The organism is Paenibacillus sp. Dod16 (assembly GCF_049893405.1).
In the GTDB taxonomy this organism is placed as follows: Bacteria; Bacillota; Bacilli; order Paenibacillales; family Paenibacillaceae; genus Paenibacillus_AQ.
Genome location: NZ_JBNDYG010000015.1, coordinates 57,672 through 115,342, shown reverse-complemented (window position 1 = coordinate 115,342; position 57,671 = coordinate 57,672). Strand labels below are relative to the sequence as shown.

Sequence of the window (57,671 nt, the reverse complement as noted above, 5' to 3'; positions counted from 1 at the left end):
CCGGCTGCCGTGCCGACCGTCATGAAGGACGAGTCGGATACATGGAGTCATGAGGTGCTGCACTTCCAGGACAAGATCGGCGAATTTCGGGCCGTCTCGGTGAAGCGAGTCGAGCATGGTCCGGTGAAGTCGGTCATCCGGGTGACAAGCGAGTACGGATCTTCACGTCTGGTGCAGGATTTTACGATGTACAAGGAGCTTGATTACATCGATGTTAAGGTGCATGCGGACTGGCGCGAGCAGTTTAAAATGCTCAAGCTGGTCTTCCCGATGAATCTGATCTTTACCCGCCACAGCTATGAAATTCCGTTCGGTTACATCGAACGCGAAGGAAACGGGGAAGAGGAGCCCGGCCAAAGCTGGGTCGATTTCAGCGGGATTGTACGTGAGGACGAAAGCGTCTACGGGATGTCGCTGATGAATGACGCGAAGTATAGCTACAGCATCCATAACAAGGAGCTGGCCCTTACCGTACTCCGGAGTCCAATATATGCCCACCATGATCCGCATGTGCCGAAGCGCGACGGACACTATTCCTTCATCGACCAAGGCATTCAGCAGTTCCAATACCGGCTGCTTCCCCATGCCGGAACATGGGAGCATGCCGGCACCGTCAAGCGGGCGCTCGAGCTTAATCAACGGCCGACGATTGTCATTGAGACCTATCACGATGGCGAACTGCCGCAGAAGGACTCACTCCTGGAGGTGGATCAGGACAATATCATCGTGAGCGCCGTGAAACAAGCGGAGGACAATGACGATTTGGTGATCCGTTGTTACGAAAGCAACCGGGTCGGAACTGAGGCCGTCATTCGACTGCCGAAATGGAACCGCAGCATCGAGGCGGCATTCGGGCCAAGCGAGATCAAAACCTTTCGCATCCCGAAAAACCCGGAAGAGCCGGTGAAGGAGACCAACCTGATGGAATGGGATCTGGAGGAAGGCTCCGGATTGAAATAAATCGGTTGTCGGTGGCTGAATTCAACGGATAAGGAGAGGGTTTGGCATGCTCATGATCGGCATTGATATCGGAACGACCAACAGCAAGGTCGGTGTCTTTGATGATACGGGCAGGATGCTGTCCCAAGCGAGCCGTCAAACCAAGCTTTATGTTCACAGGGATGCCAGTACCTACTTTGACCCGCTCCGCATATGGACCGACGTTGCGGACATGATCAAGGAAGCCGCCGGCAAGGTCGAAGCGGGACGGATCGTTTCCATCGGAATCACCAGCATGGCGGAGAGCGGACTGCTGCTTGACAGGAAAACGGGAGAGCCCATAACGAAGATCGTGCCTTGGTCGGACAGAAGCTCCGCACCTCAGGCTCAACTGCTGGAAGCGGAGGATGATCCGTTAGCGAGGTTTCTCGCCAGCGGACTGCATCCTTCCTTCAAGCTGAGCCTGGCCAAAATCCTGTGGCTGAAGCAGCGCGATCCGACCGTAATGAGTCATGCGGTATGGCTATCGGTAGCCGGTTACATCGCCTACCGGCTGACGGGCGTGATGGCCTTCGAGATCCGACCGTAATGAGTCATGAGACGTGTACAGTTCCATGGGCACCGCAGAAACGCTGGTTGGCGTTATGGAGGAACGAGGGCTCAAGTCGCGCGATTATGATTCAAAGCTTGCCTTCGGACTCCATCCGGTGGAGGGGCGCATGTTCTGGATGGGCAGCAATTCGGCCTCCGGAGGTTCTGTGGAATGGGCACGCTCGATTATGGGCCATCCTCGTCTCACTTACGAAGCGCTGGAGCAGGAGGTGATCGGCTGCGGGCCGGGACCGACCGGAATTCTGTACTTTCCGTTTCTGACAGGAAGCGGTCCGCCGGAGCCCGATGCGGATGCCAAAGCTGCGTTCATCGGATTAACCCAAGGCCATACCCGCGGCCATCTGTGCAAAGCGGTGCTGGAAGGGACCTCGTACCAGATGGAACGCGTACGCGAAACGGCAGCGGGCTTGCTGGAAGGGCCGATGGGGCGGATCCGCGTGACGGGCGGTGGTGCAAGGCTTGCTTCTTGGCTGCGAATAAAAGCGGCCGTGTCCGGATGCATGCTGGAGGTACCGGATATCCGGGAGGCGTCCATGATGGGAGCTGCGCTGCTCGGCGGCACGGGATCAGGTATCTATTCCTCGCTCCGGGAAGCAGCGGCCAGCGCAAATAACGCAAGGAGCTCTGAGTATATCCCGTTTCGGGAGGAGGAGCATTCGGCTTTCCGTGATATTTACGAATCTCAATATATTCCGATCAGCCATCAACTTAGATTACGGAAATGAGCTGGATGAGGAGTGAAGGCTAACATGAATGCAATCATGGAAAATATGCAGAGCAAATACCCGGAGCTTGCGGGCTGCGCGCATGATGTTCTGCGTGCTTTTGAAATTATAAAATCTGCTTTTTATAAAGGGAACAAACTGTTGATCTGCGGCAACGGGGGAAGCGCTTCGGATTCGGAGCACATCGTCGGCGAATTGATGAAGGGGTTCCGGATGACGCGTCCGGTGCCCCTGGCGTTTCGAAGTAAACTAATCGAGGTCGACCCGGAGCAGGGGGATTATATGGCCGATCACCTGCAGGGAGCACTCCCGGCCATATCGCTCGTCAGCCAACAGGGTCTGATCAGCGCGTTCAGCAATGACGTGGAGCCGTCCATGGTGTATGCCCAGCAGGTATACGGGTACGGCAAACCTGGCGATGTTCTGCTGGGACTCAGCACTTCTGGCAATTCCGTCAACGTAATCCGGGCGGTACAGGTGGCCAAGGCAGCGGGGATGAGCAGCGTCGTCATGACCGGCAAAAGCGGGGGAGTCCTTAAAACGATCAGCGATGTCACGATTGCCGTTCCTTGGGAAGAGACCTCGGACGTTCAGGAACGGCATCTTCCGGTTTATCATGCCTTATGTCTGATGCTGGAGGAGGCGTTCTTCGCATGACCTATTTGTCCGGTTTCGATATTGGAGGGACGAAATGCTCCGTGTCCGTCGGCAGGCAAGAAGCTGACGGAACGCTGACCATCCTGGCCAAAGAACGCTTTCCGACGCCTCATGAACCGGAGGAAGCACTAACCATCATGATGAATGTGCTTGAGCAATTGCTGCAGCATTTGCACCTGCCCGGCGTTGAGGCAATCGGCATCAGCTGCGGCAGTCCGCTGAACAGCGAGCTCGGGCTTGTCCACAGTCCGCCGAATTTGCCGCATTGGAACGGGATTGATGTTGTGAGTCCGGTCAAACAACGTTTCCGGGTACCGGTCGGCCTCCAAAACGATGCTAATGCATGCGCCTTGTCGGAATGGAGATGGGGCGCCGGCCGCGGCACGAGAAACATGCTGTTCCTGACATTCGGAACCGGCATGGGAGCCGGCTTGATCCTGAATGGTCGGCTGTATACGGGAACGAACGATATGGCCGGCGAGATCGGCCATATCCGGCTGGAGCATGACGGTCCGGTCGGGTATGGCAAAGCCGGATCCTTTGAAGGCTTTTGCAGCGGCGGCGGGATCGCCAGACTGGCCGCTGCTCACGCGGAAGCGGTGCTGAAGGCCGGAGGTACGACATCCTTTTGCTGCGATAGAGAGCAGCTGGCTTCCATCACGGCCCAGTCGGTCGGCGAAGCGGCCCAGAACGGCGACCCAACGGCCCTGAAGGTTTTTCACCTCGTGGGAGAAGAACTGGGGCGGGGACTGTCCGTGCTGGTGGATATTTTGAATCCCGAGATGATTGTCATCGGCAGCATCTACGGCCGCCAGCAAAAGCTGCTGGAGCCTGTGGCGCTTGAAGTTTTGAAACGGGAAGCGTTACCTGAGGCCTTGTCGGTATGCAAAGTGGTTCCGGCAGCGCTGGGCGAACGGGTCGGAGATTATGCGGGCCTATCGGTCGCCATGCATGCACTGTCCATGCTGGCAGATGCGGAGACAGTTAATCCACGATGATGAACCAAAGAGAAGAGGGGGAATATCGGAAATGTCCGCAACCTACACGAATGTAACCAGGCAAGAGCTGCCTCAGCGCAGGCATGTGCTCGATCTGATCCATCAAATGGCGGTTTCCGTCCATGACTATGAACGAGGAATGATTCCCTTGGAGCTCATCGGCGTTCAAGAAATCGGATTCGATCATGACGCTGGGGCGCACAGAGAAGGGAATATACCGGTAACGGTTACGAAAGACACAAGCGTCTCGGAAAAGAGCGTACAGGACGAGACGGGATCGAATTATACTGCCACGAACCATTCGGGAGCCGCTGACGCAATATGTTGCAACACGGATGGCGGCAGGCTGGACGGTTATCTTCTCTATGCTTATCGCAGTGCCGATGGAACCGCCTCGGCGGATATTCGAATCGTGATAAAGGAAAAGAGCGTGCTGGCCTATGTGGATGCCAAGCTGGCGAATGAGAGCCTGTTTGGCAAACAAAGCTATTTCAAACCGGAAGCGGCCGTCACTATAAACTTTGGCCATCCCGTTCATGAGGGGTATATGGCGAATTACCGGCATAAGGACTGGTGGACACGTCCGCATTTCGGACCGGGATGGGATACGCTGCCTCGGCGTACCCAGTCGCTGGTGTGGAGAACGGCCCCGGACCAGTACCTGTATCTGCTTCCGGTCTGCGATGACCGATGCCGAACGGATCTGCAAGGGGATGACAGCGGGCTTCAAGCCGTAGTATCGCCTTTGATCCTCGGTCATGATTCCATCAAAGCGCTGGCGTTTTCGCTATCGTGGGGAAGGGAGCCTTACGAGGTTGCAGAGAAGGCTTCGTCAGAAAGCCTTCATGCGTTGAACCGGGAGCATCGTAAAGGGAAGGCATACCCGCCGTTGATGGAGTATATCGGTTTTTGCTCCTGGGATGCCTTCTACCATGAGGTTCATGCGGGCGGAATACTGGAGAAGGCCGAGGAGCTGAAGCTCCTGAAGCTGCCGGTCAGGTGGTTCATGATTGATGATGGCTGGCTCGATGTGTCGGAGATGCGGCTCCAGTCGCTGAAGCCGGACGGGAATAAGTTCCCGGAAGGTTTTCTGCCGGTTACGCGTCAGCTCAAAGAAGATTATGGCGTGGACTGGGTCGGAGTATGGCATACCATTGCCGGATACTGGGGCGGCATTTCCCAAGGAAGCGACTTGGCGGCGCGGTACGGGGAGTTCCTGCACGAAACTCGGAATGGGAGGCTAATTCCATCTCCGGAACAAAGCAAGGGCTTCGGGTTCTGGGATGTTTGGCACCGGGAGCTTAAGGAACAGGGCATCGATTTCGTCAAGGTTGATGGCCAAAATTCCATTACGAACATGACCATGTACAACATGACGGCCGGCGAAGCAGCGGCAGGAGCCCATGAGGCTTTGGAGGCTTCGGTGTATCAACATTTTGACGGGAACATCATGAATTGCATGGGCATGGGTTCGGAGAACGTATGGCACCGACCCGTCTCTTCCATGTCCCGGAACAGTGACGACTTTGTGCCGCAGGAGGCAGGCAGCTTTAAGGAGCATGCGCTTCAGAACGTATACAATTCCTATTATCATGGACAGTTCTACTGGGGAGATTGGGACATGTTCTGGACATCGCATGTGGATGCGCTGCAGAGCGCCGTGCTCAGGGCAATCAGCGGCGGACCGGTCTATTTCAGCGATCCCGTCGGTACCACCGACCCGGCTCGGGTATGGCCCATGATCTATCGGGATGGCCGGATCGCGAGAGGAGACCTGCCGGCCCAGCCGACAGTGGATTGCCTGTTCCGCAACCCGAACACGGAGCCGATTCCGTTAAAGGTATGGAACCGGGTCGGACCATCGGGCGTCATCGCCGCTTTTAACATCACGCTGGATGACGCGATCGTGAAGGGCACCGTCCGTCCAAGCGATGTACCGGGCCTTAAGGGCGAAGCTTTTGTACTGTTTGAACCGCTTACGCGGAAGGTGCGCACGCTCCAAAGAGGAGAGGAACTGAGCCTGCATTTACAGCCGGGTGAGGTTGCGGTTTACAACGTGATCCCGGTTCGGAAATTCTGCACGCCTATCGGATTGACGGATAAATTTCTATCCGCTCACGCTGTGCTGCAGATTGAAGAGCATCCTCAGAAAACGGCGGTTCGCTTGGTTGAAGGGGGCATTTTTGGGTTTGCTGCGGACCCTGCCCGCTCCGTTAAGGCTATAGTCAATGGCTTGGAAGCCAGGGTGGTTCGGAGCGGGGAGCTGTGTGAGATTGATTGCTGCGAAATAGAGGGAGAGCCTGTCATCGAGATTTTCCATGAGTTCAAGGTTTAAGGCCGAATGCGCTTTGGAGAGGTCGCGGTTGCTATCTGGCAGCCAGGACGGATCAGTTAGAAAACGGCCTTTCCTCGGCGATTCCCGTTTTGGGAACGTTCCCAAAAATTTGCTGTTGCATGAGTCTGTTCAGCCATCACTTAGAAGAAGGAGCGTTTATCGCTATGGTTCCTACCATTCATGACGTGGCCAAACTGGCGAATACCTCCAAGAGTACGGTATCCCGCTACTTAAACGGCCAAAAGGTTAAGAAAACGACGCAGGCTGCACTCGACAGGGCGATACGGGAACTGAATTTTCACCGCAACGCCCACGCCCGCCGTTTGGTAACCAGCAAGACGTTCACGATCGGCATCGCCATCGACGACATCTCCAACGTGTTTTACTCCGGGATGATCAAGGGGATCGAGGACGCCGTCAAAAAAGAAGGCTATAACTGCATCTATTACAGCTGGACATCGAATTTCAACCGGGAAATATCGTTTCTGGATCTGCTGTATGAAGGTCAGATTGACGGGTTGATTCTCGTCAGCTTCAGGCGCAGGCAAGAGGAAGAACTGCAGAAGATCCGGGAGTCTGTGCTGCCGGTGGTGCTTATCGGCGACCGCGGCGAGAAGGACGGCATCTTCTCCGTCGACGTCGATAATGCGTTCGGCGTGTCCGAGCTGGTTGCTTACCTGCATTCGATCGGACATCGGAACATGGCTTATATTACCGGACCCGATCATGCAGCTGCCAGCAAATACAGACTGAAGGGATACATCGACACGCATGGGGCGTTGGGAATTCCGTACCGCCCGGAATGGGTGGTGACATCTGATTGGAGCAATCAGGGAGGGTACGAGGCGATGCTGGAGATCAACGGTCTTGAGGGGATTACCGCCGTTCTCGCCTCCAATGACGAGACGGCCGTCGGCGCCATGCGAGCCATCCAGGAAAGCGGCCGCAGCGTGCCGGAGCATATGTCGATTGTCGGATTTGACGACATCTCCATCGCGCAGTGGGTTTATCCGGCCTTGACGACGGTTCGCCAGCCATTTTTTGAAATCGGTAACAAGGCGGCGGCCGGCCTGTTCGATAAAATTCACGGCAGGCCGCATGCGGAGAGCGCAAGTCATTTATTAAGACCGAAGCTTATTATTCGGAATTCCTGTGCGAACACGTAAAGGGAGGCACGCCCGGTGAAGACGAAAATCAATAAATCGAATTACGGCTACCTGTTTATTTCACCTTTTTTTATTGGATTCACTATTTTTGGTCTGGTGCCGATTTTATACACCTTGTATCTCAGCTTCACGAAATGGGATGGCTTTGACGACCCCGTGTTTCTGGGCATTGCCAATTATGAGCGGATCCTCCAGGACAGTTTCTTTTATCAGGCGATCGGAAACACGCTTATCATCTGGCTGATGTCGATCATACCGCAGCTGACAATTGCGCTTATATTGGCCATGATCCTGAACGAGAAGTTCATTCGCGGCAAGCATTTTTTCCGCGCGGTCTATTTCTTTCCCCACATCATTACGCCGGTTACGCTCGGCGTCATGTTCAGTCTGATGTTCGACTGGCAGACGGGAAGCATCAACAAAATCATCATGGCGATGGGCTTGGTGGATGATCCGGTCAACTGGTTCAACCATCCTTGGCTCGCCAGGATGATTGTCGCCGGCGTCATCTGCTGGCAATATTTCGGTTACAACATGATCGTATTCATCGCAGGTCTTCAATCCATTCCGTCCGAGGTGTACGAGGCTGCGGAAGTGGATGGGGCGACGAAGTTCCAAACGGCGCTTCGTATCACGTTCCCGATGCTGCGTCCGGTCTTTCTGTTCACGCTCATTACGTCGGTGATCGGCGGCCTGCAGCTGTTCGATGCGCCGCTGATGCTCGGATCGGGCCCAGGCAACGCGACCCGGACCATGGCGATGTATCTGTACGAAACAGCTTTCCTGAACTTCGATTACAGCTACGGGGCAACGATTGCCTACGCGATCTTCATCGTGATTATGCTGTTCTCGCTGATTACGGCTCGGGCTGCGAGACTGAAGGACTAGGGGGTGCCAGAACTTATGAGAGCTGCAGCGGTTAAACAAAACAACGTCAAGATGATTTTGGGGCGAACGGTGCTCTACCTTTTTCTGCTTGTGATCGCCCTGACCTGTCTCATTCCTTTTTACAGCATGATCATGACCTCGACGCATGCCAATTCGGATATAGCCAGAAGGTTGCTGGTCGTACCGGGAGACCAGTTTCTAGTCAATTATGAGCGGCTGATCGATACGGTCCACATTTGGCGCGGGTTTGCCAATTCGATCATCATTTCCGTAGTATCCACGGCCATTGGCTTATATTTTGCCGCTCTGGGCGGCTACGGATTTGCCAAGTACAACTTCAAGCATAAGAACATTCTCTTCGTGGCCGTACTGGGAACGATGATGATTCCGGGACAGCTTGGCATCATCGGCTTCTACAAGCTGATGGATACGTTCAATATGCTGAATACGTACTGGCCGTTGATCTTGCCTTCCATTTCAAGCGCATTCGGCATCTTTTTCCTGCGTCAGATCGCGGACTCTTCGGTGCCGACGGAGATTATGGAATCGGGCCGGATCGACGGCTACGGGGAACTGAGAATTTTCCACCGCCTCGTCATTCCGTTGATGATCCCGGGCATTGCCACGCTCGGCATTCTGAATTTCATCGGCAGCTGGAACGAATTCCTGACCCCGATGATCATTTTGTTCGATAATCAGCTGCAAACGCTTCCGGTGATGATTGCCAGCGTCAAATCCCAGTTCACTTCCGACTTTGGCGCGCAGTACGTCGGCGTTGTCATCTCAACCATACCGATTCTGATCGTATTTTCGATCATGTCGAAGAAAGTAATCAGCGAAATCGCGGCGGGAGCAGTCAAGGGGTGACGGCCGCAAGGAGTCTGAAAGGAGGGATGCCCTGGCCTGCTTGTCGCTTCTTTATAGAAATCATTTCGGATGGGTTTAATCGACGTTTGTCTAGAAACGAATGAAATGTATAGGGGGAGATTGTTTTGAAAAGGAACAAGTTAATCGGCATGCTGCTGTCCGCCATCCTGTTAACCGGACTGCTCGCCGGATGCTCCGGCGGCAGCGAAGCAAGTCAGGGAGGATCATCTCCGGCCAAGAACGAGAACGGGGAGCTTCAAGGCAAACTGGTGATATGGACATTCTTTGATCAAGTGCAGGACATGGCGGACCAGTTCGAGGCGAAACATCCGGGAGTGACCGTCGAGGTGAAGATGTTCCCGGGTGATCAGTATCAGACGAAGCTGCTGACGGCGCTGCAGACCGGCAAGGATACGCCGGATATCTTCGATTTGGAGCGGGGATACATCGGCAAATTCATCGATTCCAAATTCACGACGGACTTATCGGCGATGGGCATTGATGAGCTTGTCAAAGATAATATTCCATACGTAACGGAGCTCGGAAGAGGGGTGGACGGCAAAATCCGCGCGGTATCGGATCATTCGTCACCGGGCGGATTCTGGTATCTGCGCGAGACGGCACAGGAATACCTTGGTACTGACGATCCTGACGAAATCAGCGGGATGGTCGACAGCTGGGACAAAATCATCCAGCTTGGAAAGCAGGTCTATGAGGCTAGCGGTGGCAAGGTTCACCTGATCGCAAACGCCGGAGACGTATTTGATATCGCTGCCTATAATCTGGAACCATGGGTGAAGGACAACAAGCTGAACGTGGATCCACAGTGGCAGGAATACTATGAGATTCAGAAGGAGATTCGTCAGAACAACGTGGACGCTAAGCTGCCGTTCATGTCGGCGGGATGGGGGAATGCCTTGAATGACGGCAGTGTCGTGCTGACTTCCATGCCGGCATGGGCGGGCTTTATGGTGGATAACAAGGATGGCAAGGCCGAAGGGAAATATGGGGTAGCCAAGACGCCGTTAGGCTTCTACAGCGGAGGCACTTACCGCAGCATATATTCCAAATCCGAGAATCAGGAGCTGTCCTTTGAATTTATCAAATACATCGCTGGACCGGAGTGGCAGCAGCACAATCTGGAGAAGACGGGAAATATGCCGGCTTCCGGCAAAGTATACGAAGACAACCTGGAACAATTCAAATCCCCGCTGTTCGGTGATCAGAACATACTGGCTCCGTACTATGAAACGGTTAAGCAAATGCCGGGACATACCGCAGACAAGTATGGCGAGGAAATTCTGAGCAAGTGGAGAAAGGTTGCCGGTGAAGGGGTCACCAACAATCGGAGCTATGACGAAGTATTGGCCGATTTTATAAAGGAAGTAAAGAATTCTTTCCCTGAACTGCAAATCGATTAAGCACGTCACATATCACATCTGCGGTTGATGGGAGAGGGAAGGCTGTTTCCTTCGCGAGGCAGCCTTTTCCTGTCTTTTTACGTGAAGGATAGACTTTGGAAATGTAGGAAGAAGACATTGTATAGAGTGGAAGGAGACACCTTGGATGAACAGCTTGCAGGAATATGTGCAACAAATCCGTATTATTGACGGGCATGAGCATTTGGCTACGCCGGCCATTAGAAAAAAGGAGAATACCGGTATCTTCGGCTTGCTTCATTACCTGGACTCGGATCTGATTACGGCCGGCATGCCACGGGATATTTTAAGCCCAAGAAGCAAAACCAGCGACGAGGAGAAAGCTGCCGCCTTCCTGACATATTGGGACCGTACGAGTAATACGACGTATGCCCGGATGTTGAAGACCGCCTTAGAGGATCTGTACGGATTCAGGGATTGGAGCGTACAGGGCATCCTGGAATTGGACGGGAAGGTGAAAGCCGCCTCTGCCAACGATGATTGGTACCGCAAAGCGCTGAACGAGCAATCAGGGATCGACGTGGCGTTTACGCTGATTCAGACAACCGAGATGAACACCGAGCTGCTGAGGCCGATCATGTTCCTGGACTTTGCCTTTAAACTGCGAACATTAAAGGATATTCAGGCGGTGGAGCGTTCCGCTGCCGTTACCGTGCATACCTTGGAGGATTACTTGAATGCGGTGGATTCCTTGCTATATAGATACGTTCAGGAAGGGATGGTTGCCACGAAGCTGGGACATGCGTACTGGCGCAGCCTGGCTTGCGGCAAACCGACTCGATATGAGGCGGAACAAGCTTTTAACCGAATGATGGTCGGGTCGCTGGATGAGCCGCTGAGTCAAACGGATTGTTTGCCTCTTCAGGATTACCTGATCCATTTCATCGTCCGTCGGTCCATTGCCTATGAATTGCCGATTCAGATCCATACCGGCCATCACGAGACCAGCGTCTCCGGCAACGGGAATATCATTACGAATTCCAGGGTGACCGGCCTGCTGCCGCTGCTGCTTGAATACCCGGAAGCCAAGTTTGTGCTTTTGCATTGCGGTCTTCCATACCAGAATGAATATTTGAGTTTAGCGAAAAATTTCCCGAACGTTTATGCGGATTTCACCTGGGTTTACATTATATCGCCGACGGCGGCCAAGCAAATCTTAAGCCAGATGATCGAAATGGTGCCGGGCACCAAAATTCAGGGCTTCGGCGGTGACTACAATTTCGTTGAAGGCACTTATGCCCATCAGAAGCTGGCACGGCAGATTGCCGCGGATGTTCTCCAAGAGAAGGTCCGTGAAGGCTCGCTAAACGAACGGGAAGCGATGACGTTTGCGGATCGAATATTCCGCGATAATCTGATAGAGCTTTATCGACTCTAGCGGCTCTTCCCCGGCTGGATGATGGAATTATAACGATGATGGAGGCGATACGCATAAATGGAATGGACGACGCAGAATAGAAACGGTGGGACGGAGCTTCATATTCTTGGGATCGGACAGGCGGGKTCAGCCTGTTCCATGCGTTTTGCCGCGCTGTTAAGTTTGCTGGACGATTCCGGTCATGCCGTGGATATTCCCGTTGACCGTGTGATTCCGACGAAGGACGGGTTTCAGGTTGAAGGTAAGCATGAAGATTTCGAGATTGTAAGCCGCTGGGTATTGATTCACGATATCACTTCCTATTACGACGTCCATCTGGAGATGTATTATACAGGCAGTGTTGAGAAGGAGGCCGGACTTCGAATTGGCTGCGATCTCCTCGGCGGAGGCAAACCTGACTGGATGATTCCCGGCGCCTTTTATAAGGAGAACCGATTTGAGCATAACTTCCGAAAATACCCCAGGTATGATTATCACGGCGGAAAGGCTGCGGAGATGGTATCGGATCATTGGTCATTTCGGAGCGACAGGGCGGCGCTGCCTGCCGTGTTCGCTTGGAATGACGGCATGTGCGGGGCGCTCTGCACGGACGAAGTCTCGTCGATCGGACTCAGTGGACTCGGCTTCAGAGGGAACTCTGAAGGGACCCAGATTTGGCTCGATTTCCCTTACCGTGAAGAGCCGGTCACCTTCGTCGGAGAGCCGGTTCCGGATCCGGCGGATGTAAACATGCATTCCTTCAAACCAGGCGAGCAGATCCGATTGAAGTTCAAGCTGTATGCTGGAGCGTCGGACCCGCACGCCTACGATCCGTTTGTACGTCAGATGTACAAACTGCATCAGGAGGCCCATACGTTGAATCCATGGATCAGTTTGAAGGAAGCGGGCGAATTGACCGCACATGGCCTGTATACGTGGCATTATCGCGAAGAATACGGAATCTTGAACGAAACGGCGGCATTTGACCGGGAATTTAACAACAACGTCAAGCAGCAGGGAGACAGACCCCATATGCATGTCGGATGGGTCAGTGGCGCGCCTTATGCTTATGCATTGCTTGCCTATGGGCGAAAACATGGCATATCTAGATATATTCAGGCCGCGCATTCGGTGCTTTCCAAGGTTGCCTCGGGGATTGCGCCAAACGGTACGTTCTGGGCATCCTGGATAGTCGGCAAAGGCTGGACTACCGGATGGAATCCGAAATCGGACTGGCTGCAGGCGCGTACGATCGCCGAAGCGACGTTGTTCATGATCCGGGCACTGGTCTTGGAGCAATCCTATGGAGATCAGCACAAGGATTGGGAACAAGCGGTTCTGTCCAATCTGGATTTTGCTGAAGCGCACCAACGGGAAGACGGCAATTTCGGCTCGTATTACCACTGCGAGAGTGGTCGGGTTGAGGAATGGGACGGCGCAGGAGGGATGCTGTGGATCGCCGCACTGCTCGAAGGAGCCCAGCTGTTCGGAAACAGCGATTATAAGGAAGCCGCCGTCGCAGGCGGAGCTTATTATGAGAGCTTCATCATCAATGAATATATTTACGGCGCGCCGGAAGACGTGCATCTGACCCCTACGTCGGAGGATGCTTACAATGCAGTGGTCTCCTACGTTCTTTTGTATGAGCACGACAAGCAGGACAAATGGCTGGACTTGGCAAAAAGCGCCGCGGATTGGATGATGACCTTTCGTTGGACGTACAATCTCGATTTTCCCAAGTTTTCGTTTCTGGGTCAGTATGATTTCAAGTCCCGGGGCGCGGACCAGGCGTCAACCTCGAATCAGCACCTGCATAATTACGGATTGTTCTGCGTTCCGGAGATGCTCAGGCTATGGAGGTACAGCGGCGATGATTATTACAAGGACCGGACGAGAGATCATATTGCCTGCTTCCTTCAGTTCGTGGCCAGGGAAGACGGTGATTTTAACGCCTATAAAGGGATGGTTACCGAGCGGTTTTACAACACGAATTGTTTCCAGCCCAAAGGCATGATGCTGACGCTATCCCATGCCTGGTGCGTGGGACTTGTATTGTATGCTTCACAAGAAGCGATGGCATACGCGGCCGATCTGGATCTGCCGTTGTGAAGCATCTGTCTGACCAAGACATGATAACTAGGGGGAAGAGCGTGATGAACGTGTTCATGAATGCGGAAACCTTGCCTGTTCTAGGCAGGAGTGATGTGGTTGTCATCGGCGGGAGTTTTGCGGGCATCGCTGCGGCAATCCGTCTGGCAAAGGGGGGCAAGCAGGTCGTATTAATCGAGTCCCGAACGTACCTGGGAACGGAAATGACAGCCAAGCTGATGCCTTGGATCGAGCTTAACGGGGCTACGGATTCTGCATTACCCGAACTCATTGAAGCTGTGATGGCTCAGCAGAATATGGGAGCGCTGCTCCATGAAAGCTATACGGGCAGCATCAGGGAGGGGCAGGGGCTGGATGATCAGGCAGCAAGCATTTCTTGTATTCCTATGCACCCAGACCGATTAAAACGGGGCCTGGAGGATATTCTTCTTGAGCGTGGAATTGAGTTTGTATATTCCTCCATCCCGATTGCGCTGCATCATGAACATGGCCGCCTGAACGGCATCGTGGTCGCCAACAAGTCAGGCCGGCAGGTGATACGCGCCGAATGCATCGTGGATGCCACCGAGACGGCCATCACGGCTGCGCTGATGGGAGAACCGCTTGCCCGGTTTCCTCATGGATCGTCGGCATGTTATTATAGAACCTTGGAATTTACAGGAGCCGTGGATGTGCAGTCAGGTGAGATGAGAATACCGGAAGAGCTAGGCCTCCTGGGTAACACGATCCGTGTTCGCTTCGGCTGCCGGGGAGAGGGCCATGTTTACGTTACGTTCGGTCTGTCGCTCCAGAGCGGCAACACGATGAAAGCGGACCGCGACAGGGAAGTGTCCGCACGATTCATCGGCATGAAAGTGGCTTCGTATTTGACGAAGCAGGTACCGGGTTTTGGCAAAGCCGTATTAAGCTTTGCTTCCCATGAATTATCTGGTCCTTATGCTTTCGGTCCGGAGGGAGATTTGCACGGATGGGAAGCCACTTCCGACAATGAATCCATGCAAGGCCCTTGGCCCGGCCTCCTGTGCTTGTACAGGGATGTCTATGTGAACGGAAATGCCCACTTGTTGAATCCCGTAAGCGCAGCTGCATTAGGAGAGGCGGCGGCTCTCTTGCTGCTGGAAGGAGAAACGCTCGCCCTTGGAAGGACGCTGCAAGAAGCCGAAACGGTTATCACCGAAAGCGGGGCTGATCCGGAAAGAGCTTGGATCAACCGGTCGGCCAATTCCGAAGAGGGTGAAAAGAACGATTATGAAATATCGTCCATTTCCTCTTTTCGGGAGGAATGGGCAGGAGAAGAAGCGGAGGTTGCAGGCATGGGGCTGCCTGTGCTCAAAAAGGCAAACGTGCTGGTCGTCGGAGGAGGCTCCAGCGGGGCAAGTGCTTCCATAACGGCTGGCTTTGAAGGTATGGATACCGTTTTGGTGGAGCTTAATCCCGGTCTCGGAGGAACGGGAACCTACGGCGGGGTGGACAGCTACTGGTTTGGTCGCCGGGGCGGCTATGCGGCACGAATTCATGAAGCCGTTCAACAGGTACAGTCTTCCATCGGGTATAGGGGCCATAAATGGAATATCGAAGCCAAGGCATTTGCGCTGCTGCAGCTGACGGAGGAAGCGGGAACGGATGCCCTGTTCAATTGCACGACCTGGGGTACGGTGAAGCAAGGGAACCGGATATGCGGAATTGCAGCCGCCACGCGCTGGGGACCTGTTGTACTGTTGGCTGACGTCGTGATCGATGCCTCGGGCGACGGGGATGCAGCCGCTTTTGCCGGCGCGGAATATGTGTACGGCTCCAGCAAGGATCACACCGTGATGTGGTATTCCTTGTCCCAATACAAGGCGCCTTCCAAACTGCAGAACAATTTCACCAGCATGGTCGATGTATCCAGCATTCTCGACTATACCCGAGCTATCCTGGCCGGGCGGCGAAGGGGCGAAGAATGTCATGATCATGGCATCTACGTAGCGACAAGGGAGAGCCGGCATATCGTGGGCGATGCCGTGATGCAGCTTCCAGATCAGCTGCTGCACCGGCGTTGGCCAGACGTTATTAATGTTCATTTCAGCAACCATGACATAAAAGGGGTAAGCGGCGCGGATTGGGTCAACATCGGATTGATCCCTCCGAACCTGGAGATCGAGATCCCGTACCGTATGCTGCTGCCGAAAGGGCTGGACGGCATTCTGGTTGCAGGCAAGGCGGTTTCGGCGACGCATGATGCTCTGCCTGCCATACGCATGCAGTCCGATCTGGAGAATCTGGGCGCCGTTTGCGCGCTGGCAGCTGTACAAGCGGTTGGCTGTTGCCGGTCGCCAAGAGAGATCGACATCAAGCTGCTGCAACAACGTCTTGGCAAAGAGGGGCTCATACCGGAAGACGCCGTTACCCGAAAGCTCTCCCCCTACAGGTACACGGATGAAGAATTGACCCAGCTCGTGGACTCCATCGAAGGTGATGTGCCGCTCTATGAATATTCGAATATGCGAATGAACGAAATCTATCGGGGCCGCCTGCCGTTTGTCGAGATATGCTCGCTCGGACAGCGGATCATTCCCTATCTGGAATCGGCCTTGACGAAGGCGTCCGAGCGCAAGAAAATCGTGCTCGCTCAGGCTCTGTCCATGCTGGGTGCAAGGTCGGGAGTCCAGGTGCTGATTGATGCGATTACGAAAGAACTCCAAGGCGGCCGGCTGCCGCTGCGTACGGCAGAGATCATGTATGTGCAGCTGCCTCCGGACCACGGAGCAATGCCCGAAGCCGCCAATTGGTTATACTCCCTAGCCGCAGCAAGGGATCCTCGCAGCTTGACGGTATGGCAGCGGGTTGCCGGGTTGCTGCATCCCGGTGAGGAGGATTTCAAGGATACCCTGCAGGGAATCTACTATTATATTGATGCGATATGCCAAGGAGCCGAACGGTTGGGGTCAAGGGATGCCGTCCCGGTGTTGTTAAAGCTCCATAACATCCCCGAGCTGCGGGGACAATCCTGTAAAAGGGGAGCGCAGCCCGATTACTTTTTGGAGAGGCGCTCGATGCTGGAGCTGGCGATTGGAAGGGCTCTGGCCCGATCGGGAAGCATGGCAGGATATGAAATTCTGATCGATTACCTGGATGACAGCCGGTCGCTGTTAGGGAGAAGCGCTCTTCTTGAGCTGCACAGACTCAGCGGCAAACGATATGGGAAGATGGCGAAGGTATGGCTGGAATGGCTGCACCGGCAGGAGAGTCGTCTGACGCCGCAGCCGCTCGCGATATTGCTGGATATCGAGTGTAACAGCGAAGACATGCTGCGATGCATCGACTAGCGCGCGTGGTCATTGGATTAAGCAGGAATACTTTGAAGTAGGAGTTATGCCGATGAAATATATTGGTTTGGATATCGGAACAACGAGCATTTGCGGTGTGGTATTCGATGCCGGTCTTGGCGAAATATTGTCCACCGCAGCTGAAACCAACCGGGCCGCACGAGACGGGGCTTACCCGTGGGAACGGCTTCAAGATCCCGAGGCGATTTGGCTGCAGGCAGAAGCGGTAATGAGACAGCTGCAGCTGGAGCATCCGGATATTAGCGGCATTGGCGTAACGGGCCAAATGCATGGCATCCTATACCTGGATGAGCTTGGCAGTGCGGTCAGTCCCCTGTACACATGGCAGGATCAACGCGGAGCGGAGCGCCTTACACAACAGACTTACGCCGAGCGGCTGTCCGAACTCACAGGATATACGCTGTCAACGGGGTACGGGGTTGTAACGCATTTTTTCAACTGGATGAATCATCTAATCCCGTCGTCTGCATGCCGTGTCTGCACGATTCCTGATTATATCGTAATAAAGCTGACCGGTCGTCAAAATCCGTTGATGGATCCGACGCATGCAGCGGGGATCGGCTGCTATTCGTTGCAAAAACAAGACTTTGATGCTGAAGCGATGGAGCAAGCAGGGATAAATCGTAGCTGGTTTCCTTCCGTTCGGGCTTCGGGTACGATGGCTGGATCAACGTCCGGCGGAATTCCGGTGTTTGTATCGCTGGGTGATAACCAGGCCAGCTTCCTGGGCAGCGTAAAAGACATTCACCGCACGGTGCTGCTGAATATCGGAACCGGGGGGCAGCTTTCGATCCATGAACCGATGAATGGCCCCGATGTCCCGGAAGGGTTGGAAGCCAGACCGTTTCCCGGAGGCGGCAGGCTGCTTGTAGGCTCCTCCCTTTGCGGCGGAAAAGCTTATGCGATCTTGGAGCAGTTTTTTCGGAAAGTTATCGTCTCCTATACCGGCGAGCCTGTGTCCGCGGGGCAGGTCTACGCCTGGATGGAGCGACTGGCAGCCGAAGATAGCGCATGTGGTGGCGACAGCCTGTCCGTGAATACGCAATTTCTCGGTACAAGGCAAGAACCCGATCGGCGGGGTCAGATTGGCGGCATTTCTGTGGATAACTTTCTCCCCGAATTGTTGGTTGTTGGCTTCCTCCGGGGTATGGTGGAGGAGCTGCATGCGTATTTTGAGCGACTGCCGAGAACTATTCGTCATAACGTCACTTCTCTGGTTGGAGCCGGCAATGCCATCCGCAGCAACGATAGGTTAAGGGACGAAGCAGCCAGGCAGTTTGGTCTTCCCATGCATGTACCGACTCATTCCGAGGAGGGCGCGGTAGGCGCTGCGCTAACTGCGGCCGTCGGATCAGGGGAGGTTGACTCGTTTGAAACTGCGGGTCAACGGCTGGGTTGATTCATTAATTAATAACGCATCGGGCGGCCGGCAGCATATATTGAAGGCTGGTTGAACATGAAGAGCGACATGATACAAAGGCGGCCCGCGGGGCCGCCTTTGCATTTTATTATGGGATTCGAATCACGAAGGAGTCCTTGAAAGCAGATGTGGGCCATGATAATGTCATGTGAGGTACAAATCCGTTGTACGCTGAGCTTGAGATGTTGTGTTTACAGGTAAAATAGCACTACAATACATACAAACACCAGAATATGTGAACAGGAGTTGAAGTGTTTGCAGGAGCTGCTGGAATTGAACGGAGTACATAAGCGTTTCGGCAAGTATGCCGTCCTGCATGATATCACCTGGAGCATCTCCCGCGCTGAGTGCGTTGCGATAACAGGAAGCAATGGCGCGGGAAAGAGCACCATGCTGCATGTGATAGCAGGGCTTGCTAATCCGTCGGTAGGGTCACGGATCGAACATGGAACATCGCTGCGTGTCGGCTATGTACCGGAACGTTTTCCTGCGCTGCGGTTTCGCCCTTCCGAATATTTGCGCCACATGGCTGGCATTCAGGGCATGGACAAACAAGAAGCAGCGAAGCGGATCGATGCCATGCTGAATGTGTTTCGATTGCAGGACATGAAGATGACGCTATGCTCCAAGGGGATGCTGCAAAAGGTCAATATCATGCAGGCCCTGCTTCGTCAGCCCGATTTATTGGTTCTGGATGAACCTCTGTCGGGATTGGATGAGCCCTCTCAAATGGAGATGATCGGCATTCTAAGTGAAATCAAAAGACAAGGAACAGCGATCGTGATGTCTGTTCACGAGCCGCTGCTTATTGCTTCGCTGGCCGACCGGGAGACGCAACTCCGCGAGGGGCGGATCGAGCGGGACGGCATGCTGGAAACCGATACGGAGATGGGACGGATGAAGCTGGAATTCACGCATGTTACTCAAGACAAAATGCTGGAACTGGAACGCCGTTCAGGGTTCCATTATTGGATATCGAGAGGTAATCCTGCATCGATGGTAGTCTCGCGGCAGCTCGCGGATGAAATGCTGCTGGATATTCTACAGTCAGGCGGATCGCTGACACGGCTGGAGCCTTGGAGCATGGAGAAGGCAGAGCAAGTGCAGCCTAACCTTGGTCAATCCATGGAAGGGGAGGGAGCATAATGGGATCATTGATTCATTACATGCTTGCCAGTTATACGAGATCCTATCGGTATTTCGCGCCGATTGCCTTTATACTGATATCGGTAGTGTTTATCTACTCTTACCGGCCTAACCCCATCATGGACAGCTATGCCGTAACGGCTGCATTTCTGTTTGTCGGCTCCGCTTGGCTTGGTTTGAACTTTCTCAATCATGATCAAGGGCGTCAAACGATGCTCCTGATTGTTCATAGCGGGAAGGCCATACGATATTATGCCGCCCAGTATTTAACCGTAACGCTTCTATCTATCCTGTTCAGCTTATTTGCTGTCCTTTACCCGATCGTGTTTGGAATGTTTGATAAGCCGATTACATTATCCCAGTTTGTTTTGGGTTATCTGGGACATGCTGCATTGTCCTTGCTCGGCATTTCAATTTCGGTATTTTTTCAGTTTGGCTTTATGGAGCATCAGGGAAGAGCGGCTGGTTTGCTGTTAATCGTTATCGTTATTTCCTTAGCCGGACAATCCATCGTTCAGGATGATCTTGCTTATTTGAGAATGATTCCTTATGTGCTGCCTCCCGTCTCTGTAATGATCGATATGCTCATTCATGCTGACGAGCGTTCCCGGGCCATGTTATACATGACCCTTACATATACGTTCATATACAGCTTCATTTTGCTGGCTGTTTATCTATGGACGGCATGCCGCAAGGATGCGGCAACCATGATCCGAAAAGTAGGTTGAAGTAGGAGGTATCTTCCTTTACCATAGGGATATACACAAATAGAAACGGTAAAGACAGCCAATACTAGAGGAGGATACCATGAAACAATCTCGACTGATGGACAGCGACCACTCCAAAGAGCTGTTTGCCTATTTCGGATTAGCGGTGTATTATTCACAGGCGCTTGAGCAGCAGCTGGCGAATCTGTTGATGCTGATCAAGCTTTCCCAGGGGAATGTGCCTTCAGAAGAAGATTTCACCCAATTATATCAGCGGAAATTAAGCAGCTCTCTGGGCCAATTGGTACACGAGATCCAGCATTACTTTCCATTCTCCGAAGAAGAAACACTTCAATTAAAAGAGGTCTGGAAGCAGCGCAACTATATCGTTCATGATTATTTCAAAGAGCGGATTCATGAGACATTCAGCCCGGCCGGCCGATCCCGAATGATTCGGGAGCTGACCGCTTTTAAGGACCAGGCCCAAGCGCTGGAGCAGAAGCTGCAGGGCTATTCCCGCGAAATGTATGTGAAGCTTGGCCTGGACAGCGAAAAAAGCGTGTAAAAGAAATTAGGGCTGAGATGAAACATATTCCAGCACCTCTGCGTCAGAAAGAATAGGAGGTGTAATTATGAAAAAAACTACGAAATTGTTAACTGCAATGCTTGTCACTTCGTCATTGCTCGGTGCCGGCGCCGCCTCTGCGTTCCATGATGTTCAAGAGGGGAAGCCTTTGCAAATGGTGAAGGAGCTGCAAGCGAAAGGTATAATCCAAGGGGTTAGCGCCGACAAATTCGCTCCGGCCAAAACAATAACGACCGCCCAAGCGGTACAGATGATTGTGAATGTCGCGGACCTGAAGGTACAACCGAACTTTACGGGCCGTTCGTTTGACAGTGTGCCGAAGGATGCCTGGTTTGCTGATGCTGTGAATATAGCGGCTCAGAACGGATTGTCCGTATCCGCAGACATGAAATGGAATGAGCCGATAACGCGTGAAGGGTTCGCGACATTGCTTTCGGAAGCGATTCAGAAGACCGGGAATTATCCCGTGGTTATGATGTATTTGCATGTAGCCGACGAGGATCTGATGAAAGAGGAGAGCCGGGGAGCGGTGCAGTTCCTGCTGTTAACCAAGATCGCTGAGCTCGACGCTAACGCCAAGTTCCATCCAACGAAGAATTTAACGCGAATAGAAGCGGCAGAGCTTGCGTACAATTCGATCCGATTCATTGAGGAGCATCAGAAGAACATGATACCCCAGGAGCCGGGACAATCTGAACCGGATGTAAGTACAAAAGTTGTTAAGGTGGATGAATCGCAGAACAAAGTTACGGTAACCAAGGAAGACCTGCCGAATCCGGGGTACGGCATTAAAATTACGTCGGTCGACTATGTTAGCGATACCGAAGCCGTGATCCACTACAAAGTTCTTCAACCCGATCCGGACAAAATGTACCCGCAAGTCATCTCGAAATCTTCCGATGACGTGCTCGTGCCTTCCAAGTACACCAAAATCACGGTCAAAGCAGAAGGTACAGAAGGTGCTCTTGATTCGACAAAGTAATACTTGCAATATACTGCCAGCATACCATGTTAAAAAGAAGGCTGTTCCCAAGCGAATGTTACATTCGACAGGGGACAGCCTTCTTGTTTAATCCTACATTGATATAACGCAGCTGGAACTACTACACATGGCCACCGGCCAGCTTGCTGGTGGAGGTGGCAAGCACCGTTTCCTTAGTCTCTGGAATCGAAGCCGTGCTGCCCTGCTGGAGCTGGTACATTTTAAAGTACCTTCCACCCAGGGCCATCAACTCGTCATGGGAACCCTGCTCCACAATTTCTCCACGGTGAAGGACCAAAATCTGATCGGCGCTGCGAATCGTGGATAAGCGGTGAGCGATGATAAAGGTCGTGCGCCCACGCTTCAGTACCTCCAGAGCTTCCTGGATTAAGGCTTCCGTCTCTGTATCGATGTTAGCGGTGGCTTCGTCGAGAATCAGTATGGCCGGGTTGAACGCCAAAGCACGGGCAAAGGAGATTAACTGGCGCTGTCCGGCGGACAGCGTGCTGCCTTTCTCGAGTACTGGCTCATCAAAGCCTTGCGGAAGATGAGCGAGCAGCCGGTCGGCCCCTACGTCGCGAAGCGCCTGCTCCACCTGTTCCCGCGTGATCCCAGGATCACCGAGGCTGACATTCGAAGCAATCGTGCCGGTGAACAGGTACGGGTCTTGCAGCACGATGCCCATATGCTTGCGGAGCCATTGCTTCGGAATATCGGTAACGGGCTGCCCATCAATGGTAATCGTGCCTTTCTGCGGGTCATAGAAACGGAACAACAGATTGATGATGGAGCTTTTGCCGGAGCCGGTATGACCGACAAGCGCCACGGTTTGGCCCTGCTTCGCTTCAAATGTAATGTCTTTTAGCACATAGTCCTTCTTGTATGCGAAGGAGACATTCTGAAACTCCACATTTCCTAAATATCGCGGCATGCTGCCGTCCGTTACTTTTTCGCCCGTTTCATCCATCAGCTCGAATACCCGTTTGGCCGAGACGATGGAGGTATCGAGCGCGGCCAGCTGGTTGACCATGCCCGTAATCGGCTGGAACATGCGGCCAAGCAGATCAACGAAGGCGTAGAGGACGCCGATCGATACGATGCCGGCACCGTTCAATGATGCCGAACCGAAATACCAAAGAACGACTACAAAGGATACGTTACGCAGCACATTTACCAGATTGTGCGTGGTGAAGGAGTTCAGATTGAGCATTTTGTTCTGATGGGCCATATAGTCCGCATTCAGGGACTCGAATTCTTCTTGGGTCGCTTTTTGGCGGCGGAATACACGAATGATGGCCATGCCCTGAATGGATTCATTAATGATGGCGTTGATCTCGCTTAGCCGGGAGCGGATGACCGTATTGTATTTGGTTGCGAATTTACGGTACAGGATGGTCCATACAATCAGCATTGGAATAACAAACAAACTGATTAAACCCAATCTAACATCCAGAAGGAACAAGGCAACATAGACACCCGTGATATATACGGCACCAGAGCTGAAGTTGGATAAAACCGCAACAAACAGGTCCTTTACCGCTTCGGTATCATTGGTTACCCGGGAAACGACTTTGCCCGCCGGTAAATTATCAAAGAAGTTGACGGGCAGCCGCTGAATATGGGCATATACATCGGTACGCAGCTTCTGAATGACCCGGTTGGCTGCCGATTGCAGCCAGTAGGTTCTGCCGAATACCGTAATCATGGAGATCAGTAGACAGATCAGGAACAGGCCGACGAGCTTGTAAATGCTGGGCAGCTCGGGTTTATAAAATTCAAACAGCTGTTCTTTGGTTAATTTGACGGCCGGATATTGCAATTCTTCCGAGGCATAGGAGATCGTCAATACACCATCCTGGAAGGAACGGTTTCCTTCCGTTCGGGTTACCGGCTCATCAATGAAATAGAAGCTGCGGCCAGCCTGAACGAGGCGTACTTCCTGTCCTCGTGTTTCTCCTTCTTGAAAGCGATCCTCACGTTTATAATAGGTTCCATTATAGGATGCAGCACCTTGGGCTTGTGTCGTCTCATAATAGGGACGCTCGATGCCCAGAATATGCTCGTCGATCATCGTTTTTGCGATGAAGGGCCCAGCAAGCTCTGCGGCAACACCGATGGCCAGCAGAATCAAGGCGGTAATGAAGGTGCCCTTGGCCGTTAAGGCATAGCGGAACAGCCGTTTGGCAATTCCGGATTCATTCGAGATGGTTGTATCGTTTGGAGTCAATTAAGACACCTCCTCGGAGGTCAGATTGTTTTCTACCTGCTGGCGTTCGAATTGCTCACGGTACCAGCCGCCGAGCTCCAGCAGTTCATCGTGGGTTCCCTGCTCCGTAATTCGACCGTCCTCCAGCACCACGATGATATCGGCATGCTGAACGGCCGAGAGTCGGTGCGTGGAGATCAGCGTCGTTTTGCCGGCGCGTTTGCTCCGGATATTATCGATGATTCTGGCTTCCGTCCGGGCATCCACAGCGGACAAGGAATCGTCCAAAATTAAGATGTCAGGGTCGCTGATAAAAGCTCGGGCCAGTGAGACCCTTTGTTTTTGTCCGCCGGATAACGCCACCCCTTTTTCGCCGACAATGGTATCTAGGCCATCGGACAGGGTAACCAGATCGCGGTCAAAAGCGGCAGTTGTAATGGCATCCATAATGAGCTCGTCGCTGGCATCCTTTTTGCCGAATTGGATGTTCTGGCGCACCGTCTTGGAGAACAAAATCTGCTCCTGGGGAACGTATCCGATCCAGCTGTGGAGCTGGTCGGTCGCCAGCATCTCCATGGGGATGTCGGAAATGAGGATTTCGCCGGTTCCGGTAGGGTACTCATGAAGAAGCTGTTTCAGCAGCGTCGATTTGCCGCTGCCCGTGCGTCCTACGACGCCGAGCGTCTGGCCTTTTTCCAGTGTAAAGTTAATATTTTTCAAATTATCTATCGTAGAGGTCGGGTAACGGAAAGTGACATCCTTGAATTGAATTGTATCCGGAACCTTCACGTCTACAGGGCTCGCGGCGTCGGTAACATCCGGCGGGGTCTTTAAGGTTTCGTTGACCCGATCCAGTGAAGCGTTTCCGCGCTGCATAATGTTGATCAATTCCCCGATGGCGAACATCGGCCAAATCATCATCCCGAGGTACATGTTGAACGATACGAGATCTCCGAGTGTGATTTGATTCTGGAACACGAGGTACACGCCGTAGGCTAAACCGATGACGTAACTGAGACCAATGGAGAAATTGATGGTCGGTTCGAATAAGGCGTCTACTTTTGCTACCGCCAGATTTTTACGATATACATCATCCGTAATGTCCTGGAATCGCTGCTGATCGGCGCGTTCTTGTACATATGCGCGGACGACGCGCACACCGGCTACCGACTCCAGAACCTGATCGTTCATGTCACCGAAGGCATCCTGCGCCAGTGTGTAGCGCTTATGAATGGCTCTTCCGTAGATGACCATGCCAATGGCAATGATCGGCATGGGCAGTATAGCGGCCAGCGTCAGCTGCCAGCTGACAATGAAGCCCATGGCGAAGAGGACGACAATCAAGTATATGGTGGAGTCGGTCATGACGAGCATCCCGAAGCCGGCAGTTGCTGCCACGGAGCGAAGATCATTCGTGGCTTTTGCCATGAGGTCTCCGGTACGGTTTCGTTCGAAAAACGGCGGAAGCATCCGCAGCAAATGGTTCATGTACCGGGTACGGAGCAGGCGTTCCACGAGGTTCGCTCCTCCGAATAAACGGTGCATCCATATGTAAGTGGCGCAGTATACGACAGCAACGATGCCGAGAATCATGAGCAGATATTGAACGAGGGAAGCCCACGTTATGGAACTGCTGACGATATCGTCAATGGCGTTTCCGAGCAGAAGCGGCGGCAGTAGCTCAACCAGTCCGCAAAAGATGAGAAGCGCAAGGCCGATCAAGTAACGCTTTTTTTCTTGCTTGAAAAACCAGCCTAAATTTTTAAGTACGGCAAACACATTATCCCTTCCTCTCGTAGGTCGTTCTGGCATCATATCATCCGCAAAAACCAAAAAAAGCACATCATCCGACGACGGACGATATGCTTCATTAATTTTGAACTTATCATACGCACGGTGATCCTGACTTCCGTGCAACGGTTAGCAGCTTCGTTCAGATCATTCTGGCAACGAATGAACGAGGCTTGATGATGATGAGACAGCACCATTGGGGAGTCGATCCATATTTAATTGTAGGAAATGATGATCAAGATGATCTTGATCCATTGCAAACAGTTTCAACATGTCACTCACCCTTTCTTCGTAATTTACATTTTATTCAAATCGATCTCGTATGGACTGAATTTTATCACCATGAACTGGAATGTGTCAAACTTATTTTTCAGGATCATTCGCAAGATATTCGATAGCGAAGGTAGGTTAGAACCTTATGTCACTATTTTATTATCAAAATGATTTGTATCCTAACGCACGTATGCGTTATGATAATATTGCAACTAAATATGGATACCGTCCCTAAGATCTCCGGTCTGCTAATAGATAGGGGTCAACATATTATGACGTCTAAGGAGGGTGTACGACACATGCAAATTCAAGTCAGCGATCAGGCGGCACGTTGGTACAAGAAGGAACTTGACCTTCAGGCAGGCACGTTCGTTCGCTTCTTTCCACGATATAGCTCAGGCGGAGGCCTCCATCCCGGCTTTTCGCTCGGTATTTCGGTAGAAGAACCAAGAGAAGCGGGACTGACGGAGCGTTCCGAAGAGGTAACATTCTTTATGGAAGAACAGGATCTGTGGTATTTGAAGGGATATACGCTACGCGTGAAATATGAGGAATCCTTGGATGACATTTCGTATATTTATGAAGAAGAGGGCGCGGTAAATTAACCTGATGAGAGACTGCAGCGCCATCTAGGGAAAGGAGGTTCCCAAGATGAGCGTATATCACCGTGATATTCGCCAATACATCGGCAAACGTTCGGTGGTTCGTGTGAAAGCGGCGGTGCTTGTGCTGAACGATAATGGAGAGATTCTGCTCCTGAAGCGGCAGAACAAGGACGAGTGGGGACTTCCCATCGGAACCCTGAAGCCCGGCGAAGCTCTTGAAGACACAGCGTCCAGAGAGCTGTGGGAGGAGAGCGGCCTGACAGCGGATGATATGCGACTCTTGGATCTTGTATCTGGTCCGGAGTATATGAAGAAGCAAATTGGTGGAGATGAAGTGTATTATGTGATAGGTGTGTATGAGGCAACCGGTCTGCACAGTGCCATTCATTTGTCCCCTAATACGGAAGTATCTCTTAAATATTTTGATTTTCAAGCATTGCCCGCAATGGATGCGATCACGGTCCGCTTGCTGGACAAGATTAAAAAGAACAGCTGAGGCTTAGTTAGTGGTGGCAGTTTTATACGCTTTAAATTCCCCGCATGGGGAATTTTTTTCGGTCAACATGAGGAGTCCCTGCCCCATTCAAACCGGGGGGAAGGGACTCCTTTTGCCATGCGAAGGTGTGCACATATGTTCATTATGGCTGCCCGGACAGCGGGACCTCCAATGCAAAGTCAAAATCGTCGATATCATATACCTGAACGGGAAGAGCGCTTTCGACGATACGCTGAATCAATTCGTATTGATCAGTCAGTATGGGAGCCTCGGCTCTTTGGGATGCCAGCAGCAGTTCAGTTTCAACGGGATCAAAGGATTCCCCATAAGGTGCGGTGTCCATGGTGTTCATGACCGAGACCCGAGTAGTTTCACTAACGGGAATGGTAGGGCTCTTGGACCAGGGAACCTGCAGGGCACGCTCAATTTTCTTTTTGTTCAGCGGCTCTTCAAAATAGGAAATCAATTCGCCGATCTTTATCTTGACGTGCTGGTCATCAGCACTGCTATTCATGAGATGTTCTTCGGTGGTATGAAGCTCATATAATTCCAAAATGGTTGTGTACGGAATGATATACTCGACGGGTTTCGGTGGTACTAACAGCTGACCGTAAATAGCCAGCATGACGGCCTCCGTCACGAAAATTCTGGTCATGACTAAATCCTCCTGCAAGACATGATACAATTCATAAGTTTAGAACTAATAAAGCATTGAAGTTCATAAATGTCAACTGCTCTTCGCCTAACAACCGCGTGGATTCTACTTAACAATAACGTCCATCGACTTGCTTTCACAGAAGACAGACCGCGGGTTAAAGGTGTTATTCTTGCGATTATTGAATGGATTCAGCTTCGCAGAAAACTCGTAAATTCTATAATCTAAAGAAAGGGGCTCTGATCACCTTTGAAATCATGGAAAATCTATTATCCGTTTGTTAAGCCATACATGAAGTGGATCATTCTGACCCTTATTATCGGCATGATCAAATTTGCAATTCCGTTATTACTGCCCATGATCATGAAATATGTCGTGGATGATCTGCTGATCAACCAGCAGATGACGATCGAACAGAAGATTCAGGATCTGATGTGGATTCTTGCAGGGACGCTGGTGCTGTTTGTCGTGGTGCGTGGTCCGGTGGAATACTTGCGGCAGTATTTTGCCCAATTCATTACCAGCCGTATTTTATTCGATATGCGTAACCGGTTATATGCCCATCTGCAGCGGTTATCCCTCCGTTACTATCAGAATACCAAGGTAGGCGAGGCGATATCGCGTTTTATCAATGATGTGGAACAATCCAAGAACCTGGTGGAAGTCGGTATGATGAACATCTGGCTGGATATGTTTACACTGCTGTTCGTGTTAATTGTCATGTTCTTCATGAATCCCGTATTGACGCTGGTTGCCATCTCGATTCTTCCTCTATATGGACTAGCGGTGAATTTGTTGTATAAGCGGCTTAAACGTCTGACTAAGGACCGGTCGCAGGCTCTCGCCGGCATCCAAGCGTATCTGCATGAACGGATTCAGGGGATCTCGGTTATCCGCAGTTTTACTCTGGAGCGTTACGACCAGAAGAAATTCGAAGGGATCAACGGCAATTTCCTGAAAAAAGCGATGGCACAGACCCGCTGGAATGCGCTCACCTTCTCTATTATCAACACGCTTACCGATATTGCGCCTATTCTGGTTATCGGTTATGGGGGATACCGGGTGATCCAGGGAGATCTGACATTAGGTACGTTTGTTGCCTTCTTTGGTTATCTCGACAGGCTGTATGCGCCCCTTCGCCGTCTGATCAACTCGTCAACGGTGCTAACGCAGGCTTCAGCGTCGCTGGAGCGGGTCAAGGAGCTCATGGACGAGCCGTATGACATTGTGGAYCGTCCGGATGCCAAAACGCTTAAAACAGCGGGACAGATCGAATTCGACCGTGTCTCCTTTAAGTACAACGACGCTGCCGGTTGGGTACTTCAAGATATAAACTTAACCATTCGGCAGGGGCAGACGGTTGCGTTTGTCGGCATGAGCGGCGGCGGTAAATCGTCCCTGATCGGACTGATTCCGAGATTCTACGATGTACAGCAGGGCGCGGTGAAGATTAACGGTCATGACGTCAGGGATTTAAGGCTGGACAGCCTGCGCGGATCGGTGGGCATGGTCCTGCAGGACAACTTCCTATTCAGCGGCACTGTCCGTGAGAATATTCTGTTCGGCAATCCGGAGGCGGATGAAGAGAGAATCGTCGCCGCTGCCAAAGCTGCCAATGCCCATGATTTCATTACCCAGCTGCCGCAAGGCTATGAGACGGAAGTGGGTGAACGCGGCGTCAAGCTCTCTGGCGGACAGAAGCAGAGATTAGCGATCGCTCGTGTCTTCCTCAAGGATCCGGACATTCTGGTGCTGGATGAAGCGACGTCGGCGCTGGACTTGGAGTCCGAGCATCTGATACAGCAGGCGCTGCAATCCCTGTCCAACAACCGCACCACATTGATCGTGGCCCATCGCCTGTCAACGATTACGCACGCCGATCAAATCGTTGTGCTGGAGAATGGCAGAATTACAGAGCAGGGAACGCACGGCGAGCTGATGAACCTTGATGGAAGTTATGCCAGACTATATAACGTGCAGCATCTAGAGAGTTAATACGAAAGACCCGTCCTTCTGAGGCATGGTGTTGGGCCATGCTTCAGGGAACGGGTCTTTATTTTAGGATAAAGGCTTATTTCTCCATATTCTTGAACACCGTATCATAGGTCATCTGAATATACTCTAACGTCTGCCCGTGTAATACAATATTGTTCACTAAGGTGATCAGCAGGAACAGGATCATGATGCCGGTCAGAGCTTGTTGAATCCGGAGATTCTTCGTTTTGGCAATAAACAGCGCTGCAAGCACAAACACGGCAAACAGATAATGTCCTGCGTACAAGTACAGATCGTAAGTGTACGTAGCCAAACCGAACCCAACGATGATGTGCAGCAGAATCGCGAACAGGATATAGGTGGCAAATGCCCAGGTATCGCGGGAGCGGATGCCCTTAATGAAGGACAGAATCGCAAGAATAAGCATCCCGATCCCGACGATATGGACATGAATCGGATACGGCTTGGCCAAATTCGTCACGAATGCCGCGATCCCCGGATCAATCATGGCAAGCTCCGGCGACAGGATTGGGCTTACAAACAGCATGAAGAAGACCCGGGAATGGTGCTCGAATGAAAAAGGAGAAACATAGCTGAGGGCACCGTTTTGAACGCTTGAAAACACGTTGGCGATCCAGGACTTACCTGAGAACAGCAAGTGTTGAAGCAGGGTTACGATAATCACCATTCCCAGAAAAGCCAGCATAATGAGGATGAAGCGTTTAAAGGCATCCTTCCAGCGTCGATCGAACAGACTGATCAGGAGCGCACCTGCGAACGTTGCCACATTCGTAGACGTGATGCCGAAATTAATCAGGGCCAGGGAGGCATTCGGCATGACGGCATATCGATTCGTAAGCCGGCAATAGTGTAAGTAAGCGGCTGATAAGACGATCATGAACTGCGCATAAGCATAGGAATCCGGTATGAACGCCGTGAACAGCGTATATGAGCTGATACCGAAGAAAGCCGCCGTTACGAAGGACAACAACCAGCCGGCTCCGCTTCTTCGGACGATATAGTAGACCAGTGCAGCGCTTAAGGCATTCAAGACCGATTGAATCAGAAGATAAGGGAGGTTCGCACTCCCGATCATCGTCGTTAACGGACTGGTCAGGAAATTAATGAATGGATGGATGATCGAGATATTCTCCGGTCCATATTCCATGGAAGGATCGAAGTTGAACAGATTCAATGTGAAAGGCGCACCATAGAACGGGCTGTGCGGCATCAACTCGGCTGCATGATCCTTGATGTAGGTCACGAACGGAAGGTTCATGAAAACATACCATAGGACAAGACAGATACTTAGGCCGATCGCCGTGTAATTATCTTTTTTATGTCGGAATAAATAACTGAAAAAAGTCATGTTTTACGCTCCACCAATCTTTCCATTATATATGTACTGTGAAGGGGCTTAAGCTGCGTTCGCTTACCAGATCAGCAGAAGCAATCCGGAAATAATAAAAGCGACGCCGGCGATCTTGCGGATCCCGATGGTTTCCTTGAATACCCATTTGGCAAACAATAAGGCCCACAGGAACGTCAGTGCGTTGGCAGGCATAACCAGCGTATAGGGAAGCTCACCCAGAAGGTATATGTTTAACAAGGCTCCCAATCCGTAACTAAGAAAACCGATCAGCAGCAGCTTGATTTGTTTGTTTGCGGTATATCCCTTGAAGAATACGCTGCCCAGCGAGCCAAGCAAAGTCATCAGAAGCAGGAGCAAGTATAGGAATCCGTCATTTTTCATAAGACGTTAATGTCACCCCGATTCCAAGCAGGGCGACGGCTGCCAGTTTTTGCAGGGTTAACGGTTCATCCAGAAAAAAGTCACCATAAAACAGAGCCACAATATAGCTGATGCACATTAGGGGATAGGCAACGGACAGCTTCTCCAATGAAAAGGATTTGATCATGAGTATGGCTCCGAGGCCATAACAGATAAAGCCGATTCCCATGTACAGCAAGTTGGCGTGTCCCCATTTCCAGAACAGCTGGCCGGTAGCCGTCAAAAATGCCGATAAGACCATGAACAGCTTGCCCAAGTGGCGCGGGGCGCTCTGCGCTTTTATCTGTTCCATGTTAATCCCTCGCATCCCTGAGCGGATTTGTGATTGATCAAATACTTATGTTTGACGAGCCCTAGCATCGGGAGGTCGGACAAGGAGTCGGAATAAGCGCAGGAAGCTGCATAGTCAATGGTCAGCTGCCGCTCGTTCAAGTACTGCTGAATCCGGTTCACTTTTTCCTCTCCCTTACAATTGTTCCCTTCGATCATCGATGTAAAGCGTCCGTCCCGTACGGAAAGCTTGGTAGCGATCACCGTGTCGACACAAGGAAGCTCTGCAAAGTATCTCATGTAAGCATCGGGGGACGCCGTTACAAGAAGCACATGATAGCCCTCGCTTTTTTTTCGCTGCATTTCCTTCAGCGCAGCCGGGATGATAGCAGGTTTCAATTCCGTTTCGTAAAAATGCTTCAGGTCGGCATCATCCATATGGCGCATCGCATGAAAATAAGCGCTTTTTGCTTTTTCAGCTTCTAGAAGACGGAGCTTGTACAGCACGGAATGAAGCACGACTTTCAGTATGACGGGGGCCGTGGACGGTTTTTTTTGTATGCCATACTTTAAAAATTGAAACATGGAGTCCGTATGGATGACCGTTTTGTCGATGTCAAAGATTGCGAATTTCTGATTCATATCATTTCCCTCAATTTACCGATTCTGTATTATTCAAAGTATACCAAAATTCCGATGACGCTGATGACATAAAGGATCACGGTGACCAGGATGTGAGCGTCCTCCAGGAGCACCCGGTCCGGAGCCCCGCCTTTTTTCTCGATGTGAATCAGATAAAGATAGCGGAACATCCCGTAAATAACAAGTGGTATGGTCCACATGAGATGAACGGTTCTGCCGGACGTAAAGGTAAACAGCGAATAACTGATGATGGTTGCTGTAGTGACAATGCTGCTCATCTGATCCAGCAGATCGAACGAATATTGATCGAGCACCTTGCGGTGAGAGCCCTTGTCATGCTGCAGCAGATGAAGCTCATGTCGTCTCTTGCCGATCGCCAGGAAGAGCGATAACAGCATCGTACAGAGAAGAAACCATGGCGTGAACGGGACGTGGATGACCAATCCGCCTGCGATGGCACGCAGCACAAACCCGGCCGCGATAATCATGATGTCAATGATGACAACATGCTTAAGCCGGAAGGAATAAGCTACGTTCATGGCAAAATAGAGCACCAATAATACGGTAAACAGCGGATTGAGCAAATAAGATATGACCAGCGAAGCAATCAGCAGCAGGGCGCCGAATCCAATAGCCAGCTTAGGCGGCAATGCACCCGAGGCCATGGGACGGTATTTTTTCACCGGATGGTTGCGATCCGCTTCGCGATCGGCATAATCGTTCACAATGTAGACGCAGCCGGAAACGAAGGACAACAGAAAAAAACCGATCAGGGTGTCGAAGAGCACGCCGGGATTTACCCCTTCAAAGGAGAAGAGGGGGGCTGCAAATATGAGCAGGTTTTTGGTCCATTGCTTTGGCCTCAGCTGACTGAAGAGGAGCATGGGAAGCTGTTTAAGCGGAGCAGCGACCGATTCGGTATTCGTTGAAGACAATGGTGTTACCTCCTGATACATCATATTTCATAAGGGATTACGAGAAATAGCGCTAAAACACGATAGCTATCATACCATAAAATAGACTATATATGGTAATGATCCGTTTGTTGCGAAGCTTACATATAGAACAAATAAACCTCCCCAAGCGTTCACGTGTTGGCAGGGAGGTTATTGTTCTGCTTATTAATTGTAAAAAGAGAAGGCTGCATTCGGTTCCTCATGATTTGCCGATCAGCAGGGACAGCAGACCGGCCGCAATGAGCGGCCCGACGGGTACGCCTCGGAACAGGGCTACCCCAAGCACCGTGCCAACGAGAAGACCCGCAACCACGGTGGGATTGGTTCCCATCAGTGTGGCACCCCGGCCGCCCAGATATGCGACAAGCATGCCGACGGCGATGGCCAACAGCGATTTCCAGTTCAGGAATGATTCGCCGATCGTTTGCAGACTCATCTTTCCGCTGGCCAGCGGTGACATGACACCTATGGTGAGAATGATAATGCCGAGTGTCAGTCCGTATTTCTCCAGCCATGGGAATGCTTGCTGAAAGCCGGTTACGCGGATGAGAAGCAATGCCAGCATCGCAATGGTCACGGCAGAATTGCTGCTAATAATACCAAGTCCCGCCATAGCCAGCAGGATGAGTGAAGTTACGTCCATGGGGAATCACTCCTTATGTTTAAGATATCAGAAAGTTAGACTACGAAGCGTATTCCTTCCTGATATCGTAAGAAAAACATCATCAAAAAAACCGATCCATCCTCTGGGAAAGCACGTCGGTAATCGTTTAAGCGTTCGAGACCAGATGCTCGGCAATCAGACGACCGTGTAGTCTGCCTGTCTCAATGAACACCTCATTGGCGTTGCGGCCGGATGCAATGACGCCTGCGACATAGAGTCCCGGAACGTTGGTCTCCATCGTATCCGGATTATAAAGCGGCTTCTCCATGTCTTCATTCAGTTCAACGCCGGAGGAGGCAAGCAGCTTGCGGTCAGGACGGAATCCGGTCAATGCCAGTACAAAATCATTCTCAATGATAGTTTCCTGGCCTTGATTCGATAGAACGGTAATGAAAGATTCCGCGATTTGTACGACACGCGAGTTCAGGTGAAGCTGGATATGACCTTTTTGCACCATGCTGTCAAACAGAGGACGTACCCAAGGTTTGATGTTTTGTGAAACTTCCTCACCCCGGTATACCATCGTCACCTCGGCTCCGACCCGGATAAGCTCCATGGCAGCATCTACGGCGGAATTACTGCCGCCGATGATTGCGGTTTTCATTCCTGCATATGGATGGGCTTCCCGGAAATAATGGGTTACTTTCTCCAAGTCTTCTCCGGGAATGCCAATATAATTCGGATGATCAAAATAACCCGTAGCAATGACTACGTGTTTAGCTTCTCGTATGGACTCTACACCACCGCGGCGCTGGGTCTTCACCTGAAAGCTCCCGTCGGGCTGCTTGGTTATGGTGAGTGCTTCTTCGTATGGGGAGATTTTCAGATTAAAGTGTCTGGCAACTCTGCGATAATAGGCCAGCGCCTCGTGCCGAAACGGTTTATCATTCGATATGGCGAACGGAACATCTCCGATTTCAAGCATTTCAGCCGTACTGAAAAACTGCATATGTGTTGGATAGAGATAAATGGAATGAACTACATTGTGTTTATCGATGATCTCGCAGCTGAGGCCCTGGTTGCGGCATTCAATGGCAGCTGAGAGACCGCATGGGCCTGCGCCGATAATTAAGACGTCGAGCATGGTGAACCTCCTTATGTAGTAACCTTGCGTTTAGATCAGCATTATAATCCTACAGCAAATAAGGGGATAAATCCAGATTGGGCGGTATGGAGTCCGGCTGAATTGACTTCAAGCATAAAGGATTTGACAAATATCACTAATTTGATTAACATCTAATTAGATAAATATTAAATTAGTAGGTTGTAAAAAATTTGTGGTTAGGAGGGAGGAAGAAAAAAGATGGAAACGACTGCTATCGAAGCCTATAAAACAACCGTTCTCCGGAATTTTATAGCGAAAGACGGAACGCTGCGTTCCATTCCGGCCCAGTACAAGAAGAAACTCGTCATATTGGAATACCTGGTAGAGCAGCTTGAAGCAGGGAAGGAATATCCGGAAAAGGATATCAATGCGTTTATCAAGCGTTATCATGCCGATTATGCGACCATTCGGCGGGAATTTATCATTCATCAATATATGAGCCGTGATCATGAAATCTATATACGTAACCCGCGCGAGTTATGGACCCAATGGGAAAAGGTTTAAATGAGATCATCACAAAAAGCCACCTTTCACTGCCTAAGACAGTTGAAGGTGGCTATTGTATATAACGATCCGTGTTATTATTACGTATAAGTTCGATTAGAAACCGGCAGCAGCCTTTTTAACGAGCTCAAGACCGTTCTGAACGATCATTTCTGCTTCATTAGGGAATTGGTTGTGGCCTTCGATGATCAGGGTTTCGATATCCTGTACGCCCCATTGACGAAGATTGCCCATTACGAAGTTAACAGCCATCTCAGCCGCAGCCATAGGTCCTTCGGAATAGTTACCGCCGCGCGCATTCAGGATGACGACTTTTTTGCCAGTCACGAGACCTACAACGCCTTGAGGGGTATATTTGAACGTTTTGCCTGCTTGGTTCAGGTAGTCGATATAGGTATGAAGAACGGCAGGTACGGTCATGTTCCACAATGGGAAAGCAAGCACGATTTTGTCTGCAGCAAGAAACTGGTCAAGATATTTGCTCACATTCGAAGCAGCCGCCTGCTCTTCCGGTGTAGCTTCCAATCCTTGGGCAGCTTTAAACATACCGTTGATGGCAGTGCTATCATAATAAGGAAGATTCTCTGCAAAAAGGTCAAGCTCCGTGATGTGGTCTTCCGGATGGCTTGCTTTGAAGGACTCCAAAAACGCATGGTACATTTTTACGCTTACCGATTGTTCGATGGCTCTGTTGTTTGCTTTGATGAATAGTACATTAGACATGTATGAAAACTCTCCTTGTTGTTAGGTTTACTTTATAAAGTATAGTATATTTCATTTTTATTGTTTGTCAACAACGTCTCAATGTACGATATCGATATTACCGGAGTACGTTTCCACTTGGATCGTATCGGTTGTTTCTTTCAGTGACTCCGGCGCCGAGACGGATCCTGACAGTGTCTTAAGGTCATAGAAACCGCGGAATGACGGGTCAGGCTGTACTTTCACGTTGCCGGATCTGCACAGGATATTTACCGATGAAACGCCAAGCAATCCTGCGTTTACGTTTCCGGAGGTGACCTCGATGTCCAAGGGACCTTCCATATTTTTCAGCACGACATTTCCCGAATGATTGACGAGCCGGGTGGATGCCCGAATGTCAGAACCGCGAATGCTTCCCGAAATGTTCTCAACGCTTAACTGCTCGGCTTGTATTCCGCTCATGTTAATGCTGCCTGACTTCACGGAGATGTCAACCACCTTGGAGGAAGCTCCGCTTACCTGGATGTTATCGGAGATGGTCGACAAATCGAGTTCGTCCAGTTGCGTGGTTGATGGAAGCACGATGGTCAGTGTTCCTTTCGGTGAACGAAAGTCCACACTCATCAACTGAAAAGTGGAAGGTGTAGTCAGATCCAATTTCACCTCAGGGCCTGATGGATTAAAGTTTTTAAGAATATCGATATGCTCCGGTTTTAATTTGCCGTCAAACGCGATATATCCGTTCGAATCGCCGCTGTCCTCAAATGCGAAGCTGATATTAATATTGCTGGCAATCGTTAATTTCTTCAAATTTTCGGCATCCTGCAGATCCCAGCGATTCTGATAGCTGACAAGATCTTCTCCGAATTTAAACTTGTTCGCAGCCATGCCGACGATTCCTACCAATATAAGTGCGATTGCTAAACTGAACAACCATTTTCTGTTCACTGTGCGTCACGTCCCTTCAATAAACGCGTATTCCATCTGGAGTACCTCAAGGTTAACGATAACAACCCAACCATGGCTGAGCGTGTGGCATATCCGAGGAAGATGCCGATTCCGATCAAAGAGATAGATAAGAATAATTTGGCCGAATAGAACGTACCGTTTACGATATAGTCAAGCAGAACGAGCACCGGGCTCAGCAAGGTTGCCAGGGCTCCCAGAGCAATAGCGACGCCTCCGGACCATAATGCCGCAAGGAAGGGGACTGCCACCAATGCACAGAAGAACAAACCGACTCCTACTGCATATTTTCCAAAAGAAGACGGTCTTCGGATCGCTGCCGGAGCAGGCATATCCATATCCACATACCGGTCGCCTAACGCTTCCTTAGCCATCTCAAAAGGATCTCCCAGTTCACGGGCGATTTCCTCTTCAGTTCGTCCATTCTGCATGCCAATGACAAAATGGGACGCCACATCATGAATGAATTCCCGCCGTTCGTCGGGAGGAAGCGCGGCAAGACGCGATTCCAAAATTGCAATAAACTGTTTTTTAGTCATACAAATTCCCTTCCTCTATCAGATTGGTCACATTGCCCACAAAAGCTTGCCATTCCTTTACCAAGGCTCTCATATAAATCACTCCGCTGTGCGTCAGCTTATAATATTTACGAGGCGGACCCTCGGTCGATTCCTGGAGGTACGTCGTACAATAGCCTTCATTAACAAGTCGGCGAAGGAGAGGGTATAACGCCCCTTCGGCTACCTCAATATGCCTCGAAACCGCTTGAGCCAACTCGTAGCCATACTGGTCCTTGCGATGGATTAACACAAGCACGCAGAGTTCAAGAACGCCTTTTTTGAATTGAATACTGACATTCATACGGCAAATACCTCCTTTCATAAGTCCATGTTCATGCTGTAAACATGAGGTAGTGATTAATATTCAGTAGTGGTCTACAATAAGATATCACTAAGTACTGATTAATGCAAGGTACTGATTATAAAATGGGTTATTTCCAGAACATCGTCGAATCATAAGAAGCTTTGTTGAACGTAAGAAAGTCTCGTTTAATCTTGAAAAGGCACGGTTAATAGAAGTTATCAGAACATAGGGTCGTTTTTCCAAGATAAGAATGGAGGGATGAACAGTATGTCCATCGATCGGTTTATACTAAAAAAATTGGACAGTTGCCAGGAGATCACAACGCGGAGAAATCTCGTGAAATTGTTTCAAATCCGAATTCAGAGAGCGCAGATAGCCGAGGATCGTCATTACGGGTTATAATGGAGTTAAACAAAAAAAGGGCTATCCCTCTTTTTAAAAGAGAGATAGCGCAAGAGAGTCGTTTTCGCTTTTGCTGTGAAGAATTGCCTCGGAACCCTCGATTTCAATGCTGATCAGGGAGTTGAGGCATTTTTGCAGCGCCTTTTTGCCGGTTTGAATTTTATGGTCAAGCGCGCTGGTTAGCAGTTTTAATACTTTCTGTACCGGCTGCTTGCTATCCGTTGTAAAGTATACGGGAACCGGCTTATTTTGGAACATGATAAGTGTTTTCATATCAATCACCTCACGAAAGATTTTTCATGATATTTGCATTATAAATTGCCAATCTTAAAATAACCTTAAATTCATAGAATTAATCAGCATCATTTTTCAGAGCGTGACATTTTTGTGAACGACGCTGTTTTACCGACGAAAAACCCGGATTTACCCTATAATCAATATATAAATAGTCCCTCAGTACTAACAAACCCGCATGAAAAATAGGAAATAGGAAATATGACACAAATTGACAGAACTGACCCTGGGATGATATTATTACAATAATGTAACTATTTTTTGTAACTATTGAAATAGGTGATTGGACTTTGCATATGGAATAAACATAAGGATTACCATGTTTGGGAAGGCAGGTTGACTAGATGATACTCACCGTGATCAGCGGTCGAAATGAAGATGATTGGTTTGATATCGACGTACCCGATGAGTGCTCCATTGAACGGTTGAATGAGCTGCTGGGGCTACGTCTTTTTCGTGAACCCTCGGGTGAAGGGATTCAATATATATTAGAAGCAAAGTTCCCGGAAGGCTTGTGGTTTACGGTAGGCGGCCATTCTAACCTCGTTGAAGCGGGACTTAGGGAAGGCTCATATATTCGTTTGCAACGGGCATTCTCAACAACCACCGAGGAAGCTCCTGTCTATGGCAGAAGATCGTTGTTTCAAGAAAGCTGAGATTGGGTAAGTAACCCATTGGTTTTGAATGAAACAGCCAAATACATAATTGTACATTTCAGATGCTCTGGATTAGGAGGAAGTGACTTATGAACGTGTTGTACCAACGTTCGCCGCGTATTAGACCGGCTTTACCGAATGAAGACATGGAGATTCTGAGACCGCCGTCCGAGCCGAGCAAACCGTCGTTTTCGATGATTGCCATCATTATCCCGATTATTATGACGGCTGCGACGGTTGGTTTCTATGTTTATATGAACATGAGCGGCAAAATGGGAAATACCAACTACATGATGTTCCAGATGCTCTCCATCTTTATGATGCTGACATCCTACACGCTGCCGTTCTTCATGTATATAAGCAACAAGAAGACCTATCAGAAGAAGCTGGCCGAGCGTAATCAGAAGTACCGGGCACAGCTTGATCTGCACCGCGAAGAGCTCAAGGAGCGGCAGGAGGATCAGGTACACATTCTGTTTGATATCCATGGCGATCCAGACGTGTGTTACAACGTCGTGAAGAACCGGAGCAGCAGCTTATGGGAACGCTCCCCGGAAGATAAAGACTTTCTGGAGATTTGCGTGGGCAAGGGAGAGGTTCCGTTTTACATTAACGTAAAGCCTCCCCGCGCGGATGGGTATGACAAGGACCCTTTGATCGAAGCAGCTGAATTGCTGTCTTCCGAATTTCAGTCCGTCGACGATGCATCGATTGCGCTGCCGTTATTCGAATCCAAGGTCATAGGGATCGTAGGCGGAAGAGAGCGCGTATTAAATATGCTGCGCGTGATGATGGCCCAAACGGCTGTGCGGCACTCACCCGATGAAGTGAAGATCGCCGCGTTCTACGAAGAGAAAGAAGCGAGCGAGTGGCAATGGCTGCGCTGGCTCCCACATACATGGGATGATGATCGATCCAGCCGCTATCTTGCGGATCGACGGAGCAATGCCCATCAGCTTGCGGATGAAATATTTACTCACTTATACCGGCGTAAAAATAATCGTGCCGAGCATGGGAAGAAATCGATTGAGACGCCGGCATACGTGGTGATTTTATCCGCTACCCAATTAATCGAGGAAGAACCGCTGCTGCCTCTGTTGATGGAAGATGCCGAAGCGACCGATGCGGTTACCATCGTCTTGTCCGACCGCAAGGAAAGCTTGCCGATGCACTGCCAGCTTATTGTTGAGGTTGACCGGGAGCAGGCGGCGTATACGATTAAGAAAGCAGATGGCACGGTCTCCAAGCAAACTTTCCAATCCCATCATATTAGCAGGGAGCAAATTGAAGCCTTGACCCGATACATGGCGCCGATCCGGCTGAAACGATCCTCTGCGTCGGATATTCCAAGCGTTTTGGCACTCTTCGAGATGATGGATATTCAAAAAATCAACGATTTGGATGTACACAGACGCTGGCAGCAGAACCGATATCCGGATTCATTACCCGTTCCGATGGGGGTCCGGGCGGGCGGAAAGAAGATTAATTTGAATCTTCATGATAAAATAGAGCGTCAAGGTCATGGACCGCACGGTCTGATTGCGGGAACGACCGGTTCCGGGAAAAGTGAGGTTATACAGTCCATTGTTGCCTCCCTGGCATCCGAATTCCACCCTCATGACCTGGCATTTATGCTTATTGATTACAAGGGCGGCGGCATGTCCAACACGTTTGTCAACTTGCCGCATGTTGTAGGAACCATAACGAACCTGGATAACAATCTGATCGAGCGGGCGAAGGTGTCGCTGAAAGCCGAGCTGGTCCGCCGCCAGAAAATATTGAACGATGCGGGAAATCTGCAGCATATCGACGAGTACTACAAGCTGCTGCGCAATCGGCATGGCGAACCGCTTCCGCATCTCGTTATTATCATTGATGAATTTGCACAGCTGAAGAAAGACCAACCGGAATTCATGGATGAATTGATCAGCATTGCCGCTATTGGACGAACACTCGGAGTCCATCTGATTCTTGCGACTCAGAAGCCGGCAGGCGTCGTGGACGATAAAATTTGGAGTAATTCGCGCTTTCGGATCTGCCTTCGGGTACAAAGCGAGGGCGATAGCCGTGATATGCTGAAGATTCCGAATGCAGCCTGGATTAACAAGCCCGGACGAGGCTATTTTCAGGTGGGCAGTGACGAAGTGTTTGAAGAAATGCAGTTTGCCTGGAGCGGCGCTCCTTACATTGAAGAGAAGGATACGCCTGGCGCAGTGGTAATTCGCGAGGTGCGAATCAACGGGAAGACGGAGCCTCTGCTTGCATCTAATCCTTCCCTGGGAGCGCACCTGGAGGTGCCCAAACAGCTCCAGGTGTTTATCGACCATGTAGCGGAAGTTGCCGAAGAGCAAGGAATCGAACGGCTCCAGGGGCCTTGGCTTCCACCGCTTCCGGAGAGTCTGGATCTGGAGAGCATTCAGTCTGGGACCGAGCTGCAGAAGCAGGAGCTCTTTGGTGATTCGGCACTTGTGTCCTATGTCGGGATGGTTGATGATCTGCCAAACCAATGCCAGAAGCCGTTGATGCTCAATCTCGAGCAAGGCCACTGGGCCGTGTACGGCATGCCCGGACTTGGAAAGACCACCTTTATTCAATCGATGCTGATGTCGTTAGCCAGTCGGTACACCCCGGACTTTTGGCATGGGTATATCGTGGATATGGGCCGAATGATGCGGGACTTTACAGGGCTTCCTCATATCGGAGGAGTCATGACGGCGGAGGAAGAGGATCGCATCAAGCGCCTGTTCCGTTTTCTAACGAAAACGGCGGCGATTCGCAAGGACATGATTGCCGAAGCGGGTGTGAAGACTGTTGCATCCATCCTATCGCCGGGGCAACACAGGACCCGTTCCGCAGCTGGTGGTGGTTATTGACGGTTATCTGAATTTCCGGAACTCCTATCCGGATGAGAATGATATGCTTGAATACCTGCTGCGAGAGGGCGGCAGTCTGGGAATAACGTTTGTCATTACGGCGAACCGGATTTCGGATATGTTCGAGAAGGTCCGAAGCAACATCTCGCAAGCAGTGTCGTACGAACTGGCCGATCCTGCTGATTACTATTATGCGGTGGGGCGTCCAACAAGAGCTCCCAGCCAGCTTCCTCCGGGAAGAGGTCTGGTCAAGGGGCAGGTGCCGCCGCTTGAATTTCAGACGGCCTTGCCGGCTTCAGGTCAGGAAGAGGGGGACCGCTCCGCAGCGCTCCGCGATATGATTCGCACTCACCGGGCAGCGTGGCACGGGGAGGAAGCGCCGCGGATTGAGTCACTGCCGGACAAGATTCCGCTTCATCAACTGCTGAAGGTACAAAAGCCTTACGAATCAGCAGGTATGGCGAAGTACCGGGTTCCTGTCGGGGTGACTACGGATGATTTGACTCCTTTTGCTATCAATCTGGAGGATGGACCGCATTTTATTGTGGCGAGTCCGATGGAAGGCGGTAAAACGTCATTCCTTGTTAGCTGGATGTTATCACTTGCATATCATACATCGCCGGATGAGCTGGAAATCTATACGGTAGATACGCGCTATGGTAGCAGCGGTCTGAGTCGGATGAATCATCTTCCGCATGTCCGTGGACATGCGGAGAATGAGGAAGACCTGGCTCCGCTCATTTCAGGTCTTTATGAACGGGTTCAAACCCGGTCGAAAGACAGTGAAGACCCAACGATCCTGCTTATGATTGATGACGCTGACGTGCTCAGCAAGCAGCTTTCCGATTTTACTTTGAAAGACCAGCTGTCAGCCATCGTCAGACAGGGGAGGGACCGCCGGGTACATGTTATCGTTGCCGGTGTGCCGGCCGATTTCCCGACGTATGGCGTCGATTGGTTTACTGATATCAAGGCTGCACAAAACGGATTTTTATTCGGAACATTGGATTCCAACGATTTATCGTTCTTCAGAATTCCTTTTTCCGAATCTGCTAATAGTCCTGGAGGACTAAAAATACTCCCGCCAGGACAGGGGTACTACGTAAAACGCAAATTTTCCAGAATAAAAGGCGCAGTTCCGTTTGATGACGAATGGAACGCCCAAAGATGGGTCACAGAAATTCGCGACCGATGGCATGTTGTAGTTTGAGGGGAGGTGGCTCATAATGTTGACAATTCATGCTTCCAAACAAGAAACGATCACGCTGAATGACAAGGAATTTTTCTTCTTGGCTGGAATTATCGGATCGGACCGATTACTTGGTGTTGAAGATCCTTTTGTAGGATACTTAACGGAAGAAATCGCGGTTGAGTGGGAGAAAACCAAACAATCACTCCTAAGCAAGCAATATTTGATTCAAGAGGAAGGCGGGGAATTGTCGATTCCACCCGAGGTCTTCTCAAGAGTGGCTATTGCTGGACTTGCGGAACGTGCGTGCTGGTTGAAATATGAAAATCAGGATTCGGCGTTTGAAGGATATCTGCATGTTACGGACGAACGGGTAATACAAGTATGCAGAAGCGGCGAAGACAATCGATGTTACCTGCTAAGCGAACTTGGCACGATCGAACAAACCTGCGATCAACTGGTGCAGGATCTGGCCCTAAGCGACCAAAACTGGGGGGATATTCCGGCACTGCTCCTTAGCCGGAAAGAATTCGGAGATATTTACACCTCCGTTTCCGAACAGAACAGCGATGATATCGGCGATCGCTTGGCCAGGTTGACCGATGATGCGGAAGGTTCCATCGCTTTAGCGAAATGTATGAAAAACAAGGTGTCTTCGGGGGAACTCCAGCTGTCGATTTGGAACGGAAACAGCTGGGAAAGTCAAAATGCAGCATTTATAGTGAACGAGTCCATGAATTGGCTGCTGCGTATGAGCCTGGAGGGAGACCAGGACTGGTTAACCGCAGCGCCAGCGACCAAAGAGCAGTTTCGTCATATGCTACTCATGTGGCTGAAACAGTAACAGAGCCTGTATGAAAGGTGAGGACCAATGCGTATTTCTGTCGAGCCGGAGTCTCTCCGGACGTTAAGCCGTCAGCTGCAGCATAGTGGCGATGAATATTTAGCGATTACGAGAACGCTCAACCAAGCTATGGAATCACTCGTTTGGGAGACGTCTCTCAAAGCGGCGGTTATTGATGAGTGGCAGTCTGCCCGGAGTCTTGGAGAGCATCTGGGAGCTCTTCTTGCTCAGCTGGGCAAGCATCTTCAAAGCAAAGCCGATCAATTTCAAGAAACGGATCATCAGTACCATACGATTTTGGAGCATGCCATCGTAAGTACAGTATCACCGACGGCTCTGTTTGCCGCTTCCGGCATGGAGGGGCGCTCATCCATATTACCGGAATATGGCAATTCCTCGACGGTTATATCGAACCCGAGTTCGGTAGCCGCTGCCGTGGGCATGACCAGTGGAGACAACGGAGATTCGGCTAAACAAGCCGCGTTAGCCGGGCAAAGCTGGACCTTTACCGATCCGTCTTCGTTTGGCATTGCCAACTAAATTCCTATTCCTTTCGGGAAAATCGGGATGGTAAATGTTTCAAATTGGGACGTATAGGGTAACTGGAAATTAGGTCTGAGGACGCTTTGATAAACTGAGGCTCATGGGCTAAGATGTCAAGTGTCACCAGAAAACGAATTTCTAGGAGGTTACATAAATGGCAGGACGTATTTTAATTACGCCAGAACAAGTTGAACAAGTAGCAAACCAATTTAAACAGAGCGGTGATCAAAGTCAGCAAATCGTTAACAGCCTGACTCAATCGATCAACGGCATGGAAGGTCAATGGGATGGTATGACGAAGCAGCGCTTTTTCCAGGAATTCCAGGAAGCAAGCCGCTTGATGAACTCCTTCGTTCAAACGCTTGACAGCATCAGCAATGAGCTGAAAGCGATCGCTCAGAAATTCCGTATGGCTGACGAATCCCGTTAATATCCATTCGGAGACTTTTGCTTTATAATAGTTTAATAGGCAGAATAAACCGGGTGGTAGACAACCCGGTTTTCTTGCAATTTTGGATGTTTAGAATATAACAATGTGGTTAATAGAGTTATATAGTTAGGTAACGGAGTTAAGAGAGGATGACGTTCATGACATTTCAGCCAAACCCGGGCGATGGGATTGTTGTAAATGGAACGGCTTATACAGTAGGGCAGCATCCCGCAGCGCCAGGCGTAGCCTATGCCCAAGCTGGGCGTCAGGGAATCGTCTACCAGTTGATTCCTGTGGATGGGGAACTGCATGAAGCCAAAGCACTAAAGGTATTTTTTCCTAAGTTCAGAATTCCGGCTATGGTGTATCAATCCGAACATATGGGGAATTATCGCGAGATACCGGGTTTGCAGGTAAGCAGTCGAGAGGTGCTCACTCCCGAAAGAAACGGAGATTTGATAGCGGAATATCCGGATTTGCTCTACGCGGTCATCATGCCATGGATTCATGGATGTACTTGGTTTGACGTTATAAGCGATCAGCGTAATCTGGGACGTTCTGATAGCCTGATGCTTGCCAAAGCATTGGCAGCCATCGGCTCAAGCATGGAGCAGCGCGGTTTAGCCCACTGTGACCTGTCTGCGCCTAATGTCATGCTTCCGTTTTTTTCGGAAGTGAAGCTGCCGGAAGGCGCTGCCGCCGTTGAGCTTGTCGATGTGGAGCAGATGTACAGCCCCAAAATGGATCGACCTGATGTTTTGCTTGCTGGCTCTCCTGGATATGCGGCTCACCGTACGGTCCATAGCGGGTTATGGAGTTCATATGCCGATCGTTTCGCAGGTGCTGTTATCATTGCGGAAATGCTGGGATGGAGCGATCCGGCTATCGTGAATCGGGCATGGGGCGAAAGCTATTTTGATCAGCATGAAATGCAGACCCCGTGCGAGCGTTATTTTTTACTGAAAAAATCGCTGGGTCAGCGTTGGGGTACACGGATTGCGGATCTGTTCGGCAGAACCTGGGACAGTCAGGATTTGAGCAGCTGCCCTACCTTTGGTGAGTGGCTGATTGCTTTATCATCCTTGAGTGAAGAAGAAGTAGTCGAGGAAGCCCAAGCTCCTGTAGCCGCTGCTGCTGCCCATGACGACAAAGCGGATGAAGCCCGTTCTGAAACCGTCCAAGAGGTGCCGGCTGAAATTATGGCATCGCTTGGCATTGAGCCAGGCACCCGAGAGGTCAACGACAATGTGGTTGGACGCTTGTTTCATCAAGCCCGTGATCTGGAGGATGCGGGTAATCTTTCCGGCGCGTTGGAAATATTCCGCTCCGCGTATCATTTTGTAAAGAAGGACAGTCCGCTTGAAGTGGAGCTTGCGGCCGCTATACAGGGGCTCGAAGAGCAGCTGCGTCCAGCTGAAGAATCATCCAACAAAGGCATTAAAGCACTGTTGTTATCCCGTAAATTCATGCTCTCAACCGCTGCGGCCATCGTCATATTGGCAGGTTCTGCGATTACGGTGAATCAGATTCTGGCGGAGAAGGCAGAGAGCCGTCAGTTGGATGCTCAGAAATTAGCCGAGCAGCAAGCGCAGGAGAAGGAAGAAGCAGCGCGTAAGCAAGAGGAAGAAGCACGGAGGCAGCAGGAAGAGGCTGCCCAGAAAGAGGCAGAGGCTAAGAAAGCGGAAGAGGAGCGTAAGAAGGCTGAGGAGGCCAAGAAGGCTCAAGAAGCTGAGCAGGCACTGAAGGAACAGGAGAAAACTGAGCTTCAGGCCAAGTATGAGAAGCAGGCGAAGTATGAAGCTTATCTGGCATCACTTGAAGAGAAGAAAAAGAAGCAGGCATTGCAAGAGAAATATGATAATCAGGCCAAGTATGAGGCGTACTTAGCTCAGCTCGAAGAGAAGAAGAAAAGACAGGCACAGGAAGAGGCGGCAGCTAAGGAAGCTGCCAAGGCGGAAGCGGAGCGCCAGGCGCGAGCCAGGGCTGCCCAACAAGCCCAAGCCGCAGCGCTTCAGAAACAACGTTCCCAAAACGTTGTAGAACTGGTTGCTTTATATAATAAAGCGTATAATGCGCAGGTGGCCGGGAACAAAGACCGTGCTAAGAATGCCGCACGTGAATTCATACAGTTATATAACAAGGATAAGGCCTATTATAAAACCGTTGGTAAAATGAGCAGCCGCCTTAGCAATCTGCAGCAATTCATAGGTGACGACAGCCACTGGATACCAAAACTGTAAGGAAGTAAACATGACGAAAATGCAGGGGTGAATGTTATTCACGATGAACTATACCATTCAAGCATCACAGCGCACGCCAGCGCTCATTATATATCTGATTGATATCAGCGCGTCCATGAACATGCTGATGGAGGACCGGAGGCGGATTGATGTCGTATACGAGGCCTTGTCCCTGGCCATTCGGCAAATGGTATTTCGGTCCACGAAGGGCAATCGGCTGACGCCTAGATACCGGATTGCCATCCTTGCATACAGCGATGATGTCTATGATTTGTTAAACGGGATTAAGGGCATTGACGAAATTGCGGCGATCGGATCGCTTCCGGATTTAACGCCGAAGCGTTTCTCCGATTCGGCGAAAGCGTTCCTGCAGGCCGAGAAAATCCTGCAGTCGGAGATTCCGAACATGCAGGATTGCCCCGCCCCGCTTGTGTGCCATATGACGGATGGCGTGGCTACGGGAGAGGATCCGGAACCGATTGCCCGCCGCATCATGAACATGAGTGTTCCGGACGGCAACGTGCTTGTGGAGAATATATTCATATCCGATCATCTGATGAACCAGCCGATATCCGAACCGCGCCGCTGGAAAGGGATTTTGGCCGATACTTCGCTTGAGGATGAACACGCGCGCAAACTTAAATTGATGTCTTCCGTTCTTCCCGAAAGTTATCGAGAAATGCTGGTTGAGGCGGATTATCAACTGAGCCCGGGAGCTTTGATGATGCTTCCAGGCACTTGCTCTGAGCTGGTGTCCATCGGGTTTCAGATGTCAGCTGCCACGCCGGTAAGGTAAGAGGGTCACAAAGATGAAGCGATCATACGCAAGAAGCATGGAATCGTTGGGAATTCGTAAACGGAAGGCTCAAGCAGCATCGTTTTATTACGAGAGCAAGCAGACCGTGGAAGAACCGATTACGAAGATTAAAGATTTGTTCACATGTCGTTATGCGTATGGCAGAGCGGCAGAGTCTGTCATGCTCTCCGAGATGGGTCAGGATTTCATTGCTTTGAAGATGAATGAAGATGTGTGCCATTTTGTATTGTGCGATGGCGTCGGATTGAGTTATCGGGGCGATGTGGCCTCGCGTCTGCTAGGCCAGGGGTTAATGAATTGGCTGGAGACGGTTGAGGAACTCACGACCGCATCGCTTGAACGCAGACTGAAGGAGATTACGCAGGAAGCTGATCGGGAAATGCGGACTCATTCCCTGAGTTCCGAAACGCCCAAGCTGCTTCGCGAAGTGCTGGAAGAGAAGCAGCGCAAGGGAAGCGAAGCTATGTATATTTGCGGTCGCATAGAGCTCTCCTCGGGTTTTCGTCGCAAAGGAAGGTTGTGGCTCGCATGGCAGGGTGACTCCAGGGTACGCTTGTGGCGCAAGGAAGACGAGATCACCTCGGTTTTCGGAGATCGTTTCCGGACCTCGGAACGATGGTCTTCCCGTAGTGGTCCGATCGGAGGCAGTCCTCACGTGTTTTCGTGCAAATTAGACCCGGAGACCGAATATCGGCTTCAGTTATACAGCGATGGGCTCAACGATCTGGATCCGCTGAAGGAGCCGATTCCTGATGAGCAAGTGCAAGTATTAATGAATGCTCGCCATACAGACGGTCTGGAAGATGACGCTTCGTTTTTGGAGATTGTATGGTAGGTTTCTAAGAATGTCAGATGATGATAAACAATGGTCGGACCCAAGGGGTCCGGCTTTTTTATGCAAAAAATTAGAAATCATGATTATAAAACAACTCCTTTTGGGTAATCTTTGACAGATGAATGCATAACGGATTACGATAATAAGGAGCGTGTTGATGATGAATGAAGGATACGGACGTTTTCATGGGAGAACAGCGATCATTACCGGAGCCGGATCAGGCATAGGGAAGGCAGCCGCCATTCAGCTGGCGAAGGAAGGCGCAAATGTTGCTTTATTCGATCTGTTGGATGACCGAACGAATAAAGCGGAATCGGAGATCAACTCTATTCGCGAGGGTTCCGCCAGAGCGTTTGACGTAGATACTACAGATCCTGACCGGGTGGAGAAGGCGGTTCTCGAAACGGTGGAGATTTTTGGCGGTGTTGATATCGTATTCGCCAATGCAGGGATTAACGGCGTGATGACGCCAATTGATGAAATGAAGCTGGAGGAATGGACCAAGACGCTGAACGTAAATTTGAACGGGACGTTTCTGACGGTCAAATATGCGATTCCGCACCTCAAGAAAAGGGGGCAGGGCAGCATTATCATTACCAGCTCCGTCAATGGTACCCGAACCTTCTCTAACTTTGGGATGAGCGCATACAGCACAACCAAAGCGGGACAGGTGGCTTTTGCGAAGATGGCTGCGCTGGAGCTGGCGAAATTCAAGATTAGGGTTAATGTAATCTGTCCCGGCGCGATATCCACCAACATTGATCAAAGCACGAAGAAGCAGGGTGATCTGGAAGAGATCGTGATTCCGGTTGAATATCCGGAAGGGAGCCAGCCGTTGTCTGATGGACCGGGTACGCCTGAAGAGGTCGCGGATTTGGTGGCGTTTCTCGCTTCCGACCAATCAAGACATATTACAGGGGCACAAATCTTCATAGATGGAGCCGAATCCCTGTTGTAAATGAGCTCAGGAGAAATCTCGAGGGTTCCCTGCATTCAGAACTTGGAATATAAACTGCGCTGCTATATGATGAAGAGGACAAAGGAAAAAAGGAGGAGGCTGTGTAATCATGAGCATCTTTTCCAGATTGGCTGAGCAGAAGATCGAAGAAGCGATCCGCAACGGGGAGCTTGATCATTTGCCATTTGCCGGAAAGAAACTTCCGATCGACGATCTTTCGCACATTCCGGAGGATCTGAGAATGTCTTATCGCATCATGAAAAATGCGGGTTATGTCCCTGAAGAGGTTACGCTTCGCAAAGAATGCGTTCAGCTGTATGACTTGCTCGGTGCTGCCTGCAGCGACGGTGAGCAGGAGCAGCTTCAACGCAAGCTCAATGAAAAGCGTCTAAGACTGCAATTGCTGATGGAACAGCGCGGGCTTAGCGGCAATAGCGCGTTTACGCAGTATGAGTCCAAAGTTAGGGAACGATTAACTCATGAGGAATAACAGAACAGCGCCAGCCTTTCTTCTCTTTGCGAGGATGAACGTGCTGGCGCTGCTTGTTTATCAGGGTACGAAGGAATGTAATTTAATAACGCTTACGAATCCCTTATTTCGATAAGTTGCATCTAGGATTCAACAGCTGATTTTTGACATGATCCGTTATTTTGATCGGGGCAGAAGATACTTTCGATAAGTCAAACACAGGAATTAGATCAACAGGTCGAACGGGTTCCGGATAGTCCAGGAGACCGGCGGTCCAAGACAGCCAGCCGATGATGCGCTCGGGCATGATGCCCTGGCCGCGAAGAAATGAGAGGCTAAGCCCGCGGGTCCTCTTGGCGAGCCTTCTGCCTTCCGCATCGACCATTAGCGGGGTATGTGCAAACTGTGGCGGCTGATAGCCTAACGCATGGTATAAGAGCAGCTGACGTGGCGTGGAGTCCAGTAGGTCGGCTCCTCGGAGTACGTGGGTTATGCCCATTAAAGCATCATCCACAACCACCGCGAGTTGATATGAGATGATATCGTCCGCTCTGCGAACCACAAAGTCTCCTCCGTCAGATAGTCGATGGGACTGCTCCCCGGCGATGCCGTCGACGAAGGAAACGATGTCTTCCGGTACCTTCATCCGCAGCGAAGGCTTCTTATGAAGCTCTCGAAGCGCCGCTTCCTCTCGAGTCAAGTCTCTACAAGTTCCCGGATAACGGAGGCCTTCCGATGCAATGCCGTGCGGTGCGCTGGCTGCGGCCGTAATATCGGCCCGACTGCAATAGCAGGGGTACAGGTTATTGGTTTCCTGCAGCTTGGTGATTTCCCGCTCATATAGCGCTTGGCGCGCCGCCTGATGATAGGGTCCGTAGTCTCCGGCAACACCGGGACCTTCATCCCAATCCAAGCCGAGCCATTCCAGATCTCTCATCATCTCGACGGCAAGCTCCTGGCGGGAACGCTGGACATCGATATCTTCTATACGGAGTATATATAGTCCGTTCATACTCCTCATTTGCAGCTATCCAAGTAAAGCGGTCAACGCATTGCCGATGTGCATCTTTCCTGATGGCGTAGGGGCAAAGCGGCCGCGAAATGTGGCATGCTGCTCCATACATTTCACCTTCCGACTACATGAATCTTGATGTTGACATGGGAATGATATTCATATTGTATCGCAATTATATCGATACTTTCCAGCCTTGGCGACAAGCAGCTCCCCTTGACGTACATCGGCTGTTTTATATAATTAAGGGATTATATTGATATTTGATAGGATAACGGAGATGTATCCATGACTGAATTACCGATTCACCGAATACTTCCACAATTGAAAATGGCTTTATCTGCTGGAACCCATGCGGTTTTGATCGCTGAACCGGGTGCGGGCAAGACGACCCAGGTGCCCTTGGCATTTCTGAATGAACCGTGGCTGGAAGACAAGCGGATCATCATGCTGGAACCTAGAAGAATTGCAGCTCGCTCGGCTGCGAGTTATATGGCGTCCTCTTTGGGAGAGGCAGTTGGTGAGACGATCGGATATCGCGTCCGAATGGACAGCAAGATCGGTCAGAACACTCGGATCGAAGTTGTGACGGAAGGCATCATGACGCGTATGCTGCAGGATGATCCGGAATTATCCGGCATCGGTATGATTATATTCGACGAATTTCATGAACGAAATTTGCAGGCTGATACCGGCCTGGCTTTTGCGATGGAATCCCAGTCGGTGCTGCGGGAAGATTTAAGGCTGCTCGTCATGTCTGCTACCCTAGAGGCTGAGCCAGTCGCGAAGCTTCTTGGCGACGCACCGGTCATCGTTAGCGAAGGTCGTGCTTTTCCAGTGTCTACTCACTATTTGCGCTCATTCTCTCTCGACGAGTTGCATAAAGGTGCGGCGAATGCCATCATGCGAGCGCTCTCCGAACAGGAAGGCGATATCCTTGTATTCTTGCCGGGTGCCCGCGAAATCAGGAGAACCGCTAATGAATTATTAAGAATAGGTTTAAGCCAAAATGTCGTCATTCGGGAATTGTACAGCGCGCTTCCGGCAGACAAGCAGGACGAAGCGATCAGACGCGATTCGAACGGCAGGCGTAAAATTGTACTCTCCACAAGCATTGCCGAGAGCAGTATTACCATTGAGGGGATCAAGACGGTTGTTGACAGCGGTTATATGCGCACGGAGGTGTTCTCGCCCAGAACGGGACTGCCGCAATTGATTACGAGACGGTTATCCAGGGCATCCGCGGATCAGAGAAGGGGAAGGGCTGGGCGCGTATCGGCTGGTGTATGTTATCGCTTATGGAGCGAGGAAGAGCATCGTCATCTGTCGGAAAGCACCATTCCGGCGATCCGTGAATCCGATTTGACGCCGCTGGCCTTGGAATTGGCGGTATGGGGAACGCGTGACCCGGAGGAGCTTGCTTGGCTTGATACGCCGCCCCGACTAGCTCTTGCACAAGGACAAGCGTTATTGAAGCAGCTGTCGGCTCTGGACGATTCAGGCAGTATCACACAGCATGGCCGAGCGATGGCGCTTCTTGGGCTTCATCCGAGGCTCGCTCACATGCTGCTGAAAGCACAAGAAATAGGAGAAACATCGCTGGCTATCCGAATTGCTGTACTGCTTCAAGAGCGTGACATGTTGAGCAGAGGTGAAGCCATCAGGGATCAGGATTTGCGCTCACGTGTGGAGCGGCTTCTCTTGTTTGAACGACAAGGTCAGCGATCGGCTGAACAAGACGTGACTAATGAAGCCGTGCTGCAGCGGATGAAACAAGAGATCAGAAAACTGCATACACAGCTGAATATTGCATATACGACTAGCGGGGACTTGAATTTCTGCGGCCTTTTGCTGTCGTTCGCCTATCCGGATCGGATCGCGAAGAACAGGGGAGGAACCGGTTTTTTGATGCGCAGCGGCAGAGGCGTGAAATTGGTGTCGGTTCAGCCTATGAGCCGCGCACCGTATATTGTGGTCGCTGCCGTTGATGATCAAGGCCCGGACGGGAATATTCAGCTTGCTTCTGAAATAGATGAATTATGGCTCGAAAAGTATTACCATGACGAGATGGAACAGCATAAAGAGGTTGTATGGGATTCAGCTTCCGGCAGCATTAGGGCGAGACAGAAGCTGATGCTTGGAGCCCTCGTTATCAAGGAACAAGCCTATTCGAATCCGACAGGAGAGGAAATAGCGGAAGCCATGCTGCAAGGGATCAGGCAGGAGGGCCTTGGTTTGTTGCAGTGGAGCAAGGCGGCATTGCAGCTGAGAGAACGGCTGGCCTTCATGTTCAGGCATGATCCCAAGGGGAAATGGCCTGATGTTTCGGACGAAGGCTTGCTGAATCAGGCGGAGGAGTGGCTGCTCCCATACTTGGAAGGGCTGCGGAATCGCAATGATATGAGACGTCTCGCTCCGGGAACGCTCTTGGAGCATATGCTGAGCTGGGAGCAAAAGCAGCAGCTTCAGAAGGAAGCGCCGACTCATATTAGGGTCCCAAGCGGGTCCTTGATCCCAGTTAATTACAATGACCCTGAACAACCGTTCCTGGCCGTTCGACTGCAGGAGATGTTCGGACTTCAGGATACGCCGCGAATTGCTGGCGGACGGGTTGCGTTGACCCTGCATTTGCTGTCGCCGGCTCAAAGGCCCGTTCAGGTTACCTCGGATCTGTCCAGTTTCTGGCGCAGCGGCTATTACGAGGTGAAAAAAGACTTAAAGGGAAGATATCCTAAACATTATTGGCCTGATGATCCCATGGAGGCGACTGCAACCCATCGGACTCGGCCCAAGGCTTAACACGGCAGCGTCACGTTTAATTTCCCCCTCCGTCGGGTAATGTTAATTATGAACGACCACCGATGAGGAGGGTTTATCATGGAGAAGAAAATTGTTGGAGTATTCCGTTCGGAACAGGAAGCAGCCCAAGCAATCGAGCAGCTTCAGCGGCATGGGATTCCGAACGAGGCCATTTCCATTATAGCGAAGGATCAACGCGAAGCAGACATGATAGCCGAGCAGACGGGGACGATGGCGCCTGAAGGGGTAGCTGCAGGCGCGGCAACAGGCGGCATTCTTGGAGGTACGGCAGGTTTGCTGGCAGGACTCGGGGCTTTGGCTATTCCCGGCATCGGCCCGATACTTGCTGCAGGACCTATAGCGGCGACGCTCGCCGGCGCAGCAGTCGGTGCGGGAGCCGGGGGGCTGGTCGGCGGTTTTATCGGCCTTGGGATCCCGGAAGATGAGGCAAAAGAATACGAATCCTATATAGAGCAAGGACGGATTCTGGTGCTGGTGGACGCCGATCAAGAAAATACAGGCATCTACGATATATTCCGCGATTATGATTACAGAAACGAGGGCCGTGCGGGAGCGGTTGATCTGGAACGGGACGACGCGCTTCCGCCGCGTGGCACTACGCTGCTGTAAGGAAAACAAAACCCGGTTCCGATGGGAACCGGGTTTTTGTTATAGAGATCAACCGCATTCTGTCTTCTGTAAAGGTACGATCGATAGAAGTTTTTCTTGATACATAGCCCAATAGAACGTACTTAATAGTGCTGATAACATCAGAATCAGTAAATAATTGGATTACCCGATCAGGGGCAGTGTCCCTTACAATGAGGTGTGCACACGAAGTCAGACGAAGGGGGGAGCAGTATGCCCAAAGAAAGAATACCGGAAATCGAGCGCTTACGGGGAATTGCTTTTCTAGCTGTGGTCTTACAGCACTCCATCGCACATTATTCGGTCGCGCCGGGAATGACGACAGGTGATGGTTTAATGATGGCAGTTCTTCTGATGGCGACGAAATTTGCTGTACCCGTCTTTATTTTTATTACAGGCATGGTGCTGTTTTATAACGATAAAGGTCAGCTGTTTTACGGAAGGTTCATCAAGAGGCGTTTTGGCGACATCTACGTTCCGTTTGCTGTATGGACCTTGATTACTTTATTAATCAATCATAGGTTTAATCCTGCTGTCATTGAGGATTGGAAATATCTTGGAGAAGTATGGCTAACCGGGAAATCGAGCTCGCATTTTTGGTACATCATTATGCTGTTTCAATTCTATCTGCTGTACCCGCTGTTCCGCTCCGCTATACTAGGAATCAAAGAAAGATGGGGCTGGCAGACGCAGCTTACGATATTGATTTTATCCGGACTATTGTACGTGGGTTTGACAGGAATGATTAACGATATTGGCCAATGGATGGGGAGCCTAAATGTCCCGGTATGGAGTGAGCTGTTCACAACCTACGCAGATCGGAACGCACTTTATTATTTCTTCTATTTTGCGCTGGGGGCGGCAGCCGGTTTATACCATGACTCTTGGAAAAAATGGATTCATAAGGCACGGCCGGTCATATGGCTGATCTTCGCTTTTTTGTTCGGATGGATGCTCATGCAAGCCGTCCATGAAATCCGTTCTGCTGCGAATGGCGCGATTACGTTCTATTCCTTGTCGCTGCTTCGCCCGATGATGGTACTTTTCCTCATTAGCTCTATATTGGTCATGTACGATGTGGCCGGCTGGATATGTCGTCATGCCGGAACGGGTGCGAATGCGCTTCTGACCTCCATTGGGCTCTATTCGTATGGTGCTTACCTGATGCATCTATTGACACTGCGTATAAGCTATGCAGTCGATGAATCTTTGCTGATCAGCATGCACCCTCTGGTCCGGATCCTCTCTTCATGGATTATCAGCGTGGGCGTGGCTTATGGTGCCACTCGCATGCTAGCCAAGCTGCCGTTCGGGAAGTGGCTTGTCGGAATCGCGGGAGCAAGAAAAAGCCGCGGGGTTCGCCCATACGGCAAATCGCGACCAAGCACAGGCACATCCGCCGGAATGTGAAGAAATTAAACCCACCCTTCAGGGTGGTTTTTTTGTTTGAAACCAATCGAACGAGCCACGCCAACAACCCATAAAACAACAGGTGAAAAATAATACACTATATAATTTCAATATATGAAAAATTCATAATAGAATAAAAGCTTGCGTTATTGCATCACGTTTATTCAACTAACACCCAACCACGTTTCAATCTACACCTTCTTGGTTTAAAAAGAGGGGGATGCTTCCTATTGTGCAAACTGGGAAACTGTGGGTTATAATTAGGTATATTATGGGACAAGTAGCTCGTGAAGGAGGAGGCGTCCAGATGGCATTTATGATCGCCCAGCGTGCTTTTATCAAAGTATATCTCATTACCATGGTGGAGCAGCAGCGAGGATATGGATATCAGATGCTTGAAGAACTGCGGCAAGAATTCAAGAGCCATGGGTACTCACCGCCGCAAAGCGAAATTTACCGGGCTCTGCATGAGTTGGTGCAGGAGGGTGTGTTATATCGTACCAA

The 57,671-nt window shown here is 50.8% G+C and carries 51 protein-coding genes and 1 pseudogene (2 of these 52 cut by a window edge); 36 read left to right on the top strand and 16 right to left on the bottom strand.

The genetic code is table 11. The features are described from left to right. The 18 genes from ACPV3A_RS13405 to ACPV3A_RS13320 form a co-directional block, all read left to right on the top strand. On the top strand, window positions 1–960 hold the final stretch of the coding sequence (locus ACPV3A_RS13405) for an alpha-mannosidase (protein ID WP_426199939.1). Its footprint begins 1,494 nt before the window's first position; the window shows 960 of its 2,454 coding nt (coding positions 1,495–2,454); the start codon falls outside the window, past its left edge; it ends in the stop codon at window positions 958–960. Window positions 961–1,006: 46 nt separating this feature from the next. Next, window positions 1,007–1,528, top strand: coding sequence for an FGGY family carbohydrate kinase (locus ACPV3A_RS13400; RefSeq protein ID WP_426199938.1), 522 nt, complete (start codon window positions 1,007–1,009; stop codon window positions 1,526–1,528). A gap of 13 nt (window positions 1,529–1,541) precedes the next feature. Next, window positions 1,542–2,276: an FGGY-family carbohydrate kinase gene (locus ACPV3A_RS13395; protein WP_426199937.1), complete on the top strand. Its 735-nt coding sequence runs from the start codon at window positions 1,542–1,544 to the stop codon at window positions 2,274–2,276. 24 nt (window positions 2,277–2,300) lie between these two features. Next, a complete protein-coding gene (locus ACPV3A_RS13390; RefSeq protein ID WP_426199936.1) occupies window positions 2,301–2,933 on the top strand; it encodes a D-sedoheptulose-7-phosphate isomerase in 633 nt (210 codons plus the stop codon). Next, window positions 2,930–3,931 (top strand): ROK family protein, encoded by a 1,002-nt coding sequence (locus tag ACPV3A_RS13385; protein ID WP_426199935.1) that lies wholly within the window; start codon window positions 2,930–2,932, stop codon window positions 3,929–3,931. Before ACPV3A_RS13390 ends, ACPV3A_RS13385 begins: the two co-directional genes overlap by 4 nt. Before the next feature lie 31 nt (window positions 3,932–3,962). Then, the gene (locus tag ACPV3A_RS13380) at window positions 3,963–6,266 is read left to right on the top strand and encodes a Sip1-related alpha-galactosidase (RefSeq protein ID WP_426199934.1); all 2,304 of its coding nucleotides are present in this window, start codon (window positions 3,963–3,965) and stop codon (window positions 6,264–6,266) included. 164 nt (window positions 6,267–6,430) lie between these two features. Continuing rightward, window positions 6,431–7,432, top strand: coding sequence for a LacI family DNA-binding transcriptional regulator (locus ACPV3A_RS13375; RefSeq protein ID WP_426199933.1), 1,002 nt, complete (start codon window positions 6,431–6,433; stop codon window positions 7,430–7,432). 15 nt (window positions 7,433–7,447) lie between these two features. Further along, window positions 7,448–8,320: a carbohydrate ABC transporter permease gene (locus ACPV3A_RS13370; protein ID WP_426199932.1), complete on the top strand. Its 873-nt coding sequence runs from the start codon at window positions 7,448–7,450 to the stop codon at window positions 8,318–8,320. A gap of 15 nt (window positions 8,321–8,335) precedes the next feature. Then, window positions 8,336–9,187, top strand: a complete 852-nt coding sequence (locus ACPV3A_RS13365; protein WP_071220177.1) for a carbohydrate ABC transporter permease — start codon at window positions 8,336–8,338, stop codon at window positions 9,185–9,187. A 125-nt stretch (window positions 9,188–9,312) separates the two neighbouring features. Further along, window positions 9,313–10,608 (top strand): ABC transporter substrate-binding protein, encoded by a 1,296-nt coding sequence (locus ACPV3A_RS13360; protein ID WP_426199931.1) that lies wholly within the window; start codon window positions 9,313–9,315, stop codon window positions 10,606–10,608. A 145-nt stretch (window positions 10,609–10,753) separates the two neighbouring features. Further along, window positions 10,754–12,004 (top strand): amidohydrolase family protein, encoded by a 1,251-nt coding sequence (locus ACPV3A_RS13355; protein WP_426199930.1) that lies wholly within the window; start codon window positions 10,754–10,756, stop codon window positions 12,002–12,004. 57 nt (window positions 12,005–12,061) lie between these two features. Next, complete coding sequence (locus ACPV3A_RS13350; protein WP_426199929.1) at window positions 12,062–14,092, top strand: hypothetical protein; 2,031 nt, start codon at window positions 12,062–12,064, stop codon at window positions 14,090–14,092. Between the two features lie 44 nt (window positions 14,093–14,136). After that, on the top strand, window positions 14,137–17,400 hold the full coding sequence (locus tag ACPV3A_RS13345; protein ID WP_426199928.1) for an FAD-dependent oxidoreductase: 3,264 nt from the start codon (window positions 14,137–14,139) through the stop codon (window positions 17,398–17,400). Between the two features lie 52 nt (window positions 17,401–17,452). After that, window positions 17,453–18,820: a sedoheptulokinase gene (locus tag ACPV3A_RS13340; RefSeq protein ID WP_426199927.1), complete on the top strand. Its 1,368-nt coding sequence runs from the start codon at window positions 17,453–17,455 to the stop codon at window positions 18,818–18,820. A gap of 276 nt (window positions 18,821–19,096) precedes the next feature. Beyond that, complete coding sequence (locus ACPV3A_RS13335) at window positions 19,097–19,987, top strand: ATP-binding cassette domain-containing protein (RefSeq protein ID WP_426199926.1); 891 nt, start codon at window positions 19,097–19,099, stop codon at window positions 19,985–19,987. Further along, complete coding sequence (locus tag ACPV3A_RS13330) at window positions 19,987–20,715, top strand: hypothetical protein (protein WP_426199925.1); 729 nt, start codon at window positions 19,987–19,989, stop codon at window positions 20,713–20,715. The genes ACPV3A_RS13335 and ACPV3A_RS13330 overlap by 1 nt, the downstream gene beginning before the upstream one ends. Before the next feature lie 79 nt (window positions 20,716–20,794). Beyond that, window positions 20,795–21,259, top strand: coding sequence for a hypothetical protein (locus ACPV3A_RS13325; RefSeq protein WP_071220184.1), 465 nt, complete (start codon window positions 20,795–20,797; stop codon window positions 21,257–21,259). Window positions 21,260–21,326: 67 nt separating this feature from the next. Beyond that, window positions 21,327–22,262 carry a protease complex subunit PrcB family protein gene (locus ACPV3A_RS13320; RefSeq protein WP_426199924.1) on the top strand — a complete coding sequence of 312 codons (936 nt, stop codon included), beginning with the start codon at window positions 21,327–21,329 and terminating at the stop codon, window positions 22,260–22,262. A 121-nt stretch (window positions 22,263–22,383) separates the two neighbouring features. Here ACPV3A_RS13320 and ACPV3A_RS13315 read toward each other — a convergent pair whose 3' ends face one another. Beyond that, window positions 22,384–24,489: an ABC transporter ATP-binding protein gene (locus tag ACPV3A_RS13315; RefSeq protein WP_426199923.1), complete on the bottom strand. Its 2,106-nt coding sequence runs from the start codon at window positions 24,487–24,489 to the stop codon at window positions 22,384–22,386. Further along, window positions 24,490–26,247, bottom strand: a complete 1,758-nt coding sequence (locus tag ACPV3A_RS13310; RefSeq protein ID WP_194544869.1) for an ABC transporter ATP-binding protein — start codon at window positions 26,245–26,247, stop codon at window positions 24,490–24,492. It lies immediately after the preceding gene. 584 nt (window positions 26,248–26,831) lie between these two features. Here ACPV3A_RS13310 and ACPV3A_RS13305 point away from each other — a divergent pair. Both ACPV3A_RS13305 and ACPV3A_RS13300 read left to right on the top strand, forming a co-directional pair. Continuing rightward, a complete protein-coding gene (locus ACPV3A_RS13305) occupies window positions 26,832–27,137 on the top strand; it encodes a HesB/YadR/YfhF family protein (RefSeq protein WP_100537990.1) in 306 nt (101 codons plus the stop codon). A gap of 46 nt (window positions 27,138–27,183) precedes the next feature. Next, on the top strand, window positions 27,184–27,633 hold the full coding sequence (locus ACPV3A_RS13300; protein WP_113058703.1) for an NUDIX domain-containing protein: 450 nt from the start codon (window positions 27,184–27,186) through the stop codon (window positions 27,631–27,633). 142 nt (window positions 27,634–27,775) lie between these two features. Here the strand turns inward: ACPV3A_RS13300 and ACPV3A_RS13295 are convergent, their stop codons facing one another. Beyond that, window positions 27,776–28,288: an ADP-heptose synthase gene (locus tag ACPV3A_RS13295; protein WP_113058704.1), complete on the bottom strand. Its 513-nt coding sequence runs from the start codon at window positions 28,286–28,288 to the stop codon at window positions 27,776–27,778. Window positions 28,289–28,537: 249 nt separating this feature from the next. Between ACPV3A_RS13295 and ACPV3A_RS13290 the strand changes: the two genes are divergently transcribed. Beyond that, window positions 28,538–30,283: an ABC transporter ATP-binding protein gene (locus tag ACPV3A_RS13290; protein ID WP_426199922.1), complete on the top strand. Its 1,746-nt coding sequence runs from the start codon at window positions 28,538–28,540 to the stop codon at window positions 30,281–30,283. A 76-nt stretch (window positions 30,284–30,359) separates the two neighbouring features. Here the strand turns inward: ACPV3A_RS13290 and ACPV3A_RS13285 are convergent, their stop codons facing one another. From ACPV3A_RS13285 to ACPV3A_RS13255, 7 genes are all read right to left on the bottom strand, one after another. Next, window positions 30,360–31,652: a DUF6080 domain-containing protein gene (locus ACPV3A_RS13285; protein ID WP_426199921.1), complete on the bottom strand. Its 1,293-nt coding sequence runs from the start codon at window positions 31,650–31,652 to the stop codon at window positions 30,360–30,362. Between the two features lie 63 nt (window positions 31,653–31,715). After that, window positions 31,716–32,036 carry an EamA family transporter gene (locus tag ACPV3A_RS13280; protein ID WP_071220192.1) on the bottom strand — a complete coding sequence of 107 codons (321 nt, stop codon included), beginning with the start codon at window positions 32,034–32,036 and terminating at the stop codon, window positions 31,716–31,718. Beyond that, on the bottom strand, window positions 32,026–32,367 hold the full coding sequence (locus tag ACPV3A_RS13275; RefSeq protein WP_127592435.1) for an EamA family transporter: 342 nt from the start codon (window positions 32,365–32,367) through the stop codon (window positions 32,026–32,028). The genes ACPV3A_RS13280 and ACPV3A_RS13275 overlap by 11 nt, the downstream gene beginning before the upstream one ends. Next, on the bottom strand, window positions 32,355–32,987 hold the full coding sequence (locus tag ACPV3A_RS13270) for an HAD family hydrolase (RefSeq protein WP_426199920.1): 633 nt from the start codon (window positions 32,985–32,987) through the stop codon (window positions 32,355–32,357). The genes ACPV3A_RS13275 and ACPV3A_RS13270 overlap by 13 nt, the downstream gene beginning before the upstream one ends. A 29-nt stretch (window positions 32,988–33,016) precedes the next feature. Then, window positions 33,017–33,943 carry a decaprenyl-phosphate phosphoribosyltransferase gene (locus ACPV3A_RS13265; RefSeq protein ID WP_426200008.1) on the bottom strand — a complete coding sequence of 309 codons (927 nt, stop codon included), beginning with the start codon at window positions 33,941–33,943 and terminating at the stop codon, window positions 33,017–33,019. A 199-nt stretch (window positions 33,944–34,142) separates the two neighbouring features. After that, the gene (locus ACPV3A_RS13260) at window positions 34,143–34,586 is read right to left on the bottom strand and encodes a DUF441 domain-containing protein (RefSeq protein WP_071220196.1); all 444 of its coding nucleotides are present in this window, start codon (window positions 34,584–34,586) and stop codon (window positions 34,143–34,145) included. Between the two features lie 127 nt (window positions 34,587–34,713). Next, a complete protein-coding gene (locus tag ACPV3A_RS13255; RefSeq protein ID WP_426199919.1) occupies window positions 34,714–35,691 on the bottom strand; it encodes a YpdA family putative bacillithiol disulfide reductase in 978 nt (325 codons plus the stop codon). A gap of 219 nt (window positions 35,692–35,910) precedes the next feature. Here ACPV3A_RS13255 and ACPV3A_RS13250 point away from each other — a divergent pair, with 219 nt between their 5' ends. Beyond that, on the top strand, window positions 35,911–36,216 hold the full coding sequence (locus ACPV3A_RS13250; protein ID WP_216531928.1) for a DUF2087 domain-containing protein: 306 nt from the start codon (window positions 35,911–35,913) through the stop codon (window positions 36,214–36,216). 96 nt (window positions 36,217–36,312) lie between these two features. Here ACPV3A_RS13250 and ACPV3A_RS13245 read toward each other — a convergent pair whose 3' ends face one another. From ACPV3A_RS13245 to ACPV3A_RS13225, 5 genes are all read right to left on the bottom strand, one after another. After that, window positions 36,313–36,939, bottom strand: a complete 627-nt coding sequence (locus tag ACPV3A_RS13245; protein ID WP_194543501.1) for an FMN-dependent NADH-azoreductase — start codon at window positions 36,937–36,939, stop codon at window positions 36,313–36,315. 78 nt (window positions 36,940–37,017) lie between these two features. Continuing rightward, window positions 37,018–37,866: a DUF4097 family beta strand repeat-containing protein gene (locus ACPV3A_RS13240; protein ID WP_426199918.1), complete on the bottom strand. Its 849-nt coding sequence runs from the start codon at window positions 37,864–37,866 to the stop codon at window positions 37,018–37,020. Then, entirely contained in the window at window positions 37,863–38,423 is a 561-nt protein-coding gene (locus tag ACPV3A_RS13235; protein WP_426199917.1) for a DUF1700 domain-containing protein, read from the bottom strand. Before ACPV3A_RS13235 ends, ACPV3A_RS13240 begins: the two co-directional genes overlap by 4 nt. Then, entirely contained in the window at window positions 38,416–38,745 is a 330-nt protein-coding gene (locus ACPV3A_RS13230) for a PadR family transcriptional regulator (RefSeq protein ID WP_426199916.1), read from the bottom strand. Before ACPV3A_RS13230 ends, ACPV3A_RS13235 begins: the two co-directional genes overlap by 8 nt. A 438-nt stretch (window positions 38,746–39,183) precedes the next feature. Further along, window positions 39,184–39,423: a hypothetical protein gene (locus tag ACPV3A_RS13225; RefSeq protein WP_006211206.1), complete on the bottom strand. Its 240-nt coding sequence runs from the start codon at window positions 39,421–39,423 to the stop codon at window positions 39,184–39,186. A 365-nt stretch (window positions 39,424–39,788) separates the two neighbouring features. Here ACPV3A_RS13225 and ACPV3A_RS13220 point away from each other — a divergent pair, with 365 nt between their 5' ends. The 10 genes and pseudogenes from ACPV3A_RS13220 (at window position 39,789) to ACPV3A_RS13175 (ending at window position 51,319) form a co-directional block, all read left to right on the top strand. Beyond that, the gene (locus ACPV3A_RS13220) at window positions 39,789–40,100 is read left to right on the top strand and encodes a hypothetical protein (protein WP_071220203.1); all 312 of its coding nucleotides are present in this window, start codon (window positions 39,789–39,791) and stop codon (window positions 40,098–40,100) included. A gap of 89 nt (window positions 40,101–40,189) precedes the next feature. Further along, window positions 40,190–44,183 (top strand): annotated as a pseudogene (essC, locus tag ACPV3A_RS13215) (type VII secretion protein EssC). A 16-nt stretch (window positions 44,184–44,199) separates the two neighbouring features. Next, window positions 44,200–45,006, top strand: a complete 807-nt coding sequence (locus ACPV3A_RS13210) for a hypothetical protein (protein WP_071220205.1) — start codon at window positions 44,200–44,202, stop codon at window positions 45,004–45,006. Window positions 45,007–45,033: 27 nt separating this feature from the next. Continuing rightward, on the top strand, window positions 45,034–45,546 hold the full coding sequence (locus tag ACPV3A_RS13205) for a WXG100 family type VII secretion target (protein ID WP_071220206.1): 513 nt from the start codon (window positions 45,034–45,036) through the stop codon (window positions 45,544–45,546). 157 nt (window positions 45,547–45,703) lie between these two features. Next, complete coding sequence (locus ACPV3A_RS13200) at window positions 45,704–45,979, top strand: WXG100 family type VII secretion target (protein WP_006211202.1); 276 nt, start codon at window positions 45,704–45,706, stop codon at window positions 45,977–45,979. 158 nt (window positions 45,980–46,137) lie between these two features. Continuing rightward, window positions 46,138–48,219 (top strand): hypothetical protein, encoded by a 2,082-nt coding sequence (locus ACPV3A_RS13195; RefSeq protein WP_426199915.1) that lies wholly within the window; start codon window positions 46,138–46,140, stop codon window positions 48,217–48,219. A gap of 43 nt (window positions 48,220–48,262) precedes the next feature. Then, entirely contained in the window at window positions 48,263–49,015 is a 753-nt protein-coding gene (locus tag ACPV3A_RS13190) for a vWA domain-containing protein (protein ID WP_426199914.1), read from the top strand. A gap of 13 nt (window positions 49,016–49,028) precedes the next feature. After that, window positions 49,029–49,871: a hypothetical protein gene (locus ACPV3A_RS13185; RefSeq protein WP_426199913.1), complete on the top strand. Its 843-nt coding sequence runs from the start codon at window positions 49,029–49,031 to the stop codon at window positions 49,869–49,871. A 160-nt stretch (window positions 49,872–50,031) separates the two neighbouring features. After that, window positions 50,032–50,829: an SDR family oxidoreductase gene (locus tag ACPV3A_RS13180; protein WP_426200007.1), complete on the top strand. Its 798-nt coding sequence runs from the start codon at window positions 50,032–50,034 to the stop codon at window positions 50,827–50,829. Window positions 50,830–50,938: 109 nt separating this feature from the next. Then, window positions 50,939–51,319 (top strand): DnaJ family domain-containing protein, encoded by a 381-nt coding sequence (locus ACPV3A_RS13175; RefSeq protein ID WP_220684643.1) that lies wholly within the window; start codon window positions 50,939–50,941, stop codon window positions 51,317–51,319. Between the two features lie 103 nt (window positions 51,320–51,422). On the opposite strand, the gene ACPV3A_RS13170 is transcribed toward ACPV3A_RS13175, so the two are convergent. Beyond that, on the bottom strand, window positions 51,423–52,319 hold the full coding sequence (locus tag ACPV3A_RS13170; protein WP_426199912.1) for a glutamate--tRNA ligase family protein: 897 nt from the start codon (window positions 52,317–52,319) through the stop codon (window positions 51,423–51,425). Window positions 52,320–52,598: 279 nt separating this feature from the next. Between ACPV3A_RS13170 and hrpB the strand changes: the two genes are divergently transcribed. The 4 genes from hrpB to ACPV3A_RS13150 all read left to right on the top strand — a co-directional run. Continuing rightward, a complete protein-coding gene (gene hrpB / locus ACPV3A_RS13165; RefSeq protein ID WP_426199911.1) occupies window positions 52,599–55,109 on the top strand; it encodes an ATP-dependent helicase HrpB in 2,511 nt (836 codons plus the stop codon). 78 nt (window positions 55,110–55,187) lie between these two features. Continuing rightward, a complete protein-coding gene (locus ACPV3A_RS13160) occupies window positions 55,188–55,739 on the top strand; it encodes a general stress protein (RefSeq protein ID WP_194543492.1) in 552 nt (183 codons plus the stop codon). Between the two features lie 231 nt (window positions 55,740–55,970). Continuing rightward, window positions 55,971–57,167 (top strand): acyltransferase, encoded by a 1,197-nt coding sequence (locus ACPV3A_RS13155; protein ID WP_426199910.1) that lies wholly within the window; start codon window positions 55,971–55,973, stop codon window positions 57,165–57,167. A 307-nt stretch (window positions 57,168–57,474) separates the two neighbouring features. After that, a protein-coding gene (locus tag ACPV3A_RS13150) for a helix-turn-helix transcriptional regulator (RefSeq protein ID WP_071220214.1) crosses the window boundary here: on the top strand, window positions 57,475–57,671 show its 5' portion. The gene runs 163 nt beyond the window's last position; only the first 197 of its 360 coding nucleotides appear in the window; it begins with the start codon at window positions 57,475–57,477; its stop codon lies beyond the right edge, outside the window.

Bases quoted from the DNA above. Each gene is read 5' to 3' on its own strand.
- ACPV3A_RS13300 (WP_113058703.1), top strand. From the start codon at position 27,184: ATGAGCGTATATCACCGTGATATTCGCCAATACATCGGCAAACGTTCG.
- ACPV3A_RS13365 (WP_071220177.1), top strand. From the start codon at position 8,336: ATGAGAGCTGCAGCGGTTAAACAAAACAACGTCAAGATGATTTTGGGG.
- ACPV3A_RS13160 (WP_194543492.1), top strand. From the start codon at position 55,188: ATGGAGAAGAAAATTGTTGGAGTATTCCGTTCGGAACAGGAAGCAGCC.
- ACPV3A_RS13210 (WP_071220205.1), top strand. From the start codon at position 44,200: ATGTTGACAATTCATGCTTCCAAACAAGAAACGATCACGCTGAATGAC.
- ACPV3A_RS13195 (WP_426199915.1), top strand. From the start codon at position 46,138: ATGACATTTCAGCCAAACCCGGGCGATGGGATTGTTGTAAATGGAACG.
- ACPV3A_RS13200 (WP_006211202.1), top strand. From the start codon at position 45,704: ATGGCAGGACGTATTTTAATTACGCCAGAACAAGTTGAACAAGTAGCA.
- ACPV3A_RS13275 (WP_127592435.1), bottom strand. From the start codon at position 32,367: ATGGAACAGATAAAAGCGCAGAGCGCCCCGCGCCACTTGGGCAAGCTG.
- ACPV3A_RS13295 (WP_113058704.1), bottom strand. From the start codon at position 28,288: ATGACCAGAATTTTCGTGACGGAGGCCGTCATGCTGGCTATTTACGGT.
- ACPV3A_RS13385 (WP_426199935.1), top strand. From the start codon at position 2,930: ATGACCTATTTGTCCGGTTTCGATATTGGAGGGACGAAATGCTCCGTG.
- ACPV3A_RS13355 (WP_426199930.1), top strand. From the start codon at position 10,754: ATGAACAGCTTGCAGGAATATGTGCAACAAATCCGTATTATTGACGGG.
- ACPV3A_RS13280 (WP_071220192.1), bottom strand. From the start codon at position 32,036: ATGAAAAATGACGGATTCCTATACTTGCTCCTGCTTCTGATGACTTTG.
- ACPV3A_RS13255 (WP_426199919.1), bottom strand. From the start codon at position 35,691: ATGCTCGACGTCTTAATTATCGGCGCAGGCCCATGCGGTCTCTCAGCT.
- ACPV3A_RS13265 (WP_426200008.1), bottom strand. From the start codon at position 33,943: ATGTATCAGGAGGTAACACCATTGTCTTCAACGAATACCGAATCGGTC.
- ACPV3A_RS13155 (WP_426199910.1), top strand. From the start codon at position 55,971: ATGCCCAAAGAAAGAATACCGGAAATCGAGCGCTTACGGGGAATTGCT.
- ACPV3A_RS13340 (WP_426199927.1), top strand. From the start codon at position 17,453: ATGAAATATATTGGTTTGGATATCGGAACAACGAGCATTTGCGGTGTG.
- ACPV3A_RS13230 (WP_426199916.1), bottom strand. From the start codon at position 38,745: ATGAATGTCAGTATTCAATTCAAAAAAGGCGTTCTTGAACTCTGCGTG.
- ACPV3A_RS13245 (WP_194543501.1), bottom strand. From the start codon at position 36,939: ATGTCTAATGTACTATTCATCAAAGCAAACAACAGAGCCATCGAACAA.
- ACPV3A_RS13225 (WP_006211206.1), bottom strand. From the start codon at position 39,423: ATGAAAACACTTATCATGTTCCAAAATAAGCCGGTTCCCGTATACTTT.
- ACPV3A_RS13180 (WP_426200007.1), top strand. From the start codon at position 50,032: ATGAATGAAGGATACGGACGTTTTCATGGGAGAACAGCGATCATTACC.
- ACPV3A_RS13285 (WP_426199921.1), bottom strand. From the start codon at position 31,652: ATGACTTTTTTCAGTTATTTATTCCGACATAAAAAAGATAATTACACG.
- ACPV3A_RS13270 (WP_426199920.1), bottom strand. From the start codon at position 32,987: ATGAATCAGAAATTCGCAATCTTTGACATCGACAAAACGGTCATCCAT.
- ACPV3A_RS13330 (WP_426199925.1), top strand. From the start codon at position 19,987: ATGGGATCATTGATTCATTACATGCTTGCCAGTTATACGAGATCCTAT.
- ACPV3A_RS13260 (WP_071220196.1), bottom strand. From the start codon at position 34,586: ATGGACGTAACTTCACTCATCCTGCTGGCTATGGCGGGACTTGGTATT.
- ACPV3A_RS13305 (WP_100537990.1), top strand. From the start codon at position 26,832: ATGCAAATTCAAGTCAGCGATCAGGCGGCACGTTGGTACAAGAAGGAA.
- ACPV3A_RS13220 (WP_071220203.1), top strand. From the start codon at position 39,789: ATGATACTCACCGTGATCAGCGGTCGAAATGAAGATGATTGGTTTGAT.
- ACPV3A_RS13345 (WP_426199928.1), top strand. From the start codon at position 14,137: ATGAACGTGTTCATGAATGCGGAAACCTTGCCTGTTCTAGGCAGGAGT.
- ACPV3A_RS13380 (WP_426199934.1), top strand. From the start codon at position 3,963: ATGTCCGCAACCTACACGAATGTAACCAGGCAAGAGCTGCCTCAGCGC.
- ACPV3A_RS13320 (WP_426199924.1), top strand. From the start codon at position 21,327: ATGAAAAAAACTACGAAATTGTTAACTGCAATGCTTGTCACTTCGTCA.
- ACPV3A_RS13250 (WP_216531928.1), top strand. From the start codon at position 35,911: ATGGAAACGACTGCTATCGAAGCCTATAAAACAACCGTTCTCCGGAAT.
- ACPV3A_RS13390 (WP_426199936.1), top strand. From the start codon at position 2,301: ATGAATGCAATCATGGAAAATATGCAGAGCAAATACCCGGAGCTTGCG.
- ACPV3A_RS13170 (WP_426199912.1), bottom strand. From the start codon at position 52,319: ATGAGGAGTATGAACGGACTATATATACTCCGTATAGAAGATATCGAT.
- ACPV3A_RS13175 (WP_220684643.1), top strand. From the start codon at position 50,939: ATGAGCATCTTTTCCAGATTGGCTGAGCAGAAGATCGAAGAAGCGATC.
- ACPV3A_RS13375 (WP_426199933.1), top strand. From the start codon at position 6,431: ATGGTTCCTACCATTCATGACGTGGCCAAACTGGCGAATACCTCCAAG.
- ACPV3A_RS13235 (WP_426199917.1), bottom strand. From the start codon at position 38,423: ATGACTAAAAAACAGTTTATTGCAATTTTGGAATCGCGTCTTGCCGCG.
- ACPV3A_RS13400 (WP_426199938.1), top strand. From the start codon at position 1,007: ATGCTCATGATCGGCATTGATATCGGAACGACCAACAGCAAGGTCGGT.
- hrpB (WP_426199911.1), top strand. From the start codon at position 52,599: ATGACTGAATTACCGATTCACCGAATACTTCCACAATTGAAAATGGCT.
- ACPV3A_RS13325 (WP_071220184.1), top strand. From the start codon at position 20,795: ATGAAACAATCTCGACTGATGGACAGCGACCACTCCAAAGAGCTGTTT.
- ACPV3A_RS13190 (WP_426199914.1), top strand. From the start codon at position 48,263: ATGAACTATACCATTCAAGCATCACAGCGCACGCCAGCGCTCATTATA.
- ACPV3A_RS13205 (WP_071220206.1), top strand. From the start codon at position 45,034: ATGCGTATTTCTGTCGAGCCGGAGTCTCTCCGGACGTTAAGCCGTCAG.
- ACPV3A_RS13185 (WP_426199913.1), top strand. From the start codon at position 49,029: ATGAAGCGATCATACGCAAGAAGCATGGAATCGTTGGGAATTCGTAAA.